The following is a 51,871-nucleotide window of genomic DNA, read 5'->3' as shown; positions in this document are numbered from 1 at the left end:
AATCCTTTAAACAAAAATGACCGAGTAAGGTAAACCCGATACTCAGTCATTTCTTTAGGACTCATTAAAAACTTGAGACTTTTTCAGTGCCCTCATCTGCAGCCGGTCTTTTTTGTTGTTGGTTATTGATTAACATCACTTTCTTCTTCTTCTGTATCTATTTCTATGCGTTCGCCTTTGGTATTAATCAAAATTACATCATCCGAATCCGCTAAAGATACAGAAGCTATACCATCACTGAAAGCAGTAGCTCCGCTGTATATGAATGGGATTGCTATTTTTCCCTGTCCATCTAAATAGCCGTATTTTCCATCTTTGCTCGCCAGGAAAAGATTGGGTTCTTCGGTAATTGAAATAAAATCGTAATCAGGTGCAATGATCCGATTCATTTTTATGTCAGCAAGATTATACTTGTCGTTTTCGATGCTAATGAAATGCGTTGAATTATTTTCTGAAATGTAGCTATATCGTGCCGGAATAACGATTTTACCACCTTGATTCAAAAGTCCATAGTTGTTATTTAATTGAAAGATAGCATATCCGCCATTAATGACCGATATCATATCATAGTTTGCTGCAATCAAAATATTTCCGGTTTTATCCATCACTCCATATCTCTCGTTTAGTCCAAAAACAAATTGTTCAAGGTAATGATCATAGCCTAAATAATCATATTTGAAAGGGATTGTTACTTTACCAACTGAGTTAATAGTGCCATATTTCTCATTCTTATATTGAACTATGCTGATATCTCCGACAAATGGCGCGATGTAAAGATATTGGGCGGGTACAATTGTTTTTTTCTCGCTGTCTTTTAATCCCACAAGACGAGTTGTGGCATCTTCGAAGACATAGAGATTTTCAGCCATTTGATTGCTCTCTATTGTGTTTTCTTCGGTTGAGTCGCTGGAATGCTCATTCGAATTGTTGGTCTTGAACGTTTCATTTATTTGAGCAAACGACATCGTACTGGTTACCAGAAAGGCTGCGAATGATAAGGATATTTTTTTCATTTTGTTAAACTTTGAAGCACAAATATCCTGATTGCAAGTAAGGCGTTGTATCCCTGAAATCCGTTATTTTAACGATAAATCCACTTCGGTCTTTTCTTTCAGCAAGCAACAAGACCTTATCGATGTATGGTGTTGGTATTTAGTCAATGGTCAATTGATAGTTAAGCAATAGTCCGGGCAGTTGTTCTAGGCTAAATTTACTTTTTTTCATGCGATTGGCGTCTGGATCAAGCTGTATATTGATGGACGATCTAAAATCACAGCCTTCGAGGTTACATTGAACGAAACGGGCATTGAATAGATTAGTCTTTTTAAATACCGCATGCTGAAGATTGGCGCGTTCAAAATCCACGTGTTGCAAAGAGCAGTTTTCAAATTTAAACTTCTTTAGGTTTCTTTCAAAAAAAGAGGAGTAATCCAGCACAGAATTGCTGAAATTGACATGAAAGGAAAATGAACTGCATGCATTAAAGTTTATGCCCAGCATTTTACAGTTATCAAAAACAACATGATCTAATTGTGTCCCATTTAAACTGACATTGGAGACATTGGAAGACTTAAATTCACAGTTTGCGAAAATGAGGTTTACCAGCTCCACATTTTGAAAATCGCATTGTTCAAAAATGCATTTATAGTATTCTTGAACTTCTTTTAGTTCGGTTGTGAAAGTCTGTTTAGTGATTGTTTGTTCGACAAGCTCTTTCATTTGCTAACGTTTTGGCATTGATTCTAGTTGGTATTGATTTTAGCTAAAATAAGGAATTCTTCGGAATGATTTCATTTTAATATGAATTAGATCTTGATGTTTTGACTCGCAGAAAATACCTGTTTCTAGGGATACAAATGCTGATTTTTTAAGGCTATCTTTGGTAAAGCCATAGACATCACCATGGGGATGCTGGGTACCAAGTTGGAGCATTGTAGAACTCTGGTAGGGTTTAGTATAAATTGTTAAAGGGCACCTTTGGGTGCCCTTTACATGCTAATAAATCCTGGATCGTATTAATACATCTTAGTTATTTTTTAAATATTGACGTAGTACATATTGTAGGATGCCGTCATTCTTAAAATATTCAATTTCGATGGCCGAATCAAGCCTTGCTTTTACTTGAAATGTGGTGACTTTTCCAGTTTCATGTACAGCCGTTACCGCGAGCAGTTTATGGGGTGTTAAGTCGGTTTCCAGTCCTGTGATGGTATAAACTTCTGTTCCGTCTAGGCCTAATTTCTCGGCATTTTCATCATTGATAAAAACCAGTGGTGCCACGCCCATGCCGACCAGATTGCTTCGATGGATACGCTCAAAACTTTCAGCAATTACAGCCCGTACGCCAAGCAGAAATGTCCCCTTGGCCGCCCAATCTCTCGAAGAGCCCGAACCATACTCTTTTCCAGCCAATATAATCAGCGGCGTATTGTCATTACGGTAATTCATAGCAGTATCATACACCGTTTTTACCTCATTCTTAGGGAAATAGCGACTAAATCCACCTTCGCGATCGACGATTTTGTTTTTGATACGTACATTGGCAAATGTTCCGCGCATCATGACCTCGTGGTTGCCACGTCTGGATCCATAGGAATTAAAATCTTCTTTACTTACCTGATGTGACCTGAGGTATTGTCCAGCTGCCGTGTCTTCTTTGAATGAGCCGGCAGGAGATATGTGATCCGTCGTCACCGAATCGCCGAGATAAAGAAGCACCCGTGCATTTTTAATATCCTGTATAGGGTTAGGAACAGCCTGTAAATTTTCGAAAAAAGGTGATTCCTTGATGTAAGTGGAAGTATTGTCCCATTGGTAATTCTGGTCAAGATTTACTTCAAGTTCTTGCCAATCTGTTGACCCGTCGAAGATCACATCATAAACTTCTTGAAAATCTGACTGTTTGACACAGGCATTGACGGTTTCCATAATATCTTCCCGGGTGGGCCAAATATCTTTAAGATATACAGGCTCACCGTTGGGGTCGTAATCAATTGGCTCTTCCAATAGGTTGATATCAACTCTCCCGACGAGGGCATAGGCAACAACAAGCATCGGCGACATCAAAAAATTCATTTTGACCTGCGGATGCACACGTGCCTCAAAATTTCGATTGCCAGATAATACTGAGGCGACAATCAGTTCACCCTTTTCTACCGCTTCTGCGATTTGGGGCGGGAGAGGGCCGGAGTTTCCAATACAGGAGGTACAACCATAGCCCACGGTGTGAAAACGCAGGGCGTCAAGATCTGCGCGAAGTCCCGATCGTTCGAGGTATTGGGTAACGACCTTTGAGCCAGGTGCTAAGGAAGTTTTTACCCAAGATTTTGTGCGAAGTCCGCGTTCGATCGCGTTTCGAGCCAATAAACCAGCGCCGATCATGACGGTAGGATTCGATGTGTTTGTACAGCTCGTTATGGCAGCAATGGCAATACTACCATCACTAACAATATACTCCTTATGATTGTGTTTGATGCGAACGGCATGAATAGACTCCTGAATAACTTCATGTGGCGAAGCATGGTCGACAGGTACTTTTCCAAAGGTAAACTCTGTGCCTGAACCGCCGTCGGCGAGCCATGCTGATTCAGATCGCTGCAGCACTGGAACATATTGACGATGGTGTTCGCTGTCTAAGAGTGTTGAGAATGTAGCCTTTAAATCTTTTACCAAAATTTTATCTTGAGGACGTTTGGGACCTGACACAGTAGGCTCTAGGTTGGATAAATCGAATTCTACCACCGAAGAATATTGAATATCCTCGTTGCCCGTACGCCAAAGTAGGTTGTTTTTGCAATAATCTTCAACAATTTTAATTTGTTCAGCACTTCGATTGGTACTATGCATGTATTCGAGGGTTCGATCATCAATTGGAAAATACGTAACCGTACAGCCAAATTCCGGAGACATATTTGAGATGGTTGCACGATCTGTTACCGATAGGCTGTCTAATCCCTCTCCAAATACTTCAACAAATTTTCCGACAACGCCTTTTTCGCGTAAGACTTTTGTTATGGAAAGTACCATATCCGTGGCGGTGCATATACCTGGTATTTTTCCACTGAGCTTGAGACCTATAACTTCTGGGCAGGTGAAAAAGATGGGTTGTCCAAGCATGGCTGCTTCAGCTTCTATGCCGCCAACTCCCCAGCCTAAAACGCCAATACCATTGACCATTGGCGTGTGCGAGTCTGTACCTACTAATGTGTCTGGAAAAAGCCAATTGTCATGCGCTACGACGCCTTTGGCTAGATATTCCAAATTGACCTGGTGACAGATACCCATACCCGGTGGAACGACAGTAAAATTTTCTAATCCTTTCTGCGCCCATTTAAGAAGTTCATAACGCTCGCGGTTACGTTCATATTCCAACGCGACATTTTTATCATAAGAATATTCAGTGCCAAAGTAATCTACCTGAACGGAGTGGTCAATCACGAGATCCACTGGTATGGCAGGATTTATCTTCTGTCCATCCTTGCCGTGACGGATAAATTCGGCACGTAAGGATGCCATATCGACCACTGCAGGTACTCCTGTAAAATCTTGCATTAAAATCCGGGCTGGTTTGAAAGGAATATCTTTATCTACGGGCTGGGGCGACCAGTTGATCAGTGTATTAACGTGCTCATCCGTGATACTGAATCCATCGTGGTTACGCAAAACATTCTCCAATAATATCCGAATGCTAAAGGGTAAGTGATTGATGCTACCTTCCGGAAGGTCCTTAATGGAACTGTAATGGTAAGATCTTCCGTTAATTTCAATTTCGCGTATTGATTTCTCTTTGCTCATATTCATCTACTTATTTTTCTTAGTATATAATATTCATAGGCCCAAATTTGTTTGTAATATCTTTTACACACACCTTTATCTATTTTATGTAAAATCGACCTGTGGTTAGGAATGGTTAAAAAAAACGTCAAACTAAGTATTTGATCCTTTTGAAGCAATCAAATGAAGTTATTGGTATTCTGTTAGGTATTATGAAAATGGCAATAAATAAGCATCGTACAATAGGACTAACAGAATTTAGTAGTGGAGTGTTTTATTGATGGGTTTATTGTTTTTTTCTGCACCGCTAGAATCGGACTGGGGATAGATTCTAGGATTATTCAAGATAGCAAGATAATGGAAGATAATTTATGTTTCATTTAGTATTTTCGGCATTTTCTTGCTAATTTTGCATGCTAATTGTATAAGGAGAAATTATCTATGCCCGTCAAACTTCCTAATAACCTTCCTGCCATTGAGCTGTTGAAAAAGGAAAATATATTTGTCATGAGCGATTTAAGAGCAAATGAGCAAGATATTAGACCACTACGTGTTTTAGTACTTAATTTAATGCCTCTTAAAATTACCACTGAGACAGATTTTATCCGTTTGCTGTCTAATAATCCTTTGCAGGTGGAAATGGAGTTTTTACGACTTGAAACACATGTCTCTAAGAACACACCGGAAGAGCACTTGGAAATGTTTTACAAGAGTCTGACTGAGGTAAAGGAAAACTTCTACGATGGTATGATCATTACGGGTGCTCCGGTTGAAATGGTTGCTTTTGAGGAGGTGACCTATTGGAATGAAATCAAGACGATCTTTGATTGGGCGAGAACGCATGTAACCTCCAGTTTGTATATCTGCTGGGCTTCCCAAGCGGCATTATATCATTTTTATGAGGTAGAGAAGAAGCCGTTAAGAGAGAAGCTTTTTGGTGTATTTAAGCATACAGCTTTAGATAAGAGACACCCTTTGTTTCGGGGGTTTGATGATGAATTCTATATCCCCCATAGCCGCCATACGACTGTTGAAAAGGATGATCTTTTAACGAAGGATGGTTTGGAAATTCTTTCAGAATCTCCGGAAGCGGGCATTGCGATCGCTTCATCCCGTGGGGGGCGAGAGTTTTATTTGACTGGACACTCGGAATATGCACCTTTTACATTGGACGAAGAATATAAACGAGACTTGGAAAAAGGTCAGCAGATTGCAATGCCTGTCAATTATTATGTCGATGATAATCCTGAGAATCGCCCTTTGGTTCGGTGGACAAGCCATGCCAATCTGTTGTTCAATAATTGGTTGAATTACTTCGTTTATCAGGAAACACCTTTTGACCTGAAAGATGTTATCCATTTGGGGGAAATCAAACAGGGGTAATCGCTTTTATCCCGACGAAACCCATTAGAATAGTATGCTATTTTAAGACAAATCTCCAATTGTCGCGGATAATCTAAGTTGCTTTTTGAAACTCATTTGTTGCATCGACAATAGAATAACTTTTCTTAAGTTTGTATATAGCGATAAACAAACTAAATTTTATATGAAGAAAAACATACTCTTAGCAGCCCTGCTGACCTGTGGTTCATTGATAAGCCATGCGCAAAACAATGCAATTAATGTGACTTACATGGATAAAAGCGTACGCCCTCAAGATGACTTTTACAATTTTGTGAATGGACAATGGATGAAAACAGTCAAGATTCCTTCCGATAAGGCGCGATGGGGATCATTTGATGAGCTTCGTGAAAATACAGATATTGCTACATTAAAGGTCCTGCAAGAGTCACTTTCAGGTGAATTTCAGAAAGGAACAGACAATCAGAAGATCGCAGATTTGTATAAATCGTTCGTAGATATGAAGACGCGTAACAAACTCGGTTTGGAGCCAGTTAAGCCATATCTTAATAAAATCGCTGCGATTAAAAATTTCAGCGACTTGTATGAGTATCTTGTCGAAGTGGGGCCTATTGGCGGAAATCCTTTTTTCAGTGGTTATGTTTATGCACATCTTAAGAATTCAGATGTCAATACGCTATATTTAGGTGGAGGAAGTCTCGGGTTGGGAAGATCCTATTATCAGGTAAATGACAAGAAGAATGAAGAGACATTAAATGATTATTCGACTTATATCTCTTCACTTTATGCCAAATCAGGTCAACTTACAAGGGATTTAAAGGGGCCGAAAATTGTTGCCTTTGAAAAGCAGTTGGCCTCAAATCTTAAAACTGTTGAGCAATCAAGGGATGCCAATGGCCGGTATAATCCGATCGCTGTTGCGGATCTGAAAAAAATCGTGAAGAATATCGATATTGCAAAATACTTAAATGACGTCGGTTTTAAGGCTGACACGGTTATTATACCGGAAATAAAATACTATGAAAATCTTGACAAAGTTTTCAATCCTAAAAATTTACCGGTGATTAAAGAGTTATTGACATTTCATGTGCTAAATAACGCGGCGTCGTACACTACGCAAGAATTAAACGATCTGTCTTTTGATTTTTGGGGGCGTAAGTTAAAAGGACAAAAAGAACAACGTGCGCTAGACAAGCGCGGCGTAGAGTTTGTTAACTCCATCGCGGGAGAGCTATTGGGTAAATTATATGTGAAAGAAAGCTTTCCTCCAAAGGCTAAAGCCGAGGCTGAGGAGCTTGTAAGCTATCTGATTAAAGCATTCGGCCAGCATATCAAGGACTTGACCTGGATGTCTGACGACACAAAAGTAAAGGCTTTGGAAAAACTGGCTAAGTTTAAAGTTAAAATTGGTTACCCAGATAAGTGGAAAGATTATAGCAAACTTGAAGTGGGTACGTCGTTGTATGAAAATGTATTGGCATCAAGCAAATGGGCATTTTATCAAAATTTGGCTAAACAAGATAAGCCAGTGGACAAGTCTGAATGGGGGATGACCCCGCAAACTGTAAACGCTTATTATAGTCCATTGTTTAACGAAATTGTCTTTCCCGCGGCTATTCTTCAACCTCCGTTCTATGATTACAAGGCCGATGCAGCTGTTAATTTCGGTGGTATTGGTGCGGTAATTGGTCACGAACTTTCACACGGCTTTGACGATCAGGGTGCTAAATATGATGGGAATGGAAATCTGAACAACTGGTGGAGCGATAGTGATAAGGCAAAATTTGAAGCCGCTGCAGATGCATTGGTCCGTCAATTTGAATCTTATGAACCTGTGCCAGGAGTTTTTGTAAACGGTCGTTTCACATTGGGCGAGAACATCGGTGATTTGGGCGGCTCATCTGTCGCTTTTGATGCCTTGCAACTTTATTTGAAAGATAAGGGCAATCCTGGATTGATAGATGGGTTTACACAAGATCAACGCTTCTTCCTTTCTTGGGCAACTATTTGGAGGACCAAAACAACGGATGAGTTTGTGGTCAACCAAGTGAAGACCGATCCCCATTCTCCAGCGCAGTATCGTGCTTTTGCGCCGATTATTAACCTGGACGCTTTTCACAAAGCTTGGAATACCAAGGAGGGAGACAAAATGTTTGTTCCTGTGAATAAGCGGATTAAAATTTGGTAGTTTGTTCATGAGATCAATTAAAAAAGGGCGTATTGCAAAATGGAATACGCCCTTTATATTGACTCAATTTAAGCTATCTCATCCATTTCAAAACCAAATAGAACCCAATGGCTGTAACGGATAAACTCAATGCAGTTGCCCACCATAGCGTTGTGAAACCAAAGGAATCAACAATACTTGTGCCCAGGATTGGCGAAAAAATATTTGCAGCTGAAAAGGCCAGTGAGTTGAAGCCCATGTAGGCTCCTTGGGTTTTCGGGGAAGACCGATTGACAGAAACGGTTGCCATAAAAGGCAATGTGAGCATTTCTCCCAATCCAAAAATAAAAAATGTGAAATATAACCAAGCAAGTCCACCAGTAAAATTTAGCATAGCATATGAAATGGCACATAAAAATGTTCCAAAGACGAGTGTGCTAATTAATGAAAATCTCTTCTCGGCAATATGAACAATAAACATTTCTAATAACACAATGACGAAGCCGCTCCATCCAAGCAGAAATCCAATTTGGTGATCATTCAAATGGTGAACTTCTCGATAGAATATCGGTAAGGTAGTGATCAGCTGAAAAAAACAAAAAGAGAAGATACAACAAAAGATATTGAATAGGATAAATGGCACATCGGTATAAGGATTTCGTCCTTTTTGAGGCATTTCATTATCAGGTGTAGTCTCTTTTTTTGATCTGATATCGCTTCTTTTTTGTCTTTTATGAAAAAAGACAAAGAAAATTATTGCTGCACAGAGAACGGCAAGGGAATTTCCATAAAATATCCAATTGAAAGAGATGGATGCTAGAAAACCTGCCACCGCTGGACCGATCGAGAAGCCCAGATTGATAGCCAAACGATTCAATGAAAAGGCGCGGGTGATATTTTCGGGTTTAGCGTAACTTGCTACTGAGACGGAGTTTGCAGGTCTAAAAGCATCAAAAATCAAGCTTAACGTAAAAATCATGATTGATAGCGACTGTACCTCTTTAAAGTATGGTATCAGTAGGAATAAAGGAGCGGCCAACACAAGACTTCCGAACTGAACCTTGAAACTACCAATTCGATCGGTCAGCCAGCCTCCTATGTAAGATCCACAGACGGAGCCAACGCCATAACACATCAAAACAATTCCGACTTGTTTTATATCGAAGTGCAAAACTCTGGTCATGTAAAGGCCGAGAAATGGAATCACCATGCTTCCCATTCTATTGATCAGCATGACGATAGCAAGCAGCCATGCAGCTTGTGAGAGTCCTCTAAAGGAGTCTAGGTATATTGATAAAATTCTTTTCATTAAAGGGTAAATCAGCTTATATAAACCTCGTGTTTTAAGTCTATAAGTCTTCTTGTTGTCTTGAAAAAAAATGCCAAATTGATTAGTCAATTTGGCATTTATGAATAGTGAATCAAATTATGCCAACATGGACGCTGGAATTGTAGGATCGACTTGATAGGTGCTCGCCACCATTTGTTTCTTTTTGGAACCCGGCTCCATAATGAAATCAATCCTCCCCAGATTAATCCCTGCAAAACCGACTTGATTCACAACGGTCTTCGTACCTTTTAAATTGGTAACTAATGTGGGTTCATTTAAAAATGTATGCGTATGCCCGCCTATAATTAAGTCGATATCTGATGTTTTAGTTGCAAGCACCAAATCCGACACTTTATCGTTTTCATATTGGTAACCTAAATGCGACAGACAGATGATGAGATCGCATTTATGTTTTTCCTTGAGTATCTTTACCACCTTTTTGGATACCTCAATTGGATCCAGATATTTCATTCCCTTAAAGTTATTGGGATCTACCAATCCCTCGATATCTACACCGAGCCCGAATACACCGATTTTTATACCACCCTTATGAAATATGGTGTAATCGCTGGTTTTTCCTTCCAATACTGTTCCTTTAAAGTCGTAATTGGCCGTTAAAAACGGAAATTTAGCATGGTCCAGGTATTTCACAAGTCCGTCCAGTCCATTGTCAAATTCGTGATTTCCAAATGTCCCAGCGTCATACCCCAATTTCGTCATGAGATCCAGCTCCAGCTTACCTCCAAATAGATTAAAATAGGGTGTACCTTGAAACATATCGCCCGCATCTAATAATAGGAGGTGTTCTTCTTCTTTGCGAATTTTATTGATAAGCGTGCTTCGGCGAGCCACACCACCCAATCCTTGATATTTGCCACCATCCATAGGAAAAGGTTCAATGCGGCTATGCACATCGTTGGTATGTAAGATTGTAAGTTTTACTTTTTTGCTCTTAGCGTTAGCTTGAAAAGGAAGTGACCCCAATGCAACTGCAGCAGAAAATCCACCAACTTGCTTGATAAATGATCTTCGGTTAATTGATTTTAATTCTTCCATCTAATTCTGCATTTACTTTTTTGCCTTCTTTCGTTAATTCACTCACGTATTCAATCAGTCCTTCACGCATCCGCTGCGGATAATTTGCCCGTGATACAGATTGTGTCAACAGTGTCAGGTTGTCGCCACCATTAGCGAGATAATCATAGGTTACCAATTTATACAACTTATTGTCTTCAATTGCTAAACCTTTGATTTTAATGTCCTGGGCTTTGTTGCCTGTAATGGTCAACGTCATCCCAGCGATGGGTTGACCATGTGTTGAGGCGATATAGTCTGCAAGTTGACGAATTTGACTTCCCTTGAGTTCGAGAATTGTTAAAGTGTTTTCGAAAGGCATCACCTCGAAAATATGTCCAACGGTAATATCGCCTGCTTTCAGATCATTTCGGATTCCACCCTTAGTAGCAAATGCTAAATCCGCAGGGTTATGGGCATTGTGTTCACTCATCCACAACAAGGCTTCACAAAAAAAATTGCCCATTAATGTTTCTGCCGTCTTCTCTTTTGTCAACGCTTTGTCTGCATGTCCTATCACTCGATTCATCTCAACTTCCATTTTATGTTTGAAGGGCTCGTAGATTGATACGACTGTAGGATCAGCTTGCATATCGCTATTGATATGATATTGTTGGAAATCTTTCTGCGTTGGATGGAGCTGCTTGCTACAACTGGCAACCATCAAAAGCGAACCGAATCCAAGGCTACCAATAAAGGCAATTTGCTTTGATATCTTCATTCTTTTTTCGTTTAACCAAATATTGGGCAAAGTTAGCCAATTATATATGAACAAATCTTATCCAATGTTAGCTAATTTTTAAAAACAACAAAAGCTTAACATCGTATGTTAAGCTTTGTCCATATAATTAGAAAAATAACAACCTAGTGTACTAATTCCGACTCAGCGATAGGGTTGGTATCCAACTTATTCTCTGGTTGGAGAACTTTTCTACTTTTGCTACGCGCGGACAGTTTGGCTCGATACGCTTTCCAGTTCATTAACAAGACTGAAAATAAGATCACAGCTAGTCCGAAAATCTGCAATGAGGTCACTACATGCGAAGTGAAAAAATGACTTAAAATAAGTGCAATGATTGGATTCACATAGGCATACGTACTAACTTCCATTGCGGGGCGAACCTGTAGTAACCAAATATAGGAGCTAAAGGCGAGGATTGAGCCAAAAGTAATTAGGTAGCCCAAATTGAACCAGTCCACCGGTGCCACGCTACTTAGCGTAAATGTTGTATACTCACCGGTGAAAAGGGCGGTGATATTAAAGAGTATACCTGCAGTAACCATTTGCCAAGCGGTCTTCACCATGACATGTAAATCCTCTTCCTCTTGTTTCTCAGATTTTTTGAAATATTTGGAAATCAAAGACCCTACGGTCCAAGCGATAGAACCTAATACTAAAATAGATAGGGCGATCACCTTAAGTGTTCCATCGGTATTATCATTGGTCGACATAATCTGTTCAGCGAATAACATCACCACTCCACAGAAGCCTAACGCGACACCTAAAACCGTGCTAATACTGCTGAAATTTTCTTTCCATTTGGGTTTATCCAATAAAATAAACCAGATCGCTGCTGCTGCAGCAATAATGGCAGCAACACCACCTGAAACATATTGTTCGGCCCAGATAACCCCAGCCATATCGACAAAAAGCAATAGAAATCCTACGATTGTTGCTTCCTGAACGGATCGCTTATTAAACAATTTATAACCTTTCATTGCGCAATATGTCATTAGAATTGCGCTGGCTGTAACAAATCGAAACGAACCTAAAATAAATGGTGGAAAACTATGTAGTGCCTTTTCTATAAAGAAAAAGGTGGATCCCCATACAACATAAATAATGATATAGGCGACAACAACCATCAACGGGTTAGCGGCCTTTTTTTGTCCTTGCAACATGATTAAACTTCCTTTCTATTACTCAGGTATTACGACCTGCTGATCTTCCTTAACAGTTTGAAGTACAATTGTAGTACGGGTGGAGATGATCCCTTCCACTTTACTTAAAGTATTTCGCATTAGATCAACTAATCCGGTCGAATCTGCAGTTCTTACTTTAATCAGGTAACCATCATCACCTGCAATGTCATGTACTTCCTGTACTTCAGGAATTTCGGCAAGTGCCAACCCAACTGTTTGTTCACCAATGATATCATTGGCTTTTATGAAAATAAATGATAAAAGTTTTTGATCGACCGCTGCAGGATTGATCTTTGCACTGTATTTTAAAATTACCTCTTTTTGCTCGAGCTTTTTTACCCGTTCTAGAATCGCAGAAGGTGCCATTCCCAGCTCTCTGGCGATATCGGCGTTGTTGATACGTCCATTGTCCTGCATTAAACGCAAGATTCTGTAATCGACCTGATCTAAATTATATTCTACTTTTGTCATTTCGACCGCAAAGGTATGCAATAAAGTATAAAATTCAAAATATTATAATAAATAATGAATATAATTCTGTTGTTTTGCTGGTGTTAGTGAATATTGTTCGAATATGGTGGTACTTTGATTTGATCGAATGTGTTAATGGTCTGAAAATAAATATATTGTCTTTTAGTGAGCAGAGTTTAAGATCAAAAAATGTATCGTTTTCTTAATTTCAAAATAATATTTCTTGTTGAAAGTATGACGCTCAGTCCGATTAAACAACCTAAACAAACACAACCAAAGCGATCTAAGGCAGCGAAGTAGGAGCGGCTTTCCTGTTCATGCAGATAGACTATAATTAGCGCAACCATCGATGTCCTCGCTACAGCTATAATGTTGAGTACTTTACAAGTAATCAACGAGGCCAGGATACCGATTACCATTGCGTAAAGTTGCTGGATCGGAACAAAATATAAGCTCAGTCCAATGGCGGATCCTATGAAATTGGATTTGGCCCGATCGATCGCTATTTTTTTTGATTCATTCTCTTGTGGAGAAATCACCAGTATAATCGAGATAAGGGTCCAAGAAACAGAATATTGGGGAAAGGATACAAATAAAGGATAACCGATAAGGAATCCAATTAGTACGCGAATCGTATATATAATAAAATCTGAATGGAGCGTATAGCGAAGGAATAGATTACGCATATAAGAATATCAATCGTTAATTTAAATGATGTAGTGCTACAAAAATACAAGCATTGTTGGAAGGAACGAAATATAATTATCATTTATGGCAAATGTTCCTGTTTGCGTTTTTGTGCGTTTTTTGCTTTTGATTTGGTTATTTCTTGCATTCTACTCTTTTACCAATGCATAAATTTGACTAGATTTGTTCTATACTTTAAATGCAGATTAAGTGAAAGATCAGAATCAATTAGCCTCATTAGCTTCACAACTCAAAGGGGAGCTCTATTATACCCATGAAACTAAGGACCAAACGATGTTGCTAGCCTATTCGACCGATGCGTCTGTCTATCAGGAAAAACCGTTGGCCGTAGCGATACCCGCAGATATTGATGATATTAAAAAATTAATTGATTTTGCGCGACAGAATAAGGTTACTATCATACCACGTACTGCCGGCACTTCCTTGGCAGGCCAGGTAGTCGGCCATGGTATTATTATGGATATTTCCCGTTATTTTAACCATATTATTGAGCTTAATGTTGAAGAGCAATGGGTTCGAGTTCAACCGGGGGTGATTCGCGATGACTTAAACAACTATCTTAAGCCTTTTGGGCTGATGTTTGGTCCTGAAACTTCAACCGCGAGTCGCGCCATGATAGGCGGAATGATTGGTAATAACTCTTCGGGCCTGCATTCGATCGTCTGGGGCGATACACGGCACAATTTGATTTCAGCAAATGTAATCTTGGATGATTGCTCTGAGGTGGCATTTGAAACCTTAGACGAAGCGGCTTATTTTAATAAATTATTATTGACTGGCCGCGAGGGGGATATTTATCGTCATATGAATTCATTGTTGACCAATCCTCAGCATTTAAGCGCAATTGAAACCGGCTATCCAAAGCGATCGATCACAAGAAGAAATACAGGCTACGCGCTGGATATTTTAAGTGATCGTTCGGCTCCTTTTAATATGTGTAATTTATTGGCGGGTTCTGAAGGTACGCTGGCTGTCGTTATAGAAGCTAAACTTAAGTTAATGCCCTTGCCTCCTCCTGAACTAGGTTTGCTCTGTGTTCATTTCGCCGATATGGTAGAATGTATGCATGGTAATGTTGTGGCTTTAGCGCACAAGCCGGAAGCTTCAGAATTAGTGGATAAATACATCATGGATTTTACGGTTGGGCATCCAACGTACAAGTATAATCGTTTTTTTATAGAGGGCGATCCGCAAGCGCTATTGATTGTGGAGTTTAGAGGGCATACAGCGGCCGAAACAGCAGCGAAAGCGATGGCGCTGAAAGCCGATCTCGTTGCACGTGGCCTAGGTTATGCTTATCCCTATATTACGGGTATAGAGCAGACGAATTTAGTTTGGGATGTACGCAAAGCGGGACTGGGGCTCATTCGTAATTTACCGGGTGATAGTCAGCCCGTAAATTTGATTGAGGATTGTGCGGTGTCGCCTGAAGATCTCCCTGCTTATGTGAGTGATATTCAAAAGCTTTTGGTGGAAGAGGGTGTGCATGCGTCATACTACGCGCACGCTGGCGCAGGCGAATTGCATATTGAACCATTCGTAAATTTGAAAACGCCAGCAGGGAAGCGTACTTTTCGTTCTATCCTTGAAAAAACCAGTGACCTAGTTTTGAAATATAATGGCTCATTGAGTGGCGAGCATGGTGACGGTCGTCTTCGCGGAGAGTTTATTGGCAAGGTGCTCGGCGATAAAGTCTACAAATTACTTGAAGAAGTTAAATTTATCTTTGATCCAAAGGGGGTTTTTAACGCAAATAAAATTGTCAACACACCGCCAATGGATTCTCACCTCCGTTATGATAATGATAGCAACCGGACAGAAATAAAAACCTATTTCGATTTTTCTAAAGAGGAGTCTATTCTTCGATTGGCAGAGAAGTGTTCAGGCTCGGGAGATTGTCGGAAGACTGAAATTACTGGTGGAACAATGTGTCCTTCGTTTATGGCTACGCGTGATGAAAAAGATACTACACGCGCACGAGCGAATATGTTAAGACAGTTTTTAACAAATTCCACCAAGAAAAACCGTTTCGATCATGAAGAGATTAAAGAAGTCATGGATCTGTGTTTGAGCTGCAAAGGTTGTAAAACGGAATGTCCTTCGAGTGTGGACGTGGCTAAAATGAAAGCAGAATTTTTACAGCATTATTATGATGAACATGGGGCCGGATTTAGAACAAAACTAATTGCTAATTTCACGCAGTCTCAGAAGTTGGGGGCGTGGGTCGCACCCCTTTATAATTTTGTTGTAAAAAATGATTTTCTGTCTGGCTTGGTCAAGAAAACCGTCGGGTTTGCACCTAAACGTTCGCTGCCTACAGTAAATGGAACAACCTTGAGCCAGTGGGTAAAAACACAAGGTCCTATTAGGGATGCCAAGCGTAAGGTCTATCTTTTCTCGGATGAGTTTACCGAATATAATGATGCAGAAATCGGTATTACAGCGTATAAATTACTTATTGCCTTGGGCTATGAAGTGATTATTCCAAAACATGTGCAAAGTGGACGGACTTACCTTTCTAAAGGTTTTGTGAAAGAAGCAAAGAAAATTGCCAATAAAAATATCCATTTTTTAAAAGGATTAATAACCGACGAAACACCGCTTTTAGGGGTTGAACCATCCGGTATCATTACGTTTAGAGATGAATATTTAAGCCTGGTGGATGACGATATTCGTATTGAGGCGCAAAACATAGCTAAAAATGCGCTGATGATTGATGAATTTTTACTGACTGAGATGAAAGCAGGACGTATTCGCCCGGAACAGTTTACAACAACAGCAAGAAAAATCAAGCTTCATGGTCACTGTTACCAAAAGGCTTTCCATCTGGTTACTGTTACGGAACAGGTATTGTCATTTCCGACGAATTTTAGCGTAGAGACAATTCCTTCTGGATGCTGTGGTATGGCGGGTTCATTTGGTTATGAGGCCGAGCATTATGACGTTTCAATGAAAGTTGCCGAGCTGGTTTTGTTACCAGCTGTACGGAAAACGGAAGCCGACACCTTGATTGCCGCAGCAGGCACCTCTTGTAGACATCAAATCAAAGATGGGGTCGGACGAAAATCTTATCATCCTGTGGAAATTTTATATGATGCTTTATTGAAATAAAATAAAAACATTGATAATAGTTGTTTGTTATCTGTAATAATGGTAATATTATAAGAGCAATAATCATTGATAACTGATAACAAACAATTCATTATGTACAAGATTCAATCTATAGTATTTCTTGCAACCGCTACGATGCTGATGGCTGGTTGCGGAAACTCCAATCAGAAGAAAACTGATGGAAGCGATACCACAGCAGCGAACAAAATTGATGGCGTGAAAATCGAGCAGTTCACAAATGGTGCTCCAGGAGCTGAGAAAAAGAATTTTTTCTTACGTATTACTGATGAAGTTAAAACGGATTCAAGTCGTATCTATATTACAAAATCTCTTTACAAGCAGGATACGGTGGGAGCGAAGTTTGAGGTTGTAGATTTTATTCCCGCCGGTATCATAAATGGTCAGCCCAGTGATGATGTTGGTTTCACAAAGGGTAAAATTAGAATTTCGTCGTCAGGTGCGCAGTCTGATAATTTAATTAAAGCTTTAGGTGAATTATTTCAGACAACGACAACTGATTCTTTTACAAAGGATGTGATTCTTCCGAATGTATTTTCATCAAATAAGGTGAATGCGGACCTATCAAAAAAAACGGCCTATAGCTTTAAATTATTCTTGGATAATAAGAAAGCTGAGCCGGCAGAACTCTTCTTTAACGTTGATACCTACAAGCATTCTATTGAGTTTTCGGAGAAGGATCCTTCGTTCCGCGTTGGATTATTGTCGGCGCTAACGGGTAAGTAGTGGAAATGCTATATACGGTGTGATGCCAGTGAGCAGGAAGCGATAGTTGTCGGCAACGTATCATTACTCATACAATGAAAAGGCTAGATAAATTCTAGCCTTTTTCGCTTTTTAAAAATAAAAGAGATAGATTTGTGCTAATAAATTTAGTTTAATATGAGGAAATCCGGTACTGCAGACCTTCCATTGCATTTTGGTAAAGTACCTGCGTGGCTTTACGAGCGTATGGCTTCTCTAGGGCGTTCAATCGTGGAAGTTATGCTCATGGATTATGGAAAGGATGAGGTTTTAAGGAGGCTTGCTGATCCCTTTTGGTTTCAAAGCTTTGGAGCTGTTCTTGGCATGGACTGGCATTCCTCGGGGATTACAACGGCTGTTATGGGTGCATTAAAACGCGCCATTAATCCTGACGCCAAGTCATTGGGACTCTACATCTGCGGCGGAAAAGGGAAGTTGTCCATGCAAACCCCACAAGAACTGCTTCAGGTTTCTGATCGGATTGGATTAAATGGTAACGATTTGATTCGCAGTAGTAAGCTTGTTGCGAAGGTGGATAACACAGCCATTCAAGACGGTTACCAATTGTATTTACATAATTTTGTCGTGGCAGATAATGGCAATTGGTCAGTCGTGCAGCAAGGTATGCATGAAAAAGATGGGACTGCCCGTCGTTACCATTGGCATTCTGAAAAGATCAAATCGTTTGTAGAGGAACCGCATGCGGGTATCACCGGTCCTTCACAGGGTATTATCCTCAATTTAACGGCTGCTGAAGCGGCAGCAAATAGAGCGGGTATTATGACGTTGGTGGGAGAGGATTCGTTTAAAGTTATACAAGAATTCGCTAAATTGGTCATGCCATCTCATCACGATGTACGTGCATCGGATGTCAATCTAAAAAGATTGGGCGCGATGTTATACGTTGCTCGCGAAAGTCCACTAATTGATTTTGAAGATCTACTTCTTTTAAAGGGGATTGGCCCCCGTACGTTGCAATCATTAGCCTTAGTCAGCGAAGTAATTCATGGCGCACCATCCCGATTTAAAGATCCGGCTCGATTTTCGTTTGCTCATGGGGGTAAGGATGGACATCCATTTCCGGTTCCATTAACTATTTACGATGAAAGTATTCAGATTTTGAAAAAAGGCATTGAAAAATCTAAATTGGGTCATGGAGACAAATTGAAGTCCGTCCACAAATTACATCAGGTGGTGTTGGATAGTGAAAGAAATTTTGAGCCACAGTTTGATATTCAGCAAATTATCGCGGAAGAAAAGCGAGATTCCTGGAAATACGGTGGGAGGACAGTGTACGGGGAAGCAGTGCCTCAGAGAAAGAATCCACCGGGGTTGCAACTCAGTCTTTTCTAGGAAGAATCTTCCAATTGTAATTGTTTTGTTAAAATTTGTTAAAGATCAATAAATTCGTTTGTACGCTAGTATATTTGCTCCGCAATGAAAACGGTTATTACCATATTCTTTTTCTTATGCTTCTTAGTTATAAGAAGCAGTAATAGCCATGCTGTGCTCATTGAATCCGATCGGCCGGCCGTTAGTTTTATGCATCAGCACAATCACGCCGATTTACAGCAGTATATTGACGCATCAGCTGATCACATCGACCCGCTTGTGTATGGTAGTATACACGACGATAACCCTGTTATAGCGGAATTTGATTATGAAAATTTTCAATTGACCAAAGATTTGCATGCCACATCCCAACTTGTTTCGCTGCTGCTCTTTGCAATTGTCCTTTTTATTTTTGTTTTTCGATTTGCAAAGAAAATTCCTTTTTGCAATTTCATCGCCTATCTTTTCCCTCAAAGATATGTTCTTCAACAAAACTGGAGAATTTAATACATAACCTTCGAAATTTCGTATGCTTTGGTGGATATCCTGATGGATATTCCTTTTAGTTGCATCCAATTTGCACACTTATAGGCAAGTCTGAGCGACCATTAGCCCGAGCAGAGGTCATTTCACCATCCGGCACAACAAACAATCAAACTTATTTTTTAATTAGACGCTTACAAATGAAAAGAGTATTTATGCTCGCTAGTTTGGCAATTACCATATGCCAAATCGGGTGTACTTCCAAAAAGGAAGAAAAGGAAGAAAAAGAGAAATTCACTACTACCTCGCCTGTGCAAATGGATACCACTATCCGTAAGGATTTTGTTTCTCAGATCAGATCTTTCCGTAATATTGAGCTCAGAGCTCAAGAGAAAGGATATCTAGAACAGATATTCGTCGACGAAGGACAATTTGTCCACAAAGGGCAACTACTTTTTAGGATTATGCCGAAGATGTATGAGGCAGAATACCGTAAATCATCAGCAGAGGTGAATGTGGCAGAAATTGAGGTTCAAAACACAAAGACGCTAGCCGATAAAAACGTCGTATCGCCCAATGAATTAGCGATGGCTAAAGCAAAGCTTGAACAGGCTAAGGCTGAGGCAGCGATTGCGAAATTGCATCTTTCCTTTACAGAAATCAGAGCACCTTTTGACGGAACTATCGACCGTATTCCGTTGAAACTGGGAAGTTTGGTGGATGAAGGTGAATTATTAACCAGTCTTTCCGACAATAGCGAGATGCTGGTTTATTTTAATGTTTCCGAACCAGAATATTTGAGCTATCAAACGAATGTAAGTAAACGTGGAGATTCCCACGTTGGTCTACTGCTTGCTAATAACGAGCTATTTTCGCAGAGCGGTATGGTGGAGACGATAGAAAGTGAATTTAATAGTGAAACAGGCAATATTGCTTTTAGAGCGAAGTTTCCAAATCCAAACCGTCTTTTAAAACATGGCGAGAGCGGCAAGGTGGTCATGAATTTCCCGTTGAAACAGGTTTTAATTATTCCGCAGAAAGCAACTTATGAAATGCAGGACCGTAAATATGTGTATGTAGTCGATAAGGATGGTAAATTAAAAGCGCGTCATATTACCATTGGCAACTCTTTACCTGATCTGTATGTGGTAACGAGCGGTCTTAAAAAAGACGATAAATTTTTATTGGATGGTATTCAGAAAGCGAAGGAAGATGAGAAGATCAGTTACAGCTTCGTGCAACCTAAAGATGCCATTTCCAATTTGAAATTAAAAACAGAATAGACCCTTACACTTAAATTCTTATGTTTAGTCGTTTTATAAATAGACCAGTACTTTCGATCGTTATATCACTGATCATTGTGTTTTTGGGTGTGCTTTCTATGGTGCAGCTTCCTGTAACGCAATTCCCCTCGATATCGCCACCGAAGGTCAATATTACTGCCGAGTACCCAGGAGCAAATGGTGAGTTGATGATTAAATCAGTTATCATTCCTTTAGAGCGGGCAATTAATGGAGTTCCGGGCATGAAATATATGGCTTCTGATGCGGGTAACGACGGTGAAGCGAGTATCCAAGTGGTCTTCAACTTAGGTACCGATCCTAATCAGGCATCCTTAAATGTCCAGAACCGTGTGGCCTCAGTCGTCAATAAACTTCCACCAATTGTGGTGCGTGAAGGTGTAAAAATTACACGTGAGGAGTCTAATATGTTGATGTACATTAATCTCTATAGTAAAGATAAAGAGCTGGATGGAAACTTTATGTATAACTATGCGGACATGAACATTGTGTCCGAATTGCGTCGTGTAGATGGTGTTGGGGTGGCAAATATTCTTGGAACGCGTGAATTAGCCATGCGTATTTGGTTGAAACCCGATCGTATGACGGCCTACAAGATATCAGCAGAAGAGGTGATGAAAGCCTTATCCGAACAGAGTTTAGAAGCTTCACCGGGTAAAGCTGGTGAATCGTCCGGTATGACCTCCCAATCTTTCGAATATGTATTGAAATACCCAGGACGCTTTACCACAACTGAAGGTTATGGCAATATCGTTTTACGTGCGGGCGAAAATGGCGAAATGCTACGTTTAAAAGACGTTGCGGATATCAAGTTTGGCTCGGCGATGTACGATATCTATTCAACTCTGAACGGAAAGCCATCTGCGGCGATTGTCTTGAAACAATCTTATGGAAGTAACGCATCTCAGGTCATTCAAGATGTAAAAAGCAAAATGAAAGAGTTGAAGGCATCTTTTCCGAAGGGACTCGATTATGAAATTAGTTACGACGTTTCCAAGTTTTTGGATGCATCCATGGAAAAAGTAGTTCATACGTTATTGGAAGCATTTGTGCTTGTCGCTATTGTCGTTTTCCTTTTCTTGGGCGACTGGCGCTCCACGTTGATTCCAACCATTGCAGTGCCAGTTTCCTTGGTCGGATCATTTTTATTCATGCAGTTTTTTGGTATTACAATCAACTTGATCACCTTATTTGCCCTGGTGCTTGCCATAGGTGTGGTTGTGGATGATGCGATTGTTGTTATTGAAGCGGTGCATGCGAAAATGGAAGAACTTCATATTTCAGCTTACAAGGCTACTAAAAAAGCGATGCATGAAATCAGTGGGGCCATTGTCGCAATCACGTTTCTCATGGCAGCAGTTTTTATCCCCGTTGCTTTTATGTCAGGTCCCGTAGGTATATTCTATCGGCAGTTTTCCATTACCATGGCAACTTCAATTATTTTGTCCGGTGTTGTTGCATTAACTTTAACGCCTGCGCTGTGTGCGATCATGCTGAAGAATAGTCATGGCAAGCCAAGAAAGAAATCCATAATCGATAAATTTCTGGATTCTTTCAATAGATTGTTCGATAAGATGTCCAACAAATATGTTTACTTGTTGAAAGGCATTTTAGATAAACGGTTATTTACATTTATAGTCTTGATTGGCTTTTGTATTGGTGCATATTTTTTGAACAATTCTGTTCCTGCAGGTTTTATTCCCAATGAAGATCAGGGGATGATCTATGCCATTATTCAAACGCCTCCAGGCTCAACATTGGAACGGACGAATTTGGCTGCTCAAACCTTGCAAAAAGAAGCGGAAAATATAGATGGTGTGCAATCCGTATCTTCATTAGCGGGTTATGAAATCCTAACCGAAGGCACAGGTGCGAATACAGGAACTTGTTTGATCAATCTCAAAAGCTGGGAGGATCGTAAAGAGTCTTCACAGGAGATTATTGAGCAGCTTGAGGCTGCCGCCAAAAATATACCAGGGGCATCCATCGAATTTTTCCAACCGCCTGCTGTACCAGGTTATGGTGCTGCGGGTGGATTTGAGCTTCGTCTTCTAGACAAAGCCGGTTCTGGCGATTACAAAAAAATGGAAACGGTAAGTAAGGATTTCGTACGTGAATTGAACAGAAGGCCTGAATTATCATCCGTATTTACGTTCTATAGTGCGAGTTTTCCACAGTACATGTTGCATATAGACAATGATCTAGCGCAACAAAAGGGTGTTACGATCGACAATGCGCTGAATACACTCTCCACTTTGGTCGGTAGTAACTACGAAACGAATTTTATCAAATACGACCGTCAATACAAAGTTATGGTTCAGGCTTTGCCACAATATAGGGCCTTGCCAGAAGATATCTTAAAGCTGTATGTGAAGAATGAAAAGGATGAAATGGTCCCATTTTCAGCATTTATGCATATGGAGAAGGTGTACGGTCTTTCTGAGATCACGCGGCACAATATGTATTTGGCCTCTGAAATTTCAGGCTCTGCCGCGTCCGGCTACAGTAGTGGTGAAGCGATTCAAGTGATTAATGAAGTCGCGGCCAAAACTTTACCCCGGGGCTATGGTATTGACTGGGCTGGTATCTCCAAGGATCAAGTAGGGCGTGGAAATCAGGCGATTTACATCTTTTTGATCTGTCTCGGCTTCGTTTATTTAATTCTTTCTGCTCAATATGAGAGCTTTATAATGCCTTTTGCGGTGTTACTTTCTTTACCAATTGGAATCTTCGGCGCATTTCTACTGTTGAAGCTATTGGGGTTGGAAAATAATATTTATGCACAGGTCGCATTGGTCATGCTTATCGGGCTACTTGGCAAGAATGCAGTTTTGATTGTTGAGTTTGCTGCTCAACGGCATTCGCAAGGATTGAGCATTATTGAAGCTGCCTTGGACGGAGCAAAAGTAAGGTTTAGACCAATCTTGATGACATCTTTTGCTTTTATCGCAGGGCTGATTCCATTGGTTATGGCTTCAGGGCCTGGTGCGATAGGAAACCGTACGATTGGTACAGCTGCTGCGGGGGGTATGTTGTTTGGGACCGTTTTCGGTATCTTGGTGATACCAGGCTTATACTATATCTTCGGAACCATTGCCTCCAAACGTAAGCTTATTAAACACGAAGATGAAAATCCATTAACTGAAGAACTTGATAATAATGACTAATCGCAGCAAAATAAAATGGGTCATTGCATTTTCGCTTTCAGCAGCAGTGACGGGATGTAAAGTCCCTAAAGCGACATCAATACAGGAGAATAAGTTTGTTCCTAACCAGTATATAGATGTCGTTAAATCAGATACAACGAACACAGCGTCGGTTAAGTGGCGTGAATTTTTTACGGATCCAAATTTAGTTGTATTGATAGATACAGCGTTGAAAAATAATCAGGAGTTGAATGTTACATTGCAGGAATTGGCAATTGCAAAGAATGATATTTTGTTACGGAAAGGAGCATTAAAACCTACCGTTGGTCTACGTGCAGGTGGTGGTGTTGAAAAAGTTGGACGATATACCAGCCAGGGTGCCGGTGATGCTAGTACAGAAATTGCGCCTGGAAAAGAAATGCCCGATCCGCTAGGAGATTTGACTATTGGCGCGTACGCAAGTTGGGAAATTGACGTTTGGAAAAAACTAAAAGATGGCGAGCAAGCTGCGCTCAATCGTTATCTTGCTACAGTAGAGGGGAAAAATTTTGTATTGAGTAGTCTTATTGCTGAAGTTGCCCGCTCGTATTATGAATTATTGGCATTGGACAATCAATTGACTATTATCAAACAGAATATTGAATTACAGGACAATGCGCTTGCGGTAATACGACTGCAGAAACAGGCAGCCCGTGTAACTGAACTTGCGGTGCAAAAGTTTGAGGCTGAGGTTTTGAAAACCAAGGGCATGGAGTTTGAAACTAGACAACAGATCAAGGAAACAGAAAATCGTATTAATTTTCTGCTGGGACGTTTTCCGCAGGAGATTAAGCGCGATCAAAGTAGTTTTGTAGATTTGATCCCGGCGAAGGTTCAGACAGGTTTACCCAGCCAACTCTTAAGCAATAGACCTGACATCCGAGAAGCAGAGTATGAACTCGCTGCAGCCAAATTGGATGTAAGTATTGCACGGAAAGAGTTTTACCCCTCTCTGGAGATTTCGGCTGCTTTGGGTTTACAGGCATTTAAACCTTCGTACTTGTTCAAGATGCCGGAATCAGTTTTATACAATTTAATCGGGGAGCTTGCGGCACCATTGATTAATAAAAATGGGCTTAAAGCAGAATTTAATACGGCCAACGCAAAACAAATACAGGCTGTTTATAATTACGAAAAAACAATTCTGAATGCTTACTTAGAAGTCTCTACTCAACTTTCAAATATTGAAAACCTTGGTCGCAGCTACAATTTCAAAACAAAGCAAGTTGAGGTCCTTAATAATTCCGTCACCGTGTCCAACGATCTATTTAAATCAGCGAGGGCAGACTATATGGAGGTTTTAATGACACAACGTGATGTACTGGATTCAAAGCTTGAATTGATAGAAACAAAGAAGCAGCAGCTCAATGCTGTTGTCAATATCTATAAAGATTTGGGAGGAGGCTGGAAATAAGTTGTTTGTTTGAATGGATCCCGCTAGGCGGGGTTCTTTTTTGTGGTGACCGTGTGGTGTTTCTCTATGCTTAAATACATCCTTGATCTGCTAGGATAGACAAAAATTTAATTAAAGAGACTTAGTGATTTTTCTTTCACTAGATCCAATATCATACGATATGCTGCAACAGAGTTGCCATTTTGATCCAGTGCTGGACTATACGCACCAATACCCATTTTATTCGGTACACTTACTGCAATACCGCCGCCAACTCCAGATTTGCTAGGAAGACCGACAGTTCTGGCGTACTCTCCGCTGAATTCATACATTCCCGCAATAAGCATCTGTGATAAGATAAGTTGGGACAGGCTTGGATTGTAGTATTTTCTATTTCCATCATAGCGTATGCAATGATTGGCAAAAAAGAATCCTATTTTAGCCAGATCTTCAGCTGTTACCTCAATTGAGCATTGCTTAAAATAATTGTTGAGTTTGTCTTCACCCTCAGTTTCAATAAGTCCATTGCTGCGCATGATATAAAACATGCCTCTGTTTCGATGACCAGTTTCCCTTTCCGAGTTGTATACAGATTTACTGTAATTAATAGCTTCATTGTTGGTTATAAATCGAATCATATCAAGTATTTTAATAAAGGGTTCTTCACCTTTCCCTTTAATAAGTGATGTTGTTAGAATAGCTCCAGCATTCATCATTGGATTGAGGGGCTTGCCCGTAGTTTCCAGATTAGCAAAGTGATTGAAAGGCTTTTCTGTGCCGTAGTAACCCATCTTATTAAAAATATCCTGTTCACTATTATCTAATACGGCAACCATCAATGAAACAATTTTTGAAATGCTCTGCATGGTAAATCTCTGTTTTACATCACCGACATTCACTATTGTTCCATCGCTATTTACAACCGAAAGGGCTGAGGATGCTGCATTGGCTTTACCTAATTCAGGAATGTAATTAGCAACTTTTCCTGCATTGAATGACATTTTATTTGTAGTCCATATTTTTTCCAATAGTGGCTTATCAATTTTTACACTTTTATTCGTACCCGAGTGATTTTCAGTATTCTTTTGAGCAAAGGATACCGGGATTGATCCGCAAGATATCAGACCGATTATGCAGGCTATTAATCTGAAATTTTTTCTCATTTTTAAATTATTTGTCCATTGCAAAGATAGGGAACAGTGCATGAAAAATTAAAAGATGCTGAAATATGTAAATTTTAGCATCTTTTACTATATGGATAATTAGACAGTACTTGGCACGGGGTCGACATTCCAGCCTGAGAGTATTTCTCCATAGAAAAAGAAAGTCACGTAAAAGCTCTTTTTACTTATCTTATCCGTTACGAGGTATTTTCTCGTGACATCGTAAGCATCAATTTTCTTATATTTTGATAACACGATCTGGCGTGCTGCGGGGTTTTCAGAACGAACTAAGTCTTGTATCTTTTGATTTACTAACTTCATTATTCCGTCTTTTTTGAACGGATTATTTTCAATTTTTACATTGGTAGAGTGTGTCAGTGTTCCATGATTTTGCGCTTTTCTTGCTTTTGCAGCGGCCGTATAAGCGCTAAATTTTCTCTTGATCTCAGGATCTTTTAAGTTGTGGATAGTGAAGATAGAGATTCCTTGCGCACCATTGTTCAACGCCTCATCCATATCGCTCAGTATTTCTGCATCATTTTTGGCCATCAGCCCACAATACAATGTTGTATTGTCGCCCTTATCACGTAAATTTTCTACCGTACAATCGCTAATAAAGCTTGAGTCTTCCGTATAGAAATTGCTATACACCATTGGAAAAACTAGATCTAAATTCCACTTCCCCCAGTCTTGACGTACCATGCGTGCAGCCATTTTTGGTGTTGGGAAAGGTGATGCAGCCATGATTTTACCATGGGAATGGACAATCTCAGCAATCATATTGGCTATCTCGGTGATCTGGTCACAACGAAATTGGCGCCATTTTAAATCATTTGATGGATCTTTTTGTGCTCTAGGGTCATAGCCATACTGTTTTTTAAACTTTTCTATCGCGATGGGGTGATAGCCGTAATCCCAAGCTGGATATTCACGATCCTGTACAATATTGTATTTTGGCCAAAGTGTCGTGGGAAGGACAACATCTACATAGCGATTGTAATCGATAGAGATACCGGCAAGTCCTTCAACTTCACAATAAGATTCAATTTTCTGTCGAGTGTATTCCTTCACGCCGGGAACAACAGGCGACAGGAACTTATAATAACTCACATATGCCGTTGTATCGGCCAAACTTTTTCCGTTACGATTGACGCTAAACCAATCGGGGTGCTCTTGTAGCACTTTGTCTCTGTCGTGTTCTAAGTTCATTGTCCAAAGCCATGCGATGACTTGGATGCCGTATTTTTTTGCAATTGGAATTGCTACGCGATATTCGTCTGGACTCGCAGCATTTAACATTACACCATCGATTCCTAGATAGTTCATTTCCTGACAAATGGAATCGAAGTTTGTATTTACATTATAATCTAACCACGTCCAAAACATCGCTGGCTTTTCTTTGTCAGCTGCATGAGCTACCTGCAATGATAAACAGGTAATGATAAGAAGTAATGGTGCGATAGTACAATTCCTAATTAATTTTTCCTTCATAATATTTATTTATTCTAAGAGTTTCATCGCATAATGTATGCAGACTATGAAAAGTACATCAAAAGACTTATAATTAGCTGAATCTGCAGATTTAAAAGTTTCCTGGTGTGATGCGTGCCGTGAAATTACATAAAAACTTGTAATTTAAGTTTTAATATATGCTGATTCGATTGATTTTCTTACCATTATTAATTCATTAAATAAGAAAACATTTTCTAAAGCTTTGTGTTGTCTCTATAAGACTAACACAAAGAAATAATATTATTAACAGCAAAAGTGGTGCTGGCTACTGGTTAAGTTCATTTATTTTGGTATGAAGAGACCCTATATTCCAATCCTTATTGCATGCTTGCTATTATGTAACCTAGTTAAAGGGCAAGTATCGGCGGTACAGCAGAGCAAAGTAGATTCTATTAAGGAAGTGAAAGATAATGTAATTTATACCAAGCTTCAGATCAAAGGTTTATTTCAGGCGAGATATCTTGTGAGTGGAACAAAAGATGTGGATGTCAATGGACTGCATCACAGTGACGGGACGGGCACCGATAATAACTTTATGGTGAAGTATATGCGCGTGCAAATGCGTGCTCAAATTAGTAAGCGTACTGAGGTTGCTGTTTTGGCTAATCTTGCCGATTTTAAAAGCGATCCAAAAACAAAAGTACTTGAAAATGCTTATTTGAAATATACTTTTAGTCCCAAACTGGCCATTACTGTGGGGCAGTTTCGCCCGTGGTTTGGTATTGAGGAAACCTATCCCATCGACATTATCAAATCTTTAGACTGGTCAAATCAGTATCTCGAATTCGGCAAACTGGGCTGGGCCAGTTTTCAAATAGGTGTCGCTGCAACGGGGGAGACCAATCTCGGTGAGGTTCCTTTTAGTTATTCTTTGTCTGTCGTGAATGGAAATGGAAAGAATCAGGTGGTTGATATGGATAACGGTAAACAGTATGCTACTAGATTGGTCTTTGGACTTTCGAAGAGGTATGGTTTCAACCTGGGGATTAATGGGGGGATTGGTGAAGTCATGAAGCGGCAAGTACATGCATTTGGAGTCGATTTGACTGGTCATGTGAACTTAGCTAAACGCTGGAATCTGGATATGCAATTAGAGGCAAAACAAGCAATTAATCATAATTTGTATTATTCGTTGAATGAAAATACTCGTAGCTCTAAATTGAGTGATTACTTAGTTCGAGGAATTTATTTTCTTCCAAATTTGAGGTACGAAGTGAATTATTTCAATTTAAGTGCTTTCGAGCTATCTTGTCGTTACGAATACATTGATCCTAATTATAAGCTTCACGCAAATGCACACCAAACATACACGCCAATGTTTGGGTTAGAGTTTTTAAAGAATTATGGGGCAAGGATACAGTTGGGGGTGCAATTGGACCGATATAAAAAGCAAACTGTGAATACTTCTGAGTTCAATAAAAACTTATTTATCGTTCAAGTACAGAGTCGATTCTAACCAATTAAACTACATTTAACATGAAAGAAATCAGTATTAAAAATGTTGCCATTACTATTCTGGTAGCACTCATTTTATGGTTTATCCCAATACCGAAAGGCGTCCGTCCAGAAGCTTGGCATTTATTTGCAATTTTTGCCGCCACTATTCTCGGTATCATTCTAAAAGCTGCGCCCATGGGGACTATGTGTATGATGGCTATTGCGTTTACGGCACTCACTCAAGTCTTGGCTCCTGGAGATGCGGGTAAGTCCATTACTAAAGCTTTGACTGGATTTGGCGACAAAGTTATCTGGCTGATAGGAATCTCTTTTTTTATCGCGCGTGGCTTTATCAAAACTGGTCTGGGCAATAGGATTGCTTTTCTTTTCATTCGTGTTTTTGGAAAGAGTTCGCTGGGACTGGCTTATGGATTGGGTTTAGCAGATGTCTGTCTGGCTCCGGCTATCCCGAGCAATACTGCTCGTGGTGGAGGAATTATCTATCCAATTATGAAATCTATGGCGATTAGTTTTGATTCAGTTCCTGACAAGCCAGAGACACATCGAAAATTAGGATCTTATTTAACTTTAAACAGTTATTACATGAATCTGATCGCATCTTCCATGTTTTTGACAGGCACTGCGAGTAATCCAATGTGTCAAAAATTTGCTGCAAATCTCGGAATAGACATTACTTGGATGTCTTGGGCAGTTGCAGGGTTTGTTCCTGGTATCGTTGCTTTTTTTATTGTACCGCTTGTTCTTTATAAGTTATATCCACCTGAATTAAAAAAAACAGGTGACGCTCCTAGAATGGCTGCACAAAAACTGAAGGAGATGGGCCCAATTTCCAAAAACGAATGGTTAATGCTGCTGGCATTCTTTATTTTATTGGCATTGTGGATTTTTGGTGGCTCCTTTTCAATAGACGCTACAACAACTGCTTTCATAGGATTGACGCTTCTATTGCTAACTTCTGTATTGACTTGGGAGGACGTCAAGGCCGAAAAAGGTGCTTGGGATACAATTGTTTGGTTTGCTGTGTTAGTGATGATGGCTAGTTCTTTAAATGAACTTGGTTTCATTGGCTGGTTTAGTGATTTAATTAAAGTACAGATTGGTGATTTAAGTTGGCAAATTGCTTTTCCTGTCATTATTCTTGTTTATTTCTTTAGTCATTACATTTTTGCCAGTGCTACCGCCCATGTGGCGGCGATGTATGCCGCTTTGCTTGGCGTTGGCATTTCACTAGGTATTCCACCGATGTTACTGGCAATGATGCTCGGATTTCTGGGTTCTATCTATGGTGTCTTAACGCATTACGGACATGGCCCCGCACCTGTGTTCTTTGGAAGTGGTTATGTAGATTTAAAATCCTGGTGGCTGCGGGGAATTGAAATAGGCATTGTATTGTTGGTGATTTATATGGGGGTAGGTGGACTTTGGATGAAAGTTATAGGTTATTATTAAAATTAAGATCTTATTATGTTATCTACTTTAGCTAAAAAGATGCTCATGTGTCTGACGGGATTGTTTTTAGTATTCTTTTTACTGATTCACTTTTTGGGAAACTTGCAGCTCTTCTTGCCTCAGGAACAAGCGCATTTACAATTTAATGCTTACTCGCATTTTCTTTCAGGCAATATCTTGATTAAATTGATTTCTTATTTACTTTATCTAAGCATTATTTTACATGCTTTGGACGGGTTAATGATCACATTACATAATAAAAGGGCTGGAGCAAATTATGTGTCCGATCGCCGTGGGAGGGCGAGCAAGTGGTATTCGCGCAATATGGGAATTCTCGGAACCCTTATACTGATCTTTTTGGTTATCCATTTTCAAAATTTTTGGTATGTGTACAAATTTGGTGCTCCACCACTTGATGATCGGGGCAATAAAGATTTGTACATACTTGTCGTAGAGGTGTTTAAGCAATGGTGGTATGTGGTTATTTACGTATTCTCCATGGCTGCTCTCTGCTATCATCTTATTCATGGGATTCATAGTGCGATTCGAACTTTAGGCGTATTCCACCCCAAATTTGTTAAATGGTTTAAGATCATCGGTATCAGCTATTCTGTCATCATCAGCATTGGTTTTGCATTGATGCCTATTTATATATTTTTTACAGTAAAATAAGGAAGGGAATTCATGGCATTAAATTCAAAAATTCCGGGTGGACCATTGGATCAGAAATGGACGCTCTATAAAAAAACTGCCAAGCTTGTTAATCCTGCGAATCGTAAAAAGCTGGATGTTATCGTTGTGGGTACTGGGCTTGCGGGCAGTTCGATAGCTGCTTCGCTTGGCGAAATGGGCTATCAAGTAAAATCTTTTTGCTTTCAGGATAGTCCAAGAAGGGCGCATTCAGTGGCTGCTCAAGGTGGCGTAAATGCGGCGAAGAATTACAAAAATGATGGGGACAGTGTCTATCGCATGTTTGTTGATACGCTCAAAGGGGGAGATTTTCGGGCCCGTGAGGCCAACGTTTATCGTATGGCCGAGTGTTCGCTCAATTTGATAGACCAGGCGGTAGCCCAGGGCGTTCCCTTTGGCCGTGAATACGGAGGTTATCTGAATAATCGATCTTTTGGAGGTGTTCAGGTAAGCCGTACATTCTATGCAAGAGGTCAAACTGGGCAACAACTTCTTTTGGGCGCTTATCAGGCGCTTATGCGTCAAGTGGGTAAAGGTGCCGTACAGCTTTTCTCTAGGCACGAAATGCTCGATATTGTTGTTATTGATGGGAAGGCCCGGGGTATTATTGTTAGAAATCTCGACACCGGAGAAATACAACGACATGCTGCACACACCGTTATATTGGCCACTGGAGGCTACGGGAAGATTTATTATCTATCTACCTTGGCAATGGGCTGTAACGGCTCTGCAATCTGGCGAGCGCATAAAAAAGGAGCGTTAATGGCCTCGCCGAGCTGGATTCAGATTCATCCCACATCGTTGCCACAGTCTGGCGATTATCAATCTAAATTGACATTAATGTCTGAGTCTTTGCGTAACGATGGAAGGATTTGGGTTCCACTACATAGGGGTGAGACACGGGACGCGAACGCTATCCCCGAAGAAGAAAGGGATTACTATTTGGAACGGCGCTATCCCGCATTTGGCAATCTCGCGCCAAGGGATATTTCATCGCGGGCAGCGAAGGAACGCATCGATGCCGGCTTTGGCATTGGTCCGCTTAAAAATGCCGTTTATCTTGATTTTGCGAAAGCTATTCGAGAACAAGGAAAACAGAAAATACAAGAGAAGTATGGTAACCTATTTGATATGTATGAAAAGATAACCGGATATGATGCTTATAAAGAACCGATGATGATTTCACCTTCCGCACATTTTTCCATGGGTGGATTGTGGGTGGATTATGAACTGATGACAAGTCTAACAGGGTTATTTGCCTTAGGTGAAGCTAATTTTGCAGACCATGGCGCCAATAGACTTGGCGCTAATTCTTTACTTCAAGCTTCTGTGGACGGCTATTTCATTGCACCCTATACGATTGCAAATTATCTGGCAAACGATATCCATACGGGTAAAATTTCTACAGATCATATTGAATTTGTACGTGCAGAGGAACAGGTTAGGAAGCAAATTGATAGATTTTTGAAAATCAAAGGTAGGAAAACTGTTGATTATTTTCATAAAACACTTGGTAAAATACTTTATGATTACTGTGGGCTGTCACGAAATGAAAAGGGCCTTCGCTATGCAATTGGGGAGATTCAAAAGCTCAAACAGGAATTTTATAATGAGGTCATTGTTAGCGGTGTGGCTAGTACATTAAATACTGAATTGGAGAAAGCTGGACGAGTAGCGGATTATTTTGAAATCGGCGAACTGATGTGTTATGATGCGTTGACAAGGAACGAATCCTGTGGGGCACATTTTAGGGAAGAATACCAAACAGCAGATGGTGAAGCATTACGCAATGACGCGGATTACCAATTTATTTCAGCATGGTCTTGGAAGGGAGAAAGTGAACAACCTGAATTAGTCAAAGAGCCCTTGACTTTTGAAGAAATAGAGCCGACAGTAAGAAGCTACAAATAAAACGAACAATTATGGATTTATATCTTAAAATATGGCGCCAGAAGGATCGCAATGCCACAGGAAAGTTAGTGACCTACACTTTAAATGACCTTAATCCCCATATGTCATTTTTGGAGATGATGGATACCTTAAATGAGCAGCTCATTACGCAAGGCGATGACCCTATAGAGTTCGATCATGACTGTCGCGAGGGCATCTGTGGTCAGTGTGGATTGATGATCAATGGAATTGCTCATGGACCACTTAAACATACCACCACCTGCCAGCTACATTTACGTTCATTTAACGATAACGATACGATAACTATAGAACCCTTCCGTTCGGCTGCATTTCAGGTAAAAAAAGATCTAAAAGTGGATCGATCAGCATTTGACCGAATTATTTCTTCGGGCGGATTTGTATCCATTAATACTGGGCAAGCTCCAGATGCGACCGTTATTCCTATTGCTCACGAATTAGCGGAATCTGCATTTGACTCTGCTGCCTGTATAGGTTGTGGTGCTTGTGTAGCGACCTGTAAAAATGGTAGTGCTGCTCTTTTTACTGCTGCGAAGATTACGCATATGGCTTTACTTCCACAGGGTAAAGAAGAGCGTAGCTTGCGGGTTTTAAATATGGTAAGTCAAATGGATATGGAGTCTTTCGGTCACTGCTCAAATACGGAAGCCTGTGAGGTAGAGTGTCCTCAAGGTATATCCGTATTGAATATTGCACGTATGAATTTTGAATATAACAAAGCTTTGATTTTTAAGAAGCGGCAATGATCTTCATGAATGGTATTCTATAAAACTGGCACGATTGTTTCTTCAATCGGACTTTAAGTATACAATTTACTTCATAAAAAAAAGATGCATAGTTTATTGCATTGTATTATCGACATAGAGAAAAAGAATTTAAAATATTTTATGGACGAAAGAAGGGTTTTTTATACTAATTTTGGAAAAAGAAAGTCATTAAAGTTATAGCGATTGATATGAAGTGTAGCAGGTTGTTTGCCTTAATTTTCACATGTAGCGTGATGTTAAGTATGACGTCATGTAAAGATTTTTCAAATAAGGTTTTAGGAAAGGGGGATCTGAAAGATACAATTACAGAGCAATTAAAGGTTGAGGAAAAGATACCGCATTTGTTGGACAGATGGGATTCTCTTCAAAAAAATCAGATTCATTTTACGGTTGACAGTCTGCATCCTATTTCCGTAAGACAGCAAAAGCGTGAACTTAAAGATTCCTTGCGTAAAGCTTTTGATAGACACCCTAAACATATTTATTTAACTTTTGATGACGGTCCATTAATTGGTAGTGCTTTTATTGACTCCATTGCGAAGGAGAAAAATATCAAAGTTAGCGTATTCCTTATTGGTAAGCACGCCAATATGAGTAAAGGTAGGAAACGTGATCTTGCGCGATATGAATCAAATCCTCTTGTAGCGTGTTACAATCATAGTTATACACACGCAAATAATCAATATTCTAGATTTTATAATAACCCTCAAAAGGCTTTTGCTGATTTTGAAAAAAATGAAACAGATCTCAACTTGAAGCATAAAATCGTTCGACTTCCAGGAAGGAATATCTGGATCTATGAAAATGTTCGAAAGATCGACCTCAAGAACGGGGCCAGTACGGCGGATTTGCTTCATAAAAATGGATATACGATTTATGGTTGGGATGTGGAGTGGAGACTCAATAGTGTCACTGGAGCACCCATTCAGAGTCAAGAATCGACCTTAAGTCACATTAGGAATTATATGAACAACAAGAGTTCAATGGTACCGAACAATGTCGTTTTCTTGATGCATGATGATATGTTCCAAACGAAAAAGGGACAGCAGGAATTGTCTTTGTTAATTGATGCACTCAAAAGCGAAGGCTACCAATTTGAATTTATGCAAGATTATCCCATTAAGTATTAATTAAGCACGCTGGCATCAAAGGATTACAGCGTGTTTTAAATTGCCTACCTTTCTATTTGCTCTCCTGGAGTTTTTTTTCTTATCTCTTAATAAGTGCTGTTTAATTACTGCGGTATCCAGCAATTTTGGCTATTTTTATTAAATTAATTATAGATGTAATTAGAAGGCATGAAAAGCTGTCTTTTCATTTTATCTGCACTAATATAATTTCGATATTGTAAAGATGTTTTTATTCATGCAATCGCTTGTAAAGTTCTATGTTATAGGGCGGTCAAAACAACCTTAAAAAAACTTTTAAAGTCATTTTACGATCTGTGCGAAAAGGTGGCTTACTTATGAAATTTCAAATAGCTTATTTACAAACGTTTGTGTAAAATATGTTAAATAGTGTAAAAATAACACTTGTATTTTATCATAATTTTTGTAAATTCAAAATGAATATTCAATTATAAACCGCTGTCGTAAGATGCTAAACCGATAAATCTTATCACAGCAAAAAAAATAACTATTATAAATAGAATTTAAACATTAAACAGTTTTTATGATCAACTGCCATTATTTCTCAAATCAATGGAAGAGAGCGTTTTGGACTGGTTCGTTGTGTTCTTTAGTCACATTGAGTCCCCAATTCGTCGACGCTGCAACGTTTGCAAGCTATGGAATTTTCTTTCAACAAGAGTTAAGTGTTACCGGTAAAGTGACCGATGAAGCTGGAATGCCTATTCCAGGAGTGACCATTTCGGTAAGTGGAAGTAACTTAGCGACTAAAACCGACAACGAAGGTAAATACACATTGGATAAAGTGCCAAGTACTGGTACGCTCAATTTTCGAATGGTTGGTAAGCTATCTATGGATGAAGCTATAAAGGGAAGACGTATTGTTGACGTCATTCTACTCAATTCACAATCTAGTTTGGAAGAGGTTATCGTGGTAGGTTACGGAAAGCAAAAAAAGGAGACTGTGACTGGGTCTGTCGCGACAGTTAAAGGGAGTGATCTTGCCAAATCACCCGCATTAAACATCTCAAATGCGTTAACAGGCCGGGTACCTGGTGTCACAGCGACCAATGGGAGTGCTGAGCCCGGTTATGATGGATCTAACATCAAGATCCGCGGGACAAATACGTTAGGGAATAGCAGTCCTTTGGTGGTAATTGACGGTGTTCCGGCGCGTGAAGGCGGAATCGAGCGGCTTAATCCCCGTGATATTGAAAATATATCGGTACTTAAAGATGCTTCCGCAGCAATTTATGGCGCCCGTGCAGCTAACGGCGTTATTCTTGTCACTACGAAAAGAGGAAAAACAGGCAAGCCACAATTTTCCTACACTTTTAATCAGGGATATTCCCAACCTACAGTAATCCCCAAATTGACCACTGCTGCTCAATTTGCTGAAATTAGAAATGAACTTGAGATCTATAACCTATCGGTCGACGAATGGTCTGCAGCATATAGCGCAATAACGGATAAAGGGAGTTATATTAAAAAAGATGGTGGAGTATTAGATGCACCTTTTAAACCCGAGGATATCCAAAAATACCGCGACGGGTCTGATCCTTGGGGCCATCCAAATACAGATTGGTATAAGTCTACCCTAAAAGATTGGTCGCCGCAACAACGCCACAATCTTCAGATCAATGGAGGTACTGAGGATGTCAAATATTTGATGTCCCTGGGCTATCAAAATCAGGATGCATACTACAAGAACTCCGCCACAGGCTATAAACAATATGATTTGCGAATTAATCTCGATGCTAATATAAGTCAATATATAAAAACGCAATTCGGCGTATTAGGGAGACAGGAAAATCGCAATTTTCCAACAAAAACTGCTGGTACAATCTTCAGAATGCTCATGCGCGGAAATCCCACTCAACCTGCAATTTGGCCAAACGGTATGCCAGGGCCAGATATAGAAAACGGTGAAAACCCCGTTGTTATCACTACTAATGCCACAGGATATGATAGGGACAAACGCTATTATTTCCAAACGAATGGACAGGTTGAAATAACTAATCCATGGGTTGATGGTCTGAAGCTAACACTGAATGCATCTGTAGACAAATATGTGAAAAACCAAAAAACGTGGGTGATACCTTGGACATTATATTCGTGGCAGGGTGCATATGAAGCTGATGGGGAAACACCACAACTGGTCCCTGGGCGACGTGGTCCTGCGGATCCGAATCTGAATCAAAGCAATGAAGATCAATTAAACATCTTGCTTGGTGGTATTTTGAGCTTTGACCGGAAATTTGGAAACCATCAAGTGAATGCCATTGCGGGTATCAATAGAGAAACAATTGATAACGATAAATTCAGTGCTTATCGCCGCTACTTTCTTTCCAATGCGATTGATTATCTTTTCGCCGGCGGGGAACAGGAAAAAAATAACGACGGTGCGGCATGGAAGCGCGCTCGTCTAAATTATTTTGGTCGGTTTGGTTATAACTATAAAAGTAAATATATCGCCGAACTCTTGTGGCGTTACGACGGTTCTTACATGTTTCCTGAAAAGGAGCGATTCGGGTTCTTCCCTGGGGCAATGGCTGGATGGGTCGTGTCAGAAGAAAATTTCTGGAAGGAAAATGTACCTGTAATTAATTATTTTAAAATCCGTGCTTCGTACGGCCAGATGGGAAATGATAACATCTATTATGATGATAAATTACAAGAATATCAATATTTTTCCACGTATTCTTTTGGAACGTATATCGTAAATGACAAGTTAGCCAAGTCTCTTTACGAAAGTCGTGTACCAAATGAAATGATTACTTGGGAAGTAGCCAATAATTACAATCTCGGATTTGATTTTCAGTTTCTTCAGGGCAAGTTGAACTTGGAATTTGACATCTTCAAAAACCGGCGTAATTCAATTTTATGGCGCAAAAATGCGTCCATACCGCAGAGTACAGGAATGACGCTCCCAGCCGAGAATATCGGTAAGGTCGATAATAAAGGATGGGAGTTTAATCTCGGTTATCATGGTAAAGTCGGGGAACTTGGTTATACTGTAGGCGTTAACGGTGGGTATGCGAAGAATAAAATTATCTTCTGGGATGAGGCACCAGGAGCGCCAGCATGGCAGCAGAGTACAGGAAAGCCAATAAAAACTGATATCTATTATATCTATGATGGCGTATTCAAAGATTTAAATGATATTGCAAACAATCAGTTAGATTATAGCGCCATAACAAAGACTCTACGTCCTGGTGACATGAAGTACAAAGATTACAACGGTGACGGAAAAATCACACCCGATGATAAAGTTAGACGCGATAAAAATAGTGATCCAACATTTCAAGGCGGTTTCAATTTTAGCCTTACCTATAAAGATTTTGACTTATCGGTATTATTTCAGGGGGCTACAGGCGGAGAGATCCGTGTCGGTACAGATGAGTCTGGATCTATTGGAAATTTTGTGGAGGAATTCTACGAAAACCGCTGGAGTATCAGTAACCCGAGCAGTGTATATCCACGTTTAACAGACCGCGGTAATCAATATTATTCCTATAATAACACGTATTGGATGCGAAGTACAGATTACCTCCGACTTAAGAATGTAGAATTAGGATATAATCTATCCTCTAGTATATGCAATAAAATTGGTATAGGCTCATTGCGTTTATTTGCGAATGGAATGAACCTCATTACTTGGAGTAAAATCAAAATGTATGATCCGGAAGCTGTGAATGCATTAGGACAATATTATCCGCAAGCAAGATTAATCAATCTGGGCGCGTTGTTATCGTTTTAATCAACCCGAATTTAAAAGAAAAAGAAGATGAAAAAGATTACAAATATATCACTCATGCTACTTGTATTATCTGCAACATTACACGCTTGTAATGATGATTTTGTAAGTACAAAGCCACTTAGTGAAGTGCCACAGGAGGTGGTGTGGTCAGACGCGGGCTTATCAGAAGCTTTTGTGACTGAAATTTATAATGGATTTGGAGTAGGTGGATTTTATGAACAGCAAATGGCTTCGATGACAGATGAAGCACTATTCACCCATCCAAACCGGGGAATAAATACAGTTACTGAATCGCGCTCGAATCCTGCCGATCAGGGCTATATTATGGAAACTTATGAATATGGGCGCATGTATACACGCATCCGGGCGACTAATATTGCGATTTCTAATTTAACAGAAGCCAAATTTGATAAAACAAAGGCAGATAAACTTTTAGGGGAGGCCTATTTCTTACGTGCTTATTATTATCAGCAGTTGTTACGTTACTATGGCGGAATACCGATCGATAATAAGATCTATACGCTGAACGATAAAGATTACATGGTTCCTAGAAATACCTATGAGGAATGTGTCGATGCCATAGTTAAAGATCTTGACAACGCGGCTCAGCTTTTGAAAGGGGCATCTCAAGTAAAAGGACGGGCGAGCGAAGCTGCTGTACTGGCATTAAAATCAAGAGTTTTGTTGTATGCCGCTAGTGACCTTCACGATGCAAATAAAGCAAAATCAAAATCTACATTATTAGCAGGATATAAAAACCCAGAATACCTAATGTATACCACAGGTAATCAAACAGATCGTTGGACAAAAGCAAAGGCCGCTGCCAAGGCTGTCATTGATCATAGCGAATTTGCCTATAAACTTGATTTAAATCAGCCTGTTTCGGCTGCTGATGGAGCGATTAATTACATGGCTCTTTCCTTAGGAGGGGGGAGTAAAACAGTTGACTTTACGGCGGCTAAAGACATTATTTTGGGGCGATTTTTTATCGATGAAAAAGATGAACGCGGTGGTTGGGTAGGTCGCGACAATGGACCGAATGGCTACCACAATTGGGCTGGAAATACGCCAATACAATTGTTGGTAGATGATTACGAGACGATTGCCGGTGAAAAGTTCGATTGGTCAAATCCAACTATGGCAGCTAATCCTTATCAAAATCGTGATCCGCGTTTGAAGGCAACTCTATTGTATGATGGTGCAGACTGGAAACCTCGAACAGCTGATGTTGCCGCCCGGGATAAGGTAAACCAGATTCAGACAGGGCAATATGAGGTTGTTAATGCACAAGGTCAAAAAACCACACATTTTGGTCTCGACACAAGAAAGAGCCCTATTGAAGATTGGAATGGCTCCCGAACGGGCTATTATATCCGTAAATTTACTGATCCAGATCCTACAATGGAAGACCAAAATACAAGACAACGTATTCCATGGCCGATGTTTCGTTATACGGAAGCGGTATTAAACTACGTCGAGGCATGTCTGGAGTTAGGTGAGGAAGGCGAGGCTAAAATATGGATGAATAAAGTTCGGTTTAGAGCTGGAATGCCTGCAATACCTAGTAGTGAGAGTGGAGCGGCGTTAAAAGCACGCTATCGAAACGAACGTCGTGTAGAGTTAGCTTATGAGGAGCATCGCTTCTTTGACGCAAGACGTTGGATGATAGCTGCAGAAACAATCGGCCGGAAGGCAAATATTATCAATATTACTGGAACTCTTAAGGCAGGCAAAAGTGTGACACAATACAAATACGATCCAAGCAGTTACACCTATAAATATGTTGTATCGGATATTGATCCAGGAATTGAAAACCGAAACTGGGATGACAAGATGTATTTTACATCTTTGCATCGGGACGAGATTAATAGAAATACGAAATTAATTCAAAATCCCGGATATTAATTCAGAAAGGCCTTCATTATAAATGGAGGCCTTTTTAACGTTATTTCTTAGGATGATTCATTTTGGGTAATAATCCGGTCACAATACCAATCAATGGGAGGTAGGCGCAAATGCTAAATACGTGCTCAATGGAGGTACGGTCTGCTAACCACCCCAATAGAGCAGAACCAATTCCCCCCATTCCAAATGCAAAACCGAAAAATAAGCCAGCGATCATGCCCACTTTCCCCGGGATGAGCTCTGTTGCATAAACTAGGATTGCTGAAAAAGCAGAGGAGATTATAAGGCCAATTGATATTGAAAGGATAATTGTCGCTTCAAGACCTGCATGTGGTAAAAGTAGCGTAAACGGTGCGGCACCGAGAATCGAAACCCAGATAATGAGCTTTCGACCGTAACGATCTCCTAATGGTCCGCCTAATATTGTTCCCGCAGCAACCGAGGCGAGAAATACAAAGAGGTAAATTTGAGATTCCTGAACTGAAACATGAAACTTATTGATCAGATAGAAAGTGAAGTAGCTGGTCATCGAGGCCATGTAAAAATATTTGGAAAAAATCAGCACCAATAGAATCCCCAAGGCAAAAATTATCTTTGATTTTGGTAGTTTCGATGTTGGCTGATTTGCCGGTATAACCTCTGTTTTAGGTTTGAGATGAATTTGATACCACTTCCCAACGTAGGTCAATATCACGACTGCAACGATTGCCAATACGCCGAATAAGCCAATGTAATTTTGACCAAAAGGAATTACAATGAGTGCTACAAGGAGGGGCCCAATGGCACCACCTGCGTTTCCACCAACTTGAAAAATGGATTGTGCAAGACCTTTTTTTCCACCTGAAGCTAAATGTGCTACACGTGAAGCTTCAGGATGGAATATAGAAGATCCCATGCCAATGAGACTTACAGACAATAGAATATACAGGAAGTTTGAAGCAAAAGAAATACAAATTAACCCCATCAATGAGAATAACATGCCAATGGCTAAGGATCTAGGTGTGGGATTTTTATCGGTATACAAGCCAACAAATGGCTGCAAGATAGAAGCCGTCAGTTGAAATACCAATGTTATAATACCAATTTGTGTAAAAGTAAGCGCATAATTCGATTTTAGCATCGGATATACCGCGGGAATGACAGATTGAATTAAATCGTTGAGCAGATGTGATGCACTGATGGCAAATAAGATTGGGTACACGGTGCCGGAACTATTCCAAGAACCACGTTGATTTAAGGTTTTAATTTTTAGAGGACTTTTCATCAGGTCATCAGATGTTTGTTGCTAAATTGATAGCGGATTGTTAAATTTGATTTTGAAAATTATTATTAAGTAATTATAGTTGTTTTATAATTCGATTAGCGATGTCGACCGCCCGTTTGACATCCCTATCTTTAATCGCCAACATTAACTCTTCATGTTGTTTTTGAGATGATAGGAAGGGAGTGGTGTCTTTATATATGGACATAAAGAACTTATTGACATGCACCGATAATGTTGTATATAGTGCTGTTAAAATGCCATTTCCGCAAGATTCTGCAATTGCACTATGAAAAGCTATATCAGCTTCGACACAGGCTATCAGATTATTCAACTCTGCATATTTTAGTCTATTCTTTAGCGCCGAAGCCATATCTTTCAGCCCCTTAGTTGTCCTATTCACTGCAGATTTTTCAATAATTCTAATCTCCAATACTTGCCTAACTTCGAAGATATCATCAAAATTTCCTTTTTCAATTTTGGCATCCAAGGCGTGATGTCCTATTGAACTCTTCACAAATGTTCCCAACCCCTGTTGTACAGTTAGATAGCCAGACTGGCACAAGTATTTAACAGCTTCGCGAATTGTTGATCTACCCACAGCAAATTGCTTCATTAATTCAGGTTCCGTGGGAAGTTTTGACTCTACCGGAAAAGTGCCCATTTTGATTTTTTCTTCAATTGCAGTAGCAACTTCCTCTGCTAGCGATTTCCTTATAATAGCATCATTCTTCATATAATCACATCATCTGATGATTGCAAAGTTAGTAGAATTTGTTTTACAATTAGTTCAGAAGTGGAAAAATTTTTGGGACAGGTGAATTGCGCCACTTTTTTCTTAATTTGCATCCATGTCAAATCAAGCTAGTAATTATCAGTTATTTTCTACTGATATTTTGGCACTTTGGAGAAGCCAAAATGTTTCTTATATCAAAGTGGAGGAACTATCTGTTGTTAATGGAGTCACCTTTTTTGAACTTATACCAGATTCGGAACTGTTGGATGGGGGAGGGCTTGACACCCTTTACCCTATAGATTCTGAAGATGTTGAAGATATGATTGTTTTCAACAAGGATATTAAATTTGTCGTTCATGGTATTTACCTGGATGAAGATTAATCAGCTTTTTTTATTCATGATCGGTCAATATTTTTATTGCCGATCATGAAAATTAGGTGATCTGATTGTACAAGACCTAGCTCTTCATATTTAATCTTTCTTCCTGAAGATCCAATAAACGAAGGTGCTTCTTAATAATTTCTTCGTCTAGTAAAAGCTCCTCACGATTTTTATTGATAAGCCACATGCGTTGCGTTTCAAGAATGTCAATATATATTTTGCGATATTCTGCATAATTAATGATAATTTCAGAGCTCCGCAATTGATTTTCATACTTATCCAACTGATCCTTTAAGGTCGGAAAATTTTCAATTTTGTCGGCGTAGTCATTTCGAATTTTATCGACAGCAACTTGAGCTAGCCTATTCTGAATTTCATAATCGATTTCCTTCTCGCTTCGGACAAAATCTCTATCTACTAATTTGATTGTTCTTAATATAAAAGGAAGTGTTAATCCTTGAACGACTAAGGTTAAAAGAATGACGACAAATGTGATAAAAAGAATAAGGTTTCTTTGTGGAAAAGGGGTACCATCCGCCAGTGTTAAGGGAATAGACAGAGCTGCCGCCAGAGAAACTACACCACGCATTCCGGTCCAACCAATAATCATTGGAGTTTGCCAACCTGGTGATTGGGCATCGGCGACTGTTATGAAATGTTTCATTACTAAAGTGGTGATTACCGCAGCATATCCAGCGAAAATTCTGACGAGAATAAGGACTATTGTTACGGCTACACCGTAGCCAATCGCGGTAGAAATATTGGTGTCTCCCAATCCCGAAACAATTTCAGGTAAATCTAATCCGATAAGCATAAAGACAATACCATTCAATAAAAAGCAGAAGCTTTCCCATACTGTTACAGTGCGGATTCGGGATGCGCTACTCAAAAAGTCGTGGCTGCGATAGGATAAAAATAATCCGCCACTTACCACTGCCAAAACGCCGGAAGCGTGAAGTTGTTCTGCGATCAAATACATGGAGAAAGGCGCTATGAAAGTTAGCAATAAGTCTGTATTTGAATCGGTGGGCAAAAGTTTGTGCATTTTAAGGAAAACATATGCGATTGCAAGCCCTATTGCTACACCGCCAACGCACATCCAAATAAAGCTTCCGGCAGCTTGGTACAATACAAATTGTCCTGTAGCTGCGGCGATCATTGCGAATCTGAAGATTATTAATGAGGAAGCATCGTTCAATAAACTTTCACCTTCCAGAATGGAAGCCAATCTTTTGGGTACTTTTACGAATTTTAAAATTGCACCAGCACTAACCGCGTCAGGCGGTGAAACTATTCCTCCCAATAAAAATCCAAGTGCTAAGGAGAATCCTGGGATAAAATAGTTAGCAAATACGGCAACCGATAAGGCTGTAAAAAAGACCACAACGAAGGCAAAGCTAAATATAATCCTACGCCATCGCCACAGTTCTTTCCATGACGTTGACCAAGCAGCCTCGTACAAAAGTGGAGGTAAAAAAATAATAAATATTAATTCGGGCTCTATTTTTATAGTAGGAACTCCTGGTATAAAACTAATTACAAGTCCGGCTAATACAAGTAAAACGGGGTAGGCAACCTGAATTTTTCTCGCCAGTAAGATCAGCATCGTGATCAATAGGAGCACAAATAGATAGAATTCAAAATTTTCTAACATATATAAACTTTAGGTATATAAATATAAATCAAATTTCCAAAATTCTTTCAAAAAAGAGGGCTGATCTGCTTATTGAAAATTGGAAGAAATATTTCTTGAAGACTGTCGCATCTTTTCCTATTTTTGTTAGAAACAGAAAAAAGATGGAGAACGAAGTGATCGGTTTGAAACGAGTCGCAACACTATGTATCTTGAGAAATAAAGATAAATTCCTATTATTAAGACGCTTAAAAGAACCCAACAAGGATATGTACGTTCCTGTTGGTGGAAAAATAGACCCCTTTGAAAATCCTGATGCGGCTGTTGAGCGAGAGGTAATCGAAGAAACAGGTATCCATATAACTTCAAAACAGTTTCGTGGTATTTTGACAGAAACTTCTCCAGTTAATTACAATTGGATCAGTTACGTATATGTATCAGACATCGAATTTGTCGATGTACCGTATTGTAATGAAGGAGATTTAGAATGGGTTTCAGCAGCGGATTTATCCGCTATTCCGACGCCAATAACCGATCTCTATATCTATGATTATGTGGCAAAGAAAAAGCATTTCGCTCTTAATGCTACCTATGACTCAGCCGTAAACTTGACGGGACTATGGGAGCAGTATAGCAATACTAAGCTTATTTAGAATGTTTTAATTGAATAAGAAAAATGACTGTTAATAAAGACGCGATTAAAATCATTGCCTTTGATGCTGATGATACATTATGGGTAAATGAACCCTATTTTCAAAAAGCAGAACATGATTTCTGCGCACTGTTAGAGAACTATCTTCCGCAGCATGCAATTTCGCAGGAACTATTTAAGACGGAAATGAACAACCTGTCGCTTTACGGATATGGCGTAAAAGGTTTTATTCTTTGTATGATAGAAACTGCCAGCCGTATTTCTGCTGGCCAACTGCCTTTGAGCATAGTAAACAAAATTATAGAAATTGGACAGTGTTTATTAAAAATGCCGATTGAATTATTGGATGGCATAGAGGATACGTTGGTACAACTTAGTGCACATTACAAATTGATTGTAGCGACAAAGGGCGATCTGTTGGATCAGGAAAGAAAGTTGAAGAATTCGCCTCTTCAAAAATATTTTCATCATGTTGAGATTATGAGTAACAAAAAAAGTGAGGATTATACGAAATTATTAAGCAAAATTGAATGTCCGGCCGAGAATTTCATGATGATAGGAAATTCAATAAATTCCGATATTCTACCCGTTTTGGAAATTGGCGGACAGGCAATACATATTCCGTATCACGTAACGTGGTCCCATGAACAAGCAAGCGATGAAATAAAGCCGAGTAGTTTTCTACAGATAGACAGTTTAGATCAATTGCTACCAATCTTGCTTTAGTTAAAGATATAGATCTCGTTAAGCGTTTGTTGTAAAATCACTTTTTTTAACTTGAAGGACCCAACTAATATCGCCATTCAATAGTTAAATTTCCGTTTGTAGATTGGTCGTTTTAATAACATTAAAACAATGAAGATACTTCATTGTTATTAGAAAACATTATTAACCGGTCACATGGAAACAATTAGAAACGTAATCATTTTCCTTTTTTTCTTAATTTTTTTAGGCTGTAAGAGTAATCAGCAAAAAGGAGATGTTGTATATTTCGGCGGAAATATTGTTACGATGGAAGAGGATTTTCCGGAAGCAGAAGCTCTAGTATTAAAGGAAAGTAAAATCATTTTTGTTGGAAGCCAAAAGGAAGCGTATAACTACATAAAAGACAATACAAAGCGAATTGATTTAAAGGGTAAAACCCTACTTCCTGGTTTTATTGATGCTCATGGGCATATCACTTCAAGAGCCGGGATGGAACAAGCAATAGATCTTTCTCCAAGCCCTTATGGAACCGTAAATTCCATGCCGGATCTTCAAAAGACATTAAAAATGGTAATAGATCGGATGAAACCCGGATCTGTTGCGCCAATATTGGGAAACGGCTATGACGATGCTATTATGCATGAACATCGTCATCCTACCCGTCAGGAACTAGATGCGGTTAGCACTACACATCCTATTATTGTCATCCATTCTTCTGGTCATGCGAGTGTTGTTAATAGCGCTATGCTAACCTTGCTAAATATTACAGAAAACGTCAAGGATCCAGAGGGAGGGCATTACGGGCGAAGTTCCGATAATCGCTTAAATGGTAAGTTGGAAGAAAATGCCTCCTTTGCGGCATTAATAAAGCTGACAGCCTTGTTGCCCAAGCCCAGAGAGGCTAAAGACGAACTATCTCAATCGCTTAAAGATTTTGTTAAAGCGCAAGACGAGTGGCTTAGTTATGGTCAGACAACGATCTGCGACGGGCGTTCGATGGGAGGGAATATTGAACTCTTAAAAGAAGCCGCTTCAAAAAATCTTCTTAAGGCAGACGTGATCTATTTTCCAGATTTCGAAGCCAACAAGTCAGATTGGAATTCCTTTAAATCTAATTATATGATATACGAAAAGCGTTTGAAATTTGGCGGTTTTAAATTTTCAAACGATGGTTCTCCGCAGGGAAAAACAGCGTGGTTAACAGCACCCTATCTCGTTCCTCCACAAGGCCAGTCGACAGATTATAAAGGCTTTCCAATATTTTCGGACGAAGCTCTATACAATGATCTGAAAACAATATTTTCACACGATATTACGGCGCAACTCCACGTCAATGGTGATGCGGCTATTGATCAGGCGATTCGGGTGATCGAAAAACTGAAAAATAAAGGGGTTTACAAGCCCGAACTCAGAGCGACGTTAATACACGTGCAAAACAGCAGACCTGATCATATCACTAAGATAAAAAAAATTGGCGTTATACCGTCTTATTTTTCATCCCATGTATATTTGTGGGGCGACTGGCATTATCAAAGTGTTTTTGGCCCAAAACGTGCCTCTTTTATAAGTCCCGCGCAATCAGCAAAAACTGCTGGAATACTTTTTACTATCCATCATGATAGTCCTGTAACACCACCTGATTTAATGACTGGGGTGTACGCCGCTGTCAACCGTATAACGCGGAGCGGAATGGTATTAGGGCCAGGAGAACGTATTAGCGTATGGGATGCGTTAAAAGCAATTACGATAAATGCGGCGTATCAATACCAAGAGGAAAAAAGTAAAGGGTCTCTGAAGGTAGGGAAGTTAGCCGACCTGGTTATTTTGAATCAGAATCCGTTAACAATAGATCCTCTAAAATTAAGAGATATCATCGTTGTAGAAACGATCAAAGAAGGCAAGTCAGTTTTTAAGCGAGATTTAGAGAACCCTTTTAATTCTCTTTAACGTAATCCTCCTAGTGATGCCTTTTACCTCTTTGGTGGTAGGGCACATGTTTAGCGAGGTTTTGTGCAACCTCATTACTGTTGGAAGATATGGATGAATTAGCATACTGCAACGAAACAATATCTGCAGCATCTATGTCTGGAAGGTTTTTGATTTGATTGTGCCATTTAGGTGGATAGGATAGATTGCTCTTTTCGTGTTGATGGTCTTTCTCCGTATTGATATTTACAAATCGTTTTTTCCAACGGCTGTAAATAAATGCAGCAACACCAGCTGCTGCTGTGATCATTAATCCAATTCGTGTATTCATTGCTCTGATTTTTTTATTAGTTGAACAGTTCCTCAGTTCAAATTGTTCAAAAAACTTTAAATTGATGTTACCAGAGATGACACATCTAGATCGACATGATCCCCTCTTAAACCATACAAATGAGTCAATGTAGGAGGTATACGCCTGAAATCGTACAGCAGATTTGCTGGATTTGCTCAATTTTTGTATCATTGGGAAGATCATAACCAATGCAGCAACTTAAGTCTTTTTTATACGCGTATCTCAACCTTTTTCTTCTCCTTTTCATAGGTCATTTTTCGGCTTGGAGCCAGGTCAATACTTATGCGTTTAAAACCTTAACTTCTGACCAAGGCTTGGTTCATAATCACGTCAACTGTGCCTTTAGAGATAAGAACAATTACCTGTGGTTTGGTACCGAGTCTGGACTGAGCCGATTTGACGGGGTACAATTCACAAATTTTCGATATTCTGCCAGTAAGCATACAGGCTTGAGCGGAAATGTGATTACAGCGATCTTTGAGGGGCCGGAAGGCAATGTGTGGATCCGTACCAACAACGGAATGGATGTGTATGATCAGCGCTTGGGCATAATCTGCCAGGACCTTGATTCCATACTGAGGAGCTTAAAGTTGCCCGTTAAAGACGTATACACGATAAGGCCGCTGGATGGGCAGACCTTTGCACTATTGTATAACGATCGTTCGCTGGTCTTGTACGACGCCCCGACCAAAACCTACCGCAATGTGCCACAGTTGACCAAGAATAGCCGAATTGCTGATGTGATAGTGGGGAAGGACCAGAAGATCTGGGTAATATACGAAAATGGCCTGCTGGCCTACATCGATACAAAGTCACTGCAAAGTATCAAAACCAGTTTATTGCCGCTCATTAATAAAACGGTAAATTATAATCTATTTGCCGATCAAGAGGGCGTCATATGGATATTCTCAAAGGATATTCCAATCGGCGTATACTGGCTTGACCCGAAAGACGGGGTAATTCGGCATATTCAAAAAGAACTGTCCAATCCCTTTGTAGGCAATATCGTGCAAGACGATAAAGGAAATCTCTGGCTAGGCACAGATCATGGTGGTATCAATGTATACAATAAGAAGACGAATAGTATCGAAATCATTGGCAATGATAAATATGAATTACGAAGTCTGCCTTATAATAGTATAACGTGCTTATATCGGGATAAGTCAGGCATTATATGGACAGGAACCTATAAAGGTGGCATCAGTTATTATCATCCCAACCTGTTGTTATTCTCCTTGATCAAAAACTATCCCGGGCTTCCCAAATCACTTCCCTTTGACGATGTCAATAAGTTTGTACAGGATCGCAGGGGCAATCTCTGGATCGGGACAAACGGTGGTGGATTGCTCTATTATGATATCAGTCAGAAAACATTTAAGCAATATTTGCATGATCCTCAGGATCCCAATAGTTTGAGCAGCAACGTGATTGTTTCCTTATTGCTGGATGCGGAAGACAGGCTGTGGATAGGAACTTATCGAGGTGGTATGTGTCGATTTGACGGCAAAAGTTTTAAGGTTTTCCATCGTGACCCGGCACCTGGAAAATTGAACGACGATAGTGTTTGGGAGATCTATGAAGATAGTCAACATCGGTTTTGGATAGGAACCCTAAGTGCCGGCTTGTACCTGTTTGATAGAAAAACAGAGCAGTTTTCGAAAACGTATTCTCGGCAGGGCCAAACCATCAACAGCAATTATATCTCCGTCTTATTTGAGGATTCGAAAAAAAGGCTCTGGATCGGCACAGCTACGGGGTTGGAATTATTGGGTCCCGACGGTAGGATCAGCTATATCAATACCTCCAGTTCGCCCATGAAACTCATGAATGATCTGATTTATGATATCAAGGAGGACAAAACCGGTCGCATCTGGATAGCGACACAAGAGGGATTGCATGTAATCGACGGGACGAAAATAAGCTGTCTCACACAGCAGGATGGGCTCAGCGACGATGCGATCCTGGCACTATTGGTCGATAACCAAGGGGATATTTGGGCTTCAACAAACAAAGGACTGTCGGCGATTGTCGGCAAAGGACAGGCAGAGAAGTTTATCATCCGCAATTTTACACAGGAATCGGGCCTCCAGGGGAATGTATTCAATGAAAACGCCGCTTTAAAAATGCGGGACGGAAGACTTGTCTTTGGTGGACCAAAGGGATTCAATTTTATCGACCCCACAAAAATTAGCCACGAAAGTGAACTGGTCTTACCCCTTTTGTCCAATCTTTATTTATTTAATAAGCGGGTCGCCGTGGGTGAGGAATTTTCGGGCCGGGTCATTTACGATCAAGCCCTGAATAATCTCAAGGAACTGAGCCTTCCATACAATCTAAATGCTATTTCACTGGAGTTCTCTACTTTTGACTACCTGCAACAGCATAATGGACTCTACCAATATCAGCTCGCCGGTCTAAGTGATGAATGGTTTGATTTTGAACCGGGGACCATGCGTGCCAATTTCACCAATCTAGACACCCGCAGCTACAACTTATTTATTCGGCATGCCATCGATACGAATAGCTGGTCGGAGGGTGTACTGCTCCTGAAAATCGATATACAGCCGCCTTTTTGGCGTTCTACCTGGGCTTTTTTTTTCTATGCCTGTCTAACGCTGGTCGTTCTGTGGGCCTATTTTTATTTGACAAAACTACGTGTCAAGACGCGTAATCAACTTTACCTCGCTCAGGAACAGGCTACACAGGCAAAGGAGCTGGATGCTTTAAAAACACGTTTCTTTACCAATATAAGTCATGAATTCAGGACTCCGATCAGCTTGATCCTAACTCCAGCACAGCAGTTGTTGGATGAAGAACAGCATCCAGAAAAAAAAGCTGACCTAAACTTAATCAAGAAGAATGCCGACCGCCTGCTTAAATTGGTCAACCAGCTGCTGGACTTTAGAAAATTGGAGAAAAGTGAGCTGGAACTGAACGAGGAGTATGGAGACCTCATGGGATTTATCCGCGAACAGCTCGATGCCTTTGCCGGAATGGCCCAAAGCAATCAAATCTCCCTACAGGTTAATATTGCCCAAGACACATACCCGTCCTGGTTTGACAAAAACAAACTGGAAAGCATTATTTTC

At 39.9% G+C, this 51,871-nt stretch carries 37 protein-coding genes (1 of these 37 cut by a window edge); 22 read left to right on the top strand and 15 right to left on the bottom strand.

Features of this window, described 5'->3' with window-relative positions; translation table 11 throughout:
- Positions 1 to 122 precede the first annotated feature (122 nt).
- From J2X77_RS17360 to acnA, 3 genes are all read right to left on the bottom strand, one after another.
- A complete protein-coding gene (locus tag J2X77_RS17360) occupies positions 123 to 1,013 on the bottom strand; it encodes a WG repeat-containing protein (protein ID WP_310081802.1) in 891 nt (296 codons plus the stop codon).
- 139 nt (positions 1,014 to 1,152) lie between these two features.
- The gene (locus J2X77_RS17355) at positions 1,153 to 1,719 is read right to left on the bottom strand and encodes a pentapeptide repeat-containing protein (protein ID WP_209579452.1); all 567 of its coding nucleotides are present in this window, start codon (positions 1,717 to 1,719) and stop codon (positions 1,153 to 1,155) included.
- 306 nt (positions 1,720 to 2,025) lie between these two features.
- Positions 2,026 to 4,794, bottom strand: coding sequence for an aconitate hydratase AcnA (gene acnA, locus J2X77_RS17350; RefSeq protein ID WP_310081798.1), 2,769 nt, complete (start codon positions 4,792 to 4,794; stop codon positions 2,026 to 2,028).
- Positions 4,795 to 5,214: 420 nt separating this feature from the next.
- Here acnA and metA point away from each other — a divergent pair, with 420 nt between their 5' ends.
- Positions 5,215 to 6,156, top strand: a complete 942-nt coding sequence (gene metA, locus J2X77_RS17345) for a homoserine O-succinyltransferase (RefSeq protein ID WP_209579454.1) — start codon at positions 5,215 to 5,217, stop codon at positions 6,154 to 6,156.
- Between the two features lie 163 nt (positions 6,157 to 6,319).
- On the top strand, positions 6,320 to 8,323 hold the full coding sequence (locus J2X77_RS17340; RefSeq protein ID WP_209579455.1) for a M13 family metallopeptidase: 2,004 nt from the start codon (positions 6,320 to 6,322) through the stop codon (positions 8,321 to 8,323).
- A gap of 73 nt (positions 8,324 to 8,396) precedes the next feature.
- Here the strand turns inward: J2X77_RS17340 and J2X77_RS17335 are convergent, their stop codons facing one another.
- The 6 genes from J2X77_RS17335 to J2X77_RS17310 all read right to left on the bottom strand — a co-directional run bounded on the left by J2X77_RS17335 (position 8,397) and on the right by J2X77_RS17310 (position 13,786).
- Positions 8,397 to 9,611, bottom strand: a complete 1,215-nt coding sequence (locus J2X77_RS17335; protein WP_209579456.1) for an MFS transporter — start codon at positions 9,609 to 9,611, stop codon at positions 8,397 to 8,399.
- A 117-nt stretch (positions 9,612 to 9,728) separates the two neighbouring features.
- Complete coding sequence (locus J2X77_RS17330) at positions 9,729 to 10,688, bottom strand: bifunctional UDP-sugar hydrolase/5'-nucleotidase (RefSeq protein WP_209579457.1); 960 nt, start codon at positions 10,686 to 10,688, stop codon at positions 9,729 to 9,731.
- The gene (locus J2X77_RS17325; protein WP_293889207.1) at positions 10,666 to 11,427 is read right to left on the bottom strand and encodes a 5'-nucleotidase C-terminal domain-containing protein; all 762 of its coding nucleotides are present in this window, start codon (positions 11,425 to 11,427) and stop codon (positions 10,666 to 10,668) included. Before J2X77_RS17325 ends, J2X77_RS17330 begins: the two co-directional genes overlap by 23 nt.
- Positions 11,428 to 11,570: 143 nt before the next feature.
- Positions 11,571 to 12,608, bottom strand: a complete 1,038-nt coding sequence (locus J2X77_RS17320; RefSeq protein WP_209579459.1) for an EamA family transporter — start codon at positions 12,606 to 12,608, stop codon at positions 11,571 to 11,573.
- Between the two features lie 18 nt (positions 12,609 to 12,626).
- Entirely contained in the window at positions 12,627 to 13,100 is a 474-nt protein-coding gene (locus J2X77_RS17315) for an Lrp/AsnC family transcriptional regulator (RefSeq protein ID WP_209579461.1), read from the bottom strand.
- A gap of 182 nt (positions 13,101 to 13,282) precedes the next feature.
- A complete protein-coding gene (locus tag J2X77_RS17310) occupies positions 13,283 to 13,786 on the bottom strand; it encodes an FUSC family protein (protein WP_209579463.1) in 504 nt (167 codons plus the stop codon).
- A 211-nt stretch (positions 13,787 to 13,997) separates the two neighbouring features.
- On the opposite strand from J2X77_RS17310, the gene J2X77_RS17305 reads away from it, so the two are divergent.
- The 7 genes from J2X77_RS17305 (at position 13,998) to J2X77_RS17275 (ending at position 25,396) form a co-directional block, all read left to right on the top strand.
- Positions 13,998 to 16,919: an FAD-binding and (Fe-S)-binding domain-containing protein gene (locus J2X77_RS17305; protein WP_293889204.1), complete on the top strand. Its 2,922-nt coding sequence runs from the start codon at positions 13,998 to 14,000 to the stop codon at positions 16,917 to 16,919.
- A 93-nt stretch (positions 16,920 to 17,012) separates the two neighbouring features.
- The gene (locus J2X77_RS17300) at positions 17,013 to 17,663 is read left to right on the top strand and encodes a hypothetical protein (protein WP_209579465.1); all 651 of its coding nucleotides are present in this window, start codon (positions 17,013 to 17,015) and stop codon (positions 17,661 to 17,663) included.
- 156 nt (positions 17,664 to 17,819) lie between these two features.
- The gene (locus J2X77_RS17295; RefSeq protein WP_209579466.1) at positions 17,820 to 19,034 is read left to right on the top strand and encodes a DUF763 domain-containing protein; all 1,215 of its coding nucleotides are present in this window, start codon (positions 17,820 to 17,822) and stop codon (positions 19,032 to 19,034) included.
- 84 nt (positions 19,035 to 19,118) lie between these two features.
- Positions 19,119 to 19,520: a hypothetical protein gene (locus J2X77_RS17290; RefSeq protein ID WP_209579468.1), complete on the top strand. Its 402-nt coding sequence runs from the start codon at positions 19,119 to 19,121 to the stop codon at positions 19,518 to 19,520.
- A gap of 176 nt (positions 19,521 to 19,696) precedes the next feature.
- Complete coding sequence (locus J2X77_RS17285) at positions 19,697 to 20,779, top strand: efflux RND transporter periplasmic adaptor subunit (protein ID WP_209579470.1); 1,083 nt, start codon at positions 19,697 to 19,699, stop codon at positions 20,777 to 20,779.
- A gap of 20 nt (positions 20,780 to 20,799) precedes the next feature.
- Positions 20,800 to 23,964 (top strand): efflux RND transporter permease subunit, encoded by a 3,165-nt coding sequence (locus tag J2X77_RS17280; protein WP_209579472.1) that lies wholly within the window; start codon positions 20,800 to 20,802, stop codon positions 23,962 to 23,964.
- Complete coding sequence (locus J2X77_RS17275) at positions 23,957 to 25,396, top strand: TolC family protein (RefSeq protein ID WP_209579474.1); 1,440 nt, start codon at positions 23,957 to 23,959, stop codon at positions 25,394 to 25,396. The genes J2X77_RS17280 and J2X77_RS17275 overlap by 8 nt, the downstream gene beginning before the upstream one ends.
- Before the next feature lie 107 nt (positions 25,397 to 25,503).
- On the opposite strand, the gene glsA is transcribed toward J2X77_RS17275, so the two are convergent.
- Entirely contained in the window at positions 25,504 to 26,538 is a 1,035-nt protein-coding gene (glsA, locus tag J2X77_RS17270) for a glutaminase A (protein WP_209579476.1), read from the bottom strand.
- A gap of 99 nt (positions 26,539 to 26,637) precedes the next feature.
- On the bottom strand, positions 26,638 to 28,029 hold the full coding sequence (locus J2X77_RS17265) for a hypothetical protein (protein ID WP_209579478.1): 1,392 nt from the start codon (positions 28,027 to 28,029) through the stop codon (positions 26,638 to 26,640).
- A 313-nt stretch (positions 28,030 to 28,342) separates the two neighbouring features.
- Here J2X77_RS17265 and J2X77_RS17260 point away from each other — a divergent pair, with 313 nt between their 5' ends.
- The 8 genes from J2X77_RS17260 (at position 28,343) to J2X77_RS17225 (ending at position 41,135) form a co-directional block, all read left to right on the top strand.
- Positions 28,343 to 29,506 (top strand): porin, encoded by a 1,164-nt coding sequence (locus J2X77_RS17260; RefSeq protein ID WP_209579480.1) that lies wholly within the window; start codon positions 28,343 to 28,345, stop codon positions 29,504 to 29,506.
- A gap of 20 nt (positions 29,507 to 29,526) precedes the next feature.
- Positions 29,527 to 30,957, top strand: a complete 1,431-nt coding sequence (locus J2X77_RS17255; RefSeq protein ID WP_209579482.1) for an anion permease — start codon at positions 29,527 to 29,529, stop codon at positions 30,955 to 30,957.
- A 15-nt stretch (positions 30,958 to 30,972) separates the two neighbouring features.
- Positions 30,973 to 31,629, top strand: a complete 657-nt coding sequence (locus J2X77_RS17250; RefSeq protein WP_209579484.1) for a succinate dehydrogenase cytochrome b subunit — start codon at positions 30,973 to 30,975, stop codon at positions 31,627 to 31,629.
- Positions 31,630 to 31,641: 12 nt separating this feature from the next.
- Entirely contained in the window at positions 31,642 to 33,558 is a 1,917-nt protein-coding gene (locus tag J2X77_RS17245; protein WP_209579485.1) for a fumarate reductase/succinate dehydrogenase flavoprotein subunit, read from the top strand.
- 11 nt (positions 33,559 to 33,569) lie between these two features.
- A complete protein-coding gene (locus J2X77_RS17240; RefSeq protein ID WP_209579487.1) occupies positions 33,570 to 34,322 on the top strand; it encodes a succinate dehydrogenase/fumarate reductase iron-sulfur subunit in 753 nt (250 codons plus the stop codon).
- Positions 34,323 to 34,585: 263 nt separating this feature from the next.
- The gene (locus tag J2X77_RS17235) at positions 34,586 to 35,473 is read left to right on the top strand and encodes a polysaccharide deacetylase family protein (protein WP_310081789.1); all 888 of its coding nucleotides are present in this window, start codon (positions 34,586 to 34,588) and stop codon (positions 35,471 to 35,473) included.
- Positions 35,474 to 36,014: 541 nt separating this feature from the next.
- A complete protein-coding gene (locus J2X77_RS17230; protein WP_209579491.1) occupies positions 36,015 to 39,230 on the top strand; it encodes a TonB-dependent receptor in 3,216 nt (1,071 codons plus the stop codon).
- A 27-nt stretch (positions 39,231 to 39,257) separates the two neighbouring features.
- The gene (locus tag J2X77_RS17225) at positions 39,258 to 41,135 is read left to right on the top strand and encodes a RagB/SusD family nutrient uptake outer membrane protein (RefSeq protein WP_209579492.1); all 1,878 of its coding nucleotides are present in this window, start codon (positions 39,258 to 39,260) and stop codon (positions 41,133 to 41,135) included.
- 40 nt (positions 41,136 to 41,175) lie between these two features.
- On the opposite strand, the gene J2X77_RS17220 is transcribed toward J2X77_RS17225, so the two are convergent.
- Positions 41,176 to 42,399: an MFS transporter gene (locus J2X77_RS17220; protein ID WP_209579494.1), complete on the bottom strand. Its 1,224-nt coding sequence runs from the start codon at positions 42,397 to 42,399 to the stop codon at positions 41,176 to 41,178.
- Between the two features lie 73 nt (positions 42,400 to 42,472).
- Positions 42,473 to 43,132 carry a FadR/GntR family transcriptional regulator gene (locus J2X77_RS17215; protein WP_209579496.1) on the bottom strand — a complete coding sequence of 220 codons (660 nt, stop codon included), beginning with the start codon at positions 43,130 to 43,132 and terminating at the stop codon, positions 42,473 to 42,475.
- A gap of 115 nt (positions 43,133 to 43,247) precedes the next feature.
- Here J2X77_RS17215 and J2X77_RS17210 point away from each other — a divergent pair, with 115 nt between their 5' ends.
- Positions 43,248 to 43,514 carry a hypothetical protein gene (locus tag J2X77_RS17210; RefSeq protein WP_209579498.1) on the top strand — a complete coding sequence of 89 codons (267 nt, stop codon included), beginning with the start codon at positions 43,248 to 43,250 and terminating at the stop codon, positions 43,512 to 43,514.
- Between the two features lie 76 nt (positions 43,515 to 43,590).
- Here J2X77_RS17210 and J2X77_RS17205 read toward each other — a convergent pair whose 3' ends face one another.
- Positions 43,591 to 45,168 carry a Na+/H+ antiporter gene (locus tag J2X77_RS17205; RefSeq protein ID WP_209579500.1) on the bottom strand — a complete coding sequence of 526 codons (1,578 nt, stop codon included), beginning with the start codon at positions 45,166 to 45,168 and terminating at the stop codon, positions 43,591 to 43,593.
- A gap of 143 nt (positions 45,169 to 45,311) precedes the next feature.
- Between J2X77_RS17205 and J2X77_RS17200 the strand changes: the two genes are divergently transcribed.
- From J2X77_RS17200 to J2X77_RS17190, 3 genes are all read left to right on the top strand, one after another.
- Positions 45,312 to 45,800, top strand: coding sequence for an NUDIX domain-containing protein (locus J2X77_RS17200; RefSeq protein ID WP_209579501.1), 489 nt, complete (start codon positions 45,312 to 45,314; stop codon positions 45,798 to 45,800).
- A gap of 23 nt (positions 45,801 to 45,823) precedes the next feature.
- The gene (locus tag J2X77_RS17195) at positions 45,824 to 46,525 is read left to right on the top strand and encodes an HAD family hydrolase (protein ID WP_209579503.1); all 702 of its coding nucleotides are present in this window, start codon (positions 45,824 to 45,826) and stop codon (positions 46,523 to 46,525) included.
- A 174-nt stretch (positions 46,526 to 46,699) separates the two neighbouring features.
- Positions 46,700 to 48,451 carry an amidohydrolase gene (locus J2X77_RS17190; RefSeq protein ID WP_209579505.1) on the top strand — a complete coding sequence of 584 codons (1,752 nt, stop codon included), beginning with the start codon at positions 46,700 to 46,702 and terminating at the stop codon, positions 48,449 to 48,451.
- Positions 48,452 to 48,461: 10 nt separating this feature from the next.
- Here the strand turns inward: J2X77_RS17190 and J2X77_RS17185 are convergent, their stop codons facing one another.
- Positions 48,462 to 48,761, bottom strand: a complete 300-nt coding sequence (locus J2X77_RS17185) for a hypothetical protein (RefSeq protein ID WP_209579507.1) — start codon at positions 48,759 to 48,761, stop codon at positions 48,462 to 48,464.
- 209 nt (positions 48,762 to 48,970) lie between these two features.
- Here J2X77_RS17185 and J2X77_RS17180 point away from each other — a divergent pair, with 209 nt between their 5' ends.
- A protein-coding gene (locus tag J2X77_RS17180) for a two-component regulator propeller domain-containing protein (RefSeq protein ID WP_310081782.1) crosses the window boundary here: on the top strand, positions 48,971 to 51,871 show its 5' portion. 1,110 nt of this gene lie beyond the right edge of the window; the window shows 2,901 of its 4,011 coding nt (coding positions 1–2,901); the start codon lies at positions 48,971 to 48,973; the stop codon falls past the right edge of the window.

It is taken from the genome of Sphingobacterium sp. 2149 (assembly GCF_031455655.1).
In the GTDB taxonomy this organism is placed as follows: Bacteria; Bacteroidota; Bacteroidia; order Sphingobacteriales; family Sphingobacteriaceae; genus Sphingobacterium.
This window is presented reverse-complemented; position numbering and strand designations above follow the sequence as displayed.

Excerpts from the sequence above, each read along its gene's own strand:
- J2X77_RS17360 (WP_310081802.1), bottom strand. The coding sequence starts at position 1,013 with ATGAAAAAAATATCCTTATCATTCGCAGCCTTTCTGGTAACCAGTACG.
- J2X77_RS17355 (WP_209579452.1), bottom strand. The coding sequence starts at position 1,719 with ATGAAAGAGCTTGTCGAACAAACAATCACTAAACAGACTTTCACAACC.
- acnA (WP_310081798.1), bottom strand. The coding sequence starts at position 4,794 with ATGAGCAAAGAGAAATCAATACGCGAAATTGAAATTAACGGAAGATCT.
- metA (WP_209579454.1), top strand. The coding sequence starts at position 5,215 with ATGCCCGTCAAACTTCCTAATAACCTTCCTGCCATTGAGCTGTTGAAA.
- J2X77_RS17340 (WP_209579455.1), top strand. The coding sequence starts at position 6,320 with ATGAAGAAAAACATACTCTTAGCAGCCCTGCTGACCTGTGGTTCATTG.
- J2X77_RS17335 (WP_209579456.1), bottom strand. The coding sequence starts at position 9,611 with ATGAAAAGAATTTTATCAATATACCTAGACTCCTTTAGAGGACTCTCA.
- J2X77_RS17330 (WP_209579457.1), bottom strand. The coding sequence starts at position 10,688 with ATGGAAGAATTAAAATCAATTAACCGAAGATCATTTATCAAGCAAGTT.
- J2X77_RS17325 (WP_293889207.1), bottom strand. The coding sequence starts at position 11,427 with ATGAAGATATCAAAGCAAATTGCCTTTATTGGTAGCCTTGGATTCGGT.
- J2X77_RS17320 (WP_209579459.1), bottom strand. The coding sequence starts at position 12,608 with ATGTTGCAAGGACAAAAAAAGGCCGCTAACCCGTTGATGGTTGTTGTC.
- J2X77_RS17315 (WP_209579461.1), bottom strand. The coding sequence starts at position 13,100 with ATGACAAAAGTAGAATATAATTTAGATCAGGTCGATTACAGAATCTTG.
- J2X77_RS17310 (WP_209579463.1), bottom strand. The coding sequence starts at position 13,786 with ATGCGTAATCTATTCCTTCGCTATACGCTCCATTCAGATTTTATTATA.
- J2X77_RS17300 (WP_209579465.1), top strand. The coding sequence starts at position 17,013 with ATGTACAAGATTCAATCTATAGTATTTCTTGCAACCGCTACGATGCTG.
- J2X77_RS17295 (WP_209579466.1), top strand. The coding sequence starts at position 17,820 with ATGAGGAAATCCGGTACTGCAGACCTTCCATTGCATTTTGGTAAAGTA.
- J2X77_RS17290 (WP_209579468.1), top strand. The coding sequence starts at position 19,119 with ATGAAAACGGTTATTACCATATTCTTTTTCTTATGCTTCTTAGTTATA.
- J2X77_RS17285 (WP_209579470.1), top strand. The coding sequence starts at position 19,697 with ATGAAAAGAGTATTTATGCTCGCTAGTTTGGCAATTACCATATGCCAA.
- J2X77_RS17280 (WP_209579472.1), top strand. The coding sequence starts at position 20,800 with ATGTTTAGTCGTTTTATAAATAGACCAGTACTTTCGATCGTTATATCA.
- J2X77_RS17275 (WP_209579474.1), top strand. The coding sequence starts at position 23,957 with ATGACTAATCGCAGCAAAATAAAATGGGTCATTGCATTTTCGCTTTCA.
- glsA (WP_209579476.1), bottom strand. The coding sequence starts at position 26,538 with ATGAGAAAAAATTTCAGATTAATAGCCTGCATAATCGGTCTGATATCT.
- J2X77_RS17265 (WP_209579478.1), bottom strand. The coding sequence starts at position 28,029 with ATGAAGGAAAAATTAATTAGGAATTGTACTATCGCACCATTACTTCTT.
- J2X77_RS17260 (WP_209579480.1), top strand. The coding sequence starts at position 28,343 with ATGAAGAGACCCTATATTCCAATCCTTATTGCATGCTTGCTATTATGT.
- J2X77_RS17255 (WP_209579482.1), top strand. The coding sequence starts at position 29,527 with ATGAAAGAAATCAGTATTAAAAATGTTGCCATTACTATTCTGGTAGCA.
- J2X77_RS17250 (WP_209579484.1), top strand. The coding sequence starts at position 30,973 with ATGTTATCTACTTTAGCTAAAAAGATGCTCATGTGTCTGACGGGATTG.
- J2X77_RS17245 (WP_209579485.1), top strand. The coding sequence starts at position 31,642 with ATGGCATTAAATTCAAAAATTCCGGGTGGACCATTGGATCAGAAATGG.
- J2X77_RS17240 (WP_209579487.1), top strand. The coding sequence starts at position 33,570 with ATGGATTTATATCTTAAAATATGGCGCCAGAAGGATCGCAATGCCACA.
- J2X77_RS17235 (WP_310081789.1), top strand. The coding sequence starts at position 34,586 with ATGACGTCATGTAAAGATTTTTCAAATAAGGTTTTAGGAAAGGGGGAT.
- J2X77_RS17230 (WP_209579491.1), top strand. The coding sequence starts at position 36,015 with ATGATCAACTGCCATTATTTCTCAAATCAATGGAAGAGAGCGTTTTGG.
- J2X77_RS17225 (WP_209579492.1), top strand. The coding sequence starts at position 39,258 with ATGAAAAAGATTACAAATATATCACTCATGCTACTTGTATTATCTGCA.
- J2X77_RS17220 (WP_209579494.1), bottom strand. The coding sequence starts at position 42,399 with ATGAAAAGTCCTCTAAAAATTAAAACCTTAAATCAACGTGGTTCTTGG.
- J2X77_RS17215 (WP_209579496.1), bottom strand. The coding sequence starts at position 43,132 with ATGAAGAATGATGCTATTATAAGGAAATCGCTAGCAGAGGAAGTTGCT.
- J2X77_RS17210 (WP_209579498.1), top strand. The coding sequence starts at position 43,248 with ATGTCAAATCAAGCTAGTAATTATCAGTTATTTTCTACTGATATTTTG.
- J2X77_RS17205 (WP_209579500.1), bottom strand. The coding sequence starts at position 45,168 with ATGTTAGAAAATTTTGAATTCTATCTATTTGTGCTCCTATTGATCACG.
- J2X77_RS17200 (WP_209579501.1), top strand. The coding sequence starts at position 45,312 with ATGGAGAACGAAGTGATCGGTTTGAAACGAGTCGCAACACTATGTATC.
- J2X77_RS17195 (WP_209579503.1), top strand. The coding sequence starts at position 45,824 with ATGACTGTTAATAAAGACGCGATTAAAATCATTGCCTTTGATGCTGAT.
- J2X77_RS17190 (WP_209579505.1), top strand. The coding sequence starts at position 46,700 with ATGGAAACAATTAGAAACGTAATCATTTTCCTTTTTTTCTTAATTTTT.
- J2X77_RS17185 (WP_209579507.1), bottom strand. The coding sequence starts at position 48,761 with ATGAATACACGAATTGGATTAATGATCACAGCAGCAGCTGGTGTTGCT.